Here is a 56675-nt window from a genome sequence, read left to right as displayed (position 1 = left end):
GCTGTCATGCCCGGCAAACAATTCGCCGATGCCCTGGAGTCCGGACAAGCCTTCAGGCAGCGCATACCAGGGGAGGACGCAGAAAGCGACGAGGCCGATGATCGACCAGACCGCGATCGGTCGGTTGTTGTCGTTGAGTTTCATGCCGGACCGATCAACGTGGCAGGGAATTGACCTCGCGGTCCCAGCGTTCGATCAGGCGCTTGCGCTCTGCCGATTGCCCGTACTTCGCGTAGTCGTAGTCGATGAGGCGGATCTTGCGGAAATCGGGAACGTGGCTGTCCAGCCTGGCCGACTTGTTCGAGGGCAGCTGGTACTGATGCGCCGCGGCTGCCAGCTGCTGCGCCGCCGGCGTCAGGGCCCACTCATAGAACTTCCTGGCGTTATCGAGGTTGCGTGCGCCCTTGACGATCGACATCGATCCGATCTCCGCGCCCGTTCCCTCGCAGGGTGTCGCGGTCGCGATCGGAAAGCCCTGCATCTGCTCGCTGGGCGCGTCATGGACGAAGCTGATGGAAACAGTGGTCTCACCGCGGGCTGCGGCCTTGATGGGACCCGTACCGGAGCGCGCGTACTGCCCGACGTTCCTGTGCAGAGCCTTCATGTACTCGAAAGCCTTGTCCTCCCCCATCAGCTGCACCAGGGTCGCGATCATGGTGTAGGCGGTGCCCGAGCTCGTCGGGTTGGCAACCTGGATCTCGCCGCGCAGCGCCGGCGAGAGCAGGTCCTTCCAGCACTTGGGCTCAGGCAGCTTCTTCTTCGCCAGCAGCTCGGTGTTGAATGCAAAACCCAGCGGGCCGGAGTAGACGCCGACGGTCCGCCATTTCGATTGTTCGGCCTGCGACTGCGACCAGGCGTGGAGCTGCGGGAGGGATGGCGACTTGTACTCGAGCGTCAAGTCCTGCTCCGCGGCCTGCAGGTGGGGATCGCCCGTGCCGCCGAACCACACGTCGGTCTTCGGATTGCTGCGCTCCGCCAGCAGCTGCGCCAGCGCCTCGCCGCTGCCTCGCTTGAGCACGTTGACCTTGATGCCGGAACTGCGGGCGAAGGTCGTGCTCATCAGCGAGCACCATTCGTCCTGGACGGAACAGATGACGTTCAGCTGGCCTGCGCCCTGCGCGTGGGCGACAGGCACGCCGGTCAGACCGGTCATGCCTGCCATGGCGAGGACCGCGAGAGCGGCAAGCGCGTTTTTCTTCTTCATGTTCGTCTCCTTGACGGTTGAATCCCGAGAAATTTGTGAAAGCACTGCCCCCAGCCACGCGAGGGCTGTGAAAAGGCACGGATTGAAGGACGCGGCAAGCGCAGCGATGCGGCACGCTGCGCCGTCGGCGGTCAGGGCCCCTGGCTCCAGCGAACCACGGCGTCGACGCCGATGACGCGGCCGCCGTCGACGCGGTTGTGGATCTCCATGGTCGCGCCCATGGCTTCCGCGATCTGCCGGCAGATGGACAGCCCCAGCCCAACACCGCCCTTGGTCGCCGAGAACGCCTGGAACAGCCGCGGGCGCAACGCATCGTCCAAGCCGGGCCCACCGTCCCACACCACCAGCTCGATCGTTGCGGCATAGGCGCGCATCAGGATGCCGAGCCGGCCGCCGTCGGGCGTGTGATGTATCGCGTTCGCAAGCAGGTTGCGAAGCAGCTCACCGAGCATGAGCGGATCGCCGGTGGCGCCCAACCCATCGTCGCCCTCGAGCGCGAAGTCCAGGCGCTTGGCCGCGACGAGCGGTGCGAGCTCCATTACCGCGTCCAGGGCCACGGCGTGCAGCAGCACGGTCTGCAGCCGCCCCGCACGCTTGATCTGCTCGAGCTTGCTCAGGCTGAGCAGCTGATTGGCCATGTCCGTCGCCCGATCCACCGTATGCAGCATCTGCGGCAGGATCTCGGAGGCCGGCACATCGCCGGCGATGGCCGACTGCAGCTGAGTCCGGAGCACCGACATGGGGGTGCGCAGCTGGTGCGACGCGTCGGCGAGGAAGCGGCGCTGCTCTTCCACCCATTCGCGCTGCCGCAGATGGAGTTCGTGCATGCGCGCCATCGCCGGGCGCAGCTCGGACGGCCCGTCGTAGAGACCGACATCCAGTTGCGGCGCATCGAGGGCCTGGCGCGCACGCTCCAGCCATCGCGAGGTCATGGCCACACCCGAAATCACCACTAGGGACATGCCGACGGCTGCCACGCCGATCCATCCGAGCAGCTGCCCGGGGAGCTCGTCCCAGAGCTCGAAGCGTGCACGCATCGGTTCGGCAAATTGGACGACCACCTTCCGGTCAGGGTCGTGCGCGTCCTTTCGCAGGGCCGCTACGGCCCGCACGGATGTCCCGCTCCGCTGGCTCACATAAAAGCGGGGATCGCCGGACTCCGGCAGGGTCGCGGTCCACGGAAATGCCTCGAGCATGCGGTCGCCCGCGATCAGGCTTCCGTCGATGGCACTGACCCGATAGAACGATGGCACCGGCGGCACCGGGCCCTGAACGCCTTGCATCTCGTCACCGCCTGCCGCGTCGATCCGCCCAAGCTTCGCGACGAGGCGGGCATCCTGCTCGCGCGCCAAGGTGATCAGGCCCCCCACCAGATGGACGAGCACGATGCACGCGATCAGAAGCCATAGCCCCCCGAGGAGCCATAGAAGCAGGAAGTGCCGAAGCGACCCGGCGCGCGGCGGTTGAAGCGGCGACTTCATATCAAGAGGATGGACGCTGCGCCGCCACCGACGCGTCGTCGCACAACAGATATCCGACTCCCCGCAGGTTCAGCACTTCGACATTCGCACCGACCAGTTTCTTCCGGAGCCGGTGTACGACGACGTCGATGGCTTCCGCCTGCGCCGCGTCCGCGCCGAACACCGCGTCCCTCAGTACCTCCCTGGGGACGACGTGCTCGACGCGTGACATCAGCTTTTTCAGGAGATCGGCCTCGCGCTGCGAGAGATCGAGCGGGCTCTGGTCCTTGTAGAAAACATTGGCAGACGCCTCGTAGCGCAGTCGTCCGCACCTGAACTCCCCGTCGCGCCCGAAGCGGCGGGTCAACGCGCCGACGCGCGCGATCAACTCCTCCAGGTCGAACGGCTTGGCCAGATAGTCATCGGCCCCGGCGTTGAGACCGGCGATCCGGTCCCCGACAGCGCCCCTGGCAGTCAGCACGAGCACCGGGGTCGCGTTTCCGTCGCCGCGCAGACGGTGAAGGAGCTCGAGCCCGTCGAGCCCGGGAAGCGAGAGGTCGAGCACGATGATGTCGAAGCTCTTCTTGCGAGCCGCGGCCAAGGCCTCGACGCCGTCGCTGCAGCACAGCAGTTCGAAGCCGCGCGACGACAAGCTTCGGGAGAGCACCCCCGACAGGTCAAAGTCGTCTTCCACGAGCAAAAGCTTCATGGACGAATGGTGCCATCAAGGGCCTTGCCACGAACTGGGGCTTGCACCACGCACAGTCGAAAGACAGTCGAAAGAAAGACCGCCCGGCCTGAAGCCGATGCCGCCGGGCTCGCACTTGCGCCCCGGGCGACCGGCACGTTCATGGCCGCCGGCATCCATCTTCCGGACTCGAGTCTTTCAACATGCTTTCGCACAGTCACCGTGCTTTTCCTCTCGGCACCGGCGCATGACGACTCAATCATGGATTCGGGGTTGCGCATCTGGCTGCTCAGGTGTCCGCTCCCTTGCCCACCAACGACACATGCAAAAAAAAGCATCAGGAGACACAGTGAAACGACGTCATTTTTTGATCGGGGCCGGCGCTGCCGGATGCGCACCCGCCTGGGCGCAAGGCACGCCCCAGGCCGCAAAACCGCCCGGGCCTCAGCCCACGGCCCGGCTGGCCTTCGGACTCATCAGCCCCCGGGATCCCGAAGTCATGCTGAAGAACTGGAATCCGTTCCTCGATCGGATGGCGCTTGCAACGGGCACTTCGATAGACCGGCGCGTGTTCGGCGCCGCCGACGAGATCGTGAAGGAATTCGCAGCGGGGAGCATGGACGTGGCGTGGCTCGGAAATGCAGCCGCGCTGGACGTCGTGGAGATGGGGGTCGGCAGCGTATTCGCCACCATGGTGAACCAGGGCAAGGCTTCCTATCGCTCGATCCTCATCGTGCCGCAAGACAGCAAGCTGCGCGATCTCGAGGACCTGATCCGCTCGGCCCCGCAGCTGCGCTTCGGCGACGGCGACGAAAAGAGTGCTTCGGGACATCTCGTCCCGATGTACTTCGCTTTCGTCAAGAAGGGAGTGATCGACCCGGCGGGACTGTTCAGGGAAGTCCGGCGCGGAAGCCACGAGGCCAACCTGCTGGCCGTTGCCAAGGGGGAGGTCGATGTCGCGACCAACAACACTTCGGAGCTGGACTACCTTCGCTCCCGGCGCCCGGCCGACGCCGCGAAGATCCGCGTGCTGTGGGAGTCGCCGGACATTCCCGAATCCCCGATGGTCTGGCGCACCGAGCTGCCGCAGCAGCTGAAACAGAGGATCGCCTCATTCACCTACGGATTCGGTACCAAGGATCCGGAGGAGAAAAGGATCCTCTGGGACATCAACAAGCTGACCGGCTGGCGCCAGTCCTCGAACCGGCAGCTCATCACCATCGCGAACCTGGAAATGTTCAAGGCGAGCCAGCAGATCATGCGCGACCCCGGGCTGAGCGAGAAGGAGCGGATGCAGAAGGCCGGCGCGGTCATGCAGCGCGGCTCGAGGATGGAGCAGCTGCTGCGATCTACGAGCTAATCTTACTGTGTCATAAGTGAAATAATGCGATCCTCTCGTCTTCGCAACGGAGGATTGATGAATGCAGCCGAGCGCTTCGATAGCTACCTGGAGCACCTGAGCGAAGGCTTGGGTCACGCGGACCGGCACGCGGGCCTTCGTGGCTACTGCACGGGCTTGATGCTTCCGCTGTCACGCAAGAGCGTGGAGCCCATGGCCGCGCGGGTGGACCCGACGCACGCCAGCGCGCGGCACCAAGCACTGCACCACTTCGTGGCCAAGGCCGAATGGTCGGACACCCAGATGCTGCGGCGCGTATGTCAGTGGGTGATGCCCAAGATGGACTTCAGTCAGGGCGGCTGGTGGGTCATCGACGACACCGGGTTCCCGAAGAAGGGTCGCCACTCGGTCGGGGTCACTCGTCAGTACTGCGGGATGCTGGGCAAACAGGACAACTGCCAAGTGGCCGTGAGCATCTCGCTTGCAAGCAAGCAGGGCAGCCTGCCCGTGGCTTGGCAGCTGTACCTGCCCGAGGACTGGGCGGCAGATGCTGAACGCCGCGCCAAGGCTGGCGTTCCCGAGGAGGTTCGTTTCGCCACGAAGACGCAGATCGCGCTGCAGCAATTGCGCACGTTGCTGGACGAAGGTGCCCCGCGCCACTGCGTGCTGGCCGATGCTGGCTACGGTGTGGACAACGCTTTTCGTCAGGCGCTCAGCGATATGGGCCTGCTCTATGCGGTAGGTATCACATCTGCCGTCGTGGTCTGGCCGCCTGGCGTTCAGCCGCTGCCGCCCAAGCCTTACAGCGGCATGGGCCGACCGCCCGTGATGCCCAGGCGCACTGCGGCGCTGCAGCCCGTGAGCGTCAAGGCATTGGCGCAGTCCCTGCCCAGCCGAGCGTTCCAGAACATCAGTTGGCGCGAGGGAAGCAACGACACACTGAACGGCCGCTTTGCGGCCGTTCGGGTGCGCCACGCCGGTGGCAATATGGGAAAGGCACGCCTGCGTCCCGAGCAGTGGCTGCTCATCGAGTGGCCGGCAGGCGACGCTGAACCGAGCAAGTACTTCCTGTCCACCCTGCCAGAGGACACGCCGATCAACGAGTTGGTCGACGTCGCTCATCAGCGCTGGCGCATCGAGCGCGACTACCAAGATCTGAAGCAGGACTTCGGCCTGGGCCATTACGAGGGCCGAGGGTGGCGGGGATTCCACCACCATGCCGCCTTGAGCATCGCGGCCTACGGGTTCCTGATGGCTGAACGCCTCGTCGCCGACAAGTTTGTCGGCGGTAAAAAAAACTTCATCGAACGCCAAGTGCCTGCGCTTCCCGAGGATTACGTCCCCCGAGGCAGTCCTGCGCGCGCAGCGCCACGTGCCGACGTCGATCACGACACTGCGCCATCGACTGAGCTATCAGCTGATCGCTCGTCTCGGACAGTGCCCCTGCTGCGGAAGGGCAAGCGCAAAACTGCTCTTATGACACAGTAAGACTAAGAATGATCTGAACAAGTCCACCGCCCTGCCGCAGGACGTTGAAGAGGCAAAGGTGGAATGCACCATTTGCCGCGAGGTTGCTCTCGTGGTGAAAGTTGTAGTAGATCGAGATTGACATGAATGCAGTAATTCAGGTCCGGAATGACTGGATTCTGTTTCACTGTCGAGTGACCGGTCTGCGCGCATGAGAGTCCTCGACCCTCGGCCCTCGGCCCTCGGCCCGATCCTGCAGCGGAGAGAGAGATACACCGCCGGGCTATCGACCTGCTGCCAGCGCTTCGCCCAGCGAGGGTTGCCAATGCCTGGGCTGGATTTGTCGACAGCGCGCCAGACGGCGTGTCTGGCATCGGCGAAGCGCCTGGCATCCCAGGGTTCATCCTGGCCGCGGGGTTTTCCGGCCACGGTTTCGGTATCGGCCCCGGCGCGGGCCATCTCATCGGCGATCTGGTCACGGGTGCCGCCCCGATCTTCGATCCCATGCCGTATCGACCGGAGCGATTTAGCAGTCGGCATGGGGCAAGGTGGCTACTTTCAGGATCGCCTGAAACAAACGGCAGTGAGGCCGATGCGGCAACCTCAAGGGTTGTCGCGCCGCGCGCTCCTCAGATCATGGCAAATCCACCCGATGCCCCGATCGTTTGACCGGTGACGAACAACGCGCGCTCGGAAGCGAGGAATGCCACGAGCCCGGACACATCGTCCGGCCTGGACAGCCGTCCCAGGCCCTTGGAGATCGGATAGAGGTTCACCATCTTCGCGAGCAGTTCGTTGTTCTGAATCGTCGCATCCGGATGCAACGGCCCATCCTTGATACCTTCATGCGAAACCGCACCAAGGGCAATGGAATTGACAGTGATCGCGTGCCGTCCATGCTCGCGCGCCAGCGCCTTGGCGAAGCCCGCAATGGCGGCCTTCGCGCCGGAATAGACGGCCATGTTCGCTTCGCCGATGCGGCCTGCCTCCGAGATGATGTTCACGATCCGGCCTCCTTTGGCGGCCACCATGCCGGGCAGCACGGCATGGCAGCAATGGAAGGTGCCGTAGACGTTGAGGTTGACGATCTTGGCCCAGTCGGCCACCGGCATGTCGACGAAGGCCGGCGTGCGCCCGCCCTTCTCGCGCCGCTCGGGAATGATGCCGGCGTTGTTCACGAGGATCTGCACGGGCGCGTCGAAGTGCCGCGCGGCGGCCTCGACCATGGCGTGCACCTGATCTGCCTGCGTGATGTCGGCGGGCGCGGCCAGCGCCTTGCCGCCCTGCGCCTCGATCTCGCGGGCCACGGCCTGCGCCCTTTCGGGGAACAGGTCGTTGACCACGACACGCGCGCCTTCGCGGGCGAGTTCGATGCAGATCTGCCGGCCCACGCCCTGGCCGCCGCCGGTCACCAGCGCGACCTGTGAGTCCAAACCGAGTTTCATATGTGTTTCCTTGCTTGCTTTTGAATGGATGGGGGATGCGAGGGGGGTTCAGCGCCCCTGGAACACGGGCTTGCGCTTCTCGACGAAGGCGCGCATGCCTTCCTTGCGGTCCTCGCTGTCCACCAGCAGGGCCGCGGCATAGCGCTCGTACTCGAGGCCGCTGTCCAGGTCGGTTTGCATGCCGCGGTTGACAGCCCGCTTGACGAAGCGCACCGCCAGCGGCGGCATCTCGCCGATCTGCTGCGCGAGCGCGATGGCGGCCGGCAGCAGCTCGGCGCCGGGCAGCACCTGCGTGACCAGGCCGTAGTCCAGGGCCTTGGCAGCATCGATCTGGGCGGCCGTGAACATCAGCGCCTTAGCGCGCGCCTCGCCGATCAGGCGCGGCAGCCGCTGCGTGCCGCCGGCTGCGGGGATCACGCCCAGCCGCACCTCCGGAAGGCCCAGGCGCGCATGGTCGGCGGCCAGCCGCAGGTCGCAGCACAGGGCCAGTTCGAGGCCGCCGCCGAGCGCGACGCCGTTGATCGCCGCGATGGTCGGCTTCTCGAACTCCTCGATGCCGCGGAACAGGTCGTGCGTCGCCTTCTGCGCGACGAAGAAGTCGGCGGCGCAGATCTGATGGTCGGCGCGCTCCTTGATGTCGGCGCCGGCACAGAAGGCCCGCTCGCCGGCGCCCGTGAGCACCACCGCGCGCACGCGCTGGTCGGCGCGGGCCAGTTCGAAGAATGCATGGGCCAGGTCGGGCTTCATCGTGCCGCCCAGCGTGTTCATGCGGTCCGGCCGGTTTAGCGTCACGACGGCCACGTGCCCCTCGACGCGGTAGGTAAGCGTCGGCAGGTCGACGTGGTCGGGCCAGGTGTTTTCAGACATGGTGTTTCCTTCGTTTTCTTGCGCTGTCATGCCGTGGCGCGGGAAAGGACGTGCGCGATGGCCACAGACCCGAGCCCGATCATGTGGGCCATGCCCCAGCCGGCACCTTCGTGCTGCCGGTCGCCGGCCTCGCCGCGAAGCTGTCGCGTGATCTCCGCGATCTGGCCGATGCCCGTCGGCCCCAGCGGGTGGCCCATGCCGATCAGACCGCCCGACGCGTTGATCGCGCAGCGCCCGCCGATCTGCGAGTCGCCGCGCAGCAGGTACGCGGCCCCCTCGCCCGGCTCGCACACGCCGATGGCTTCGCTGTAGAGCAGTTCCTCCACCGAAAAGGCGTCGTGCAGTTCCAGCAGGTCCAGCCGGCTTGCGGGAATCGCCGCCTGCTCGAGCGCCGCGCGGGCGCTGGCGCGCACGAGGTCGACCGCCGCGGCGCCGTAGGAGGTTTCGGGTGTTTCGCTGCATGCGGTCGAGGCGCGCACGCGCACGCAGCGGGAAGCGTCCAGGCCGAGCCGGCGCAGCGCGCGGCCCGAGACGACGATCGCGGCCGCGGCACCCTCGCCGCGCGGGCAGCATTGCTGCACGGTCAGGTCGCCGGCCACGGCCGGCGAGGCGAGCACCTGTTCGAGGGTGCGCGGCTTGCGGAACTGCGCGAAGGGATTGCGCGAGGCGTTGCCATGGTTCTTCACAGCTACCTGCGCCATGGAGGCCGCGTCCGCGCCGCGTTCGCGCAGGTAGGTGCGGGCCATCATCGCGAACTTCACCGCGGGGACGTTGGCCGTCTCGCTCAGGCGGGCCAGCCCCTCCTTGTCGGCTGCGCGCCGGGCGTCGCCGTGCTTGTCCACGCCCACCGCCAGCACCACGTCACTGACGCCGCGCGCCACCTCCATGCACGCCTGCCGGAAGGCGAAGGAGCCCGATGCCGAGGCATTCTCGACCTGGGTGACCGCCAGGCCGCTCGAGCCGAGGTGCCGCAGCATCACCCGCCCGGCCGCCATGCCGATGGAGGTCGTGCCCACGTAGGCGCTGTTCACCTGCGGCCAGGCCAGGCCCGCGTCCGCCAGCGCGGCGCGCACCGCGGCCAGGCCCAGGTGCGTGTAGGGCGTCTCGCTCGGGAACTGGTATGCGTGCATGCCGATGCCCGCGACGTACACGCCTTCGTTGTCGTCGATCCAGTTGCTCATCGCGCCGCTCCCTCTGCCGCAACGAAGCGGCAGGCGAAGGTTTCGCCGCCGGGCTGCGCGACAGCGACGGCGCGCAGCACCATGCCGACGCGCAGGGCCGACTCGTCCGATCCGGCGATCACGCCCTCCTCGACGAGCCCGTCCTCGATGAGGATGTCGGCGGCGATGCGGGGCACGTCCATGCCGGGCAGCAGCGGCACGTGCAGGGTCACGTACTCCAGCAGCTTGCCGCCGCCGGGGCGCGCGAGCTTCTCGGCGCCTTGCAGCGGATCGCCGCAGTGGCTGCAGCCGGGCACGTTGGCGGGAAAGACGAGCTTGCGGCACGTCGGACATTGCGCGAAGAGGAACTCCAGCGACTCGCCGTCGGGCGCGAGCTGGTAGAGCGTCGGATGCTGTGGCTGCAGGCCACGTAGGTCAGTGGTCATAGAAACGGATTTCCCGGTTGTAAAAAAAGGGGCTGTGGTGGGGGCGCGCGTGCTACTCCAGTCTGGCGCCGGAGCTCTGCACTACCTCGCGCCAGCGCGTCATCTCGGACTTGACGAAGGCGTCGAGCTTCTCGCCGCGCATGCCGCGCATCGGCACGCTGCCGAACTTCTCGGTGGCGGCCAGGAGCTCGGGGTTCACGATGCCTTCCGCCATGGCATCGGCCAGGCGCTTGACGATGGGCGCGGGCGTCTTCGAGGAGACGAACATGGCGCCCCATGCGCTGGACTCGGCGCCGGGGTAGCCCAGCTCGCCGATGGTCGGCAAATCGGGCGCACTGCTGAGGCGCGATTTGCCGGTCACGGCCAGCGCCTTGAGCTTGCCCGCCTGCACGAAGGGCAGCACCACGGCCGCGTAGTCGAAGGCCAGGTCCAGGTTGCCGGCGATCAGGTCGGTCAAGGCCGGGCTGCTGCCCTTGTAGGGCACGTGCGTCATCTTGATGCCCGCAGTCGTCTGGAAGAGCTCCGCCGTCAGGTGCGTCGCCGTGCCCGCGCCCGCCGAGCCGAAGTTGAGCTTGCCGGGGTTCTGTTTGGCGTACGCCACCAGCTCGGGCACCGTCTTGAACGGCTTGTTCGGGTTGATGACCAGGATCAGCGGCGACTCCGACATGCCGTGCACGGCCTTGAAGTCCTTGACCGGGTCGTAGCGCACGTTCTTGTAGAGCGCGAGGTTGGCCGCATGCGTGCCTTGCGTGCCGTAGATCAGCGTGTAGCCGTCGGCAGGCTGGCGCACCGCGTATTCGACACCGATGGAGCCGCCCGCGCCGGGCCGGTTGTCGACGATCACCTGCTGCCCGAGCTTGTCGCCCAGCTTCTGTGCGAGCAGGCGCGAGGTGCTGTCGGTGATGCCGCCAGGCGGAAACGGCACGACGAAGGTCAGCGGCCTGGACGGCCAGCCGTCGGCTTCGCCGGCCGCATGCACGGCGGTGGAAAGGAGGAGCGCGCCGCTGACCGAGGCGAGGGCTTTGAGGAAGGTTTTCAAGGGTTGTCTCCGGGTTTTGTGACGCGATTCGATTGCGTTTTTTCTACGAATAGACGTAGACTACTTCAACCAGTCGTTGTTTGGCAACCGTGTTTTCTGCATCTTCAAGGCATTTCTTCAGCAGCAATCCCTCGCAAACGCATGATTCCCATCGCTATGATCGATAACTTCTACGACCTATCGGAGGATTCATGCCAACCATCGTTCCTGCGGCCGCCCGCACAATGACCTTGCTGGAAGTCTTTGCACGCGAGAAGCGCGAGCTGTCCAACTCGGACCTGGCCCGCCTCATGGACCTGCCCGAGAGCAGCTGCTCCGACCTGCTGCACACGCTGCACGAGCTGGGCTATCTGCTGCGCACCGCGCGCAGCCGGCGCTTCTATCCAACGGCGCGCCTGTTGGCAGTGGCCAGGGAAATCTCCGCCAGCGACCCCCTGTACGCCGTGGGTGCCGAGGCGTGCGAACTGCTGCGCGACCGCACCGGCGAAACCGGCCTGTGCGGCAGGCTGGAGAACGGCGTCGTGAAGATCATCGCCCTGAGCGAGGGCCGGCACGCACTGCGCTACATGCAGCATGTGGGCGACAAGCTGGCGCTGCACGTCTCCGCCCTGGGCAAGGCGATCCTTGCGATCGGCACACCGGAAGAGGCCGCGCGGCAGCTGCGCCTGAAGCCGCTGCGCGCGCTGGCCTCCGGCACGCTCACCGATCTGGCCGCCCTGGAAGCGCAGGTGGAACGCGCACGCGAACAGGGCTGGATCTGGATCGAGAACGAAGGCAGCGAAGGGCTGACCGCCGTCGCCGTGGCCGGCCAGATCGGCGGCGAGACGCTGGCCCTGTCGGTGGCCGGGCTCACCCATCGCATGCGCGACCAGCGCGAGCGCTGCCTCGAGGCGCTGCAGGAGGTCAAGGCGATCGTCTTTCGCAAGCAGGCCGCCGCCGAGGGCACGGTGCGCGAGCAGCAGCAGCCATCGCCCGCTTCTTCTGCCACTTCATCTTCCCGCCGCAGCACCAAGGCCTTGCCTCCCGCAGAGCCTTGAGCGCCGCTCATCTTCACTTTCAAACAGGAGACAACGTGTACACCCAGACTGCAGAACAAGCCATGCTGCGCGACAGCATCCGCCGCTTCATGAAGAGCGAGGTCGCGCCCATCGTCGCGCGCCACGACCAGGACAAGACCTTTCCCTTCGAGCTGCTCAAGCCACTGTCGGAGTTCGGCTACCTGGGCGGTCGCTTGCCGGAAGAAGAAGGCGGCATGGGCCTGGACCAGCTCACCTGGGCGATGCTGATGGAAGAAGCGGGCTATGCCTGGCTGTCGCTGCGCACGATGCTCAACATCACCAACGCGGCGATCAACAAGCTCGCGGCCGAGGCCACGCCCGCGCAGAAGGAGCGCTTCCTCAAGCCGCTGCTGAACAACGAGCGCCGCTGCTTCAGCGCCATCAGCGAGCCGGGCACGGGCTCCAACATCGCGCAGGTGCAGACCCGCGCCGACCTGCAGGGCGACCACTACGTGCTCAACGGCCGCAAGCTGTGGATCACGAACGGCGCCTTCGGCGACTTCGGCATCGTCGTGGCGCGCACCTTCAGCCCCGACTGCCAGGGCCAGCTCTCCACCTTCCTGGTCGAGCGCGATGTCTCGCCCTACGAGATGCGGCGCGTCGACACGATGGTGCTGCGCAGCACCGGCACGGCCGAGCTGGGCTTCGACAACGTCAAGGTGCCGCGCGAGAACCTGCTGGGCGAGGAAGGCAACGCGCTCAAGAAGATGCTGATCGGCCTGGACAGCGCGCGCGTGAACATCGCCATGGGCGCCGTGGGCGCCGCGCAGTCGGCGCTGGACCTTTCCATCGACTACGCGCGCACGCGCACGCAGTTCGGCAAGCCCATCGGCAGCTTCCAGCTGGTGCAGAAGCTGATCGTCGACATGACGATCCGCGTGGAGGCCGCACGCGCGCTGGGGCTGCGCGCCGCCGCCGCGCTCGACTCGGGCCACGACGCGCGCACGGCCGCCTCCATCGCCAAGCTCTACGCCACCGAGGCCGCCCACGAGGTGGCCAGCATGGCGCTGCAGGTGCACGGCGGCCTGGGCTATGCCACCGACTACCCGATCGAGCGGATCTTCCGCGACACCCGCGGCGGGACCATCCCCGAAGGCACGACCGAAGTGCAGACGCTGATCGTCGGGCGCGAGATCCTCGGCATCTCGGCCATCGCCTGAACGCCGCGGGAGTCGCACAGCATGACCCAACCGGCCTTCAGCACAGACCTGTCACGCCTCATCCATCCGCGTTCCATCGCGCTGGTCGGCGCCTCCGAGCGGCCGCAGAGCATCGGCGGACGCACCCTGAGCAATCTGCTCGACCATTCGAAGATCGACGGGGAGCTCTACCTGGTCAACCCCACCAGGAGCGAACTGCGCGGCCATCGCTGCTGGCCCAGCATCGCCTCGCTGCCGCAGACGCCCGATGTCGTCGTCATCGCGGTGCCCGCATCGGGCGTCATCGCGGTGATGGAGGAATGCGCGGCCAGGCGCGTGCCCTTCGCCATCATCCTCACCTCCGGCTTCGGCGAGGCGGGCGCCGAGGGCGAGCGGGCGCAGGCCCGGCTCAAGGAAATCGCCGAGCAGGCCGGCATGCGCATCTACGGCCCGAACTGCCCGGGACTGACCAACGTCAACCAACGCCTGGGCATGACCTTCTCGCCGTCGTTCCCGCACGACCTGGTCAAGGGTCCGATCGGCCTGGCCACGCAAGGCGGCGGCCTGGGGCGCAACGTGATGCAGGCCATGGAGCGCGGCATCGGCATCGGCCTGTGGGCCTCCACCGGCAACGAGGTGGACCTGCAGGTGGCGGACTTCATCCACTACATGGCGACCGCGCCCGACATCAAGGTGATCGTGACGCTGCTCGAGGGCATCAAGGACGGCCCGCGCTTCCTGGCCGCGCTGCAGTGCGCGGCGGACAACGGCAAGCCGGTCATCGCGCTGAAGGTCGGCAAGTCTGAGTACGGCCAGCGCGCCGCGCAGTCGCACACCGCCTCGCTGACGGGTTCGGCCGAGGTCAACAGCGCTGTGTTCCGCCAGTACGGCGTGATCGAGGTCGACGACATCGACGAGCTGGTGGACACGGCCTGGCTCTTCGCGCGCGCCATGCCGGGCGAGCGCGAGGCGATCGGCGTCTACTGCTCGTCGGGCGGCACCACGGCGCTGACGGCCGATGCGGTGGGAACGGCCGGGCTCACGCTGGCCGAGTTCGCTCCCGAGACCACCGCGCTGCTTCGCAGCAAGCTGCCCGACTACGCGGCGATCAACAACCCGGTCGACACGACCGCCGCCGTGCTCAGCGACGCCGACCTCATCGAAAGCACGCTGGGCGCGGTCGCCGCGGACCCCAACACGGGCTGCGTGGTCACGCCGATCGCGCTGGACTACGGCGAGACCACCATCCGCATGGCGCAGACCATCATCGCCGCGCAGAAGCGCGTGCGCAGCCCCATCGTGCCGATCTGGATGAGCGACCGGATGGGCGAGGGCTACCGCATGCTGGTCGAGGCCGGCTTCGCGCCGCCACGCTCGGTCGGCAAGGCGATCGCCGCGATCCGGCGCTGGACCGAATGGGGCCGCTGGCACCGCAGCGCAGCGGGCCGCCCGTCGCGCCGTCTTCCGGCCGCCGTGCCGGCGGTGCAAGGCGAGGTGCGCAGCCTCTCGGAGCTGCAGGCGAAGGCCCTGCTGGCAAAGGCCGGCATCCCGCTGCTGCCCGTGGCCGTGGCCCGCACCCGGGAAGAGGCGCGCCGGATCGCCGACGGCATGGGCTACCCGGTGGTCGCGAAGATCGCCAGCCCGGACATCCTGCACAAGTCGGACATCGGCGGCGTGCGGGTGGGCGCCGCCGACGGCGCGCAGGTGGAACTGGCGTGGGACGACATCATGGCCTCGGCCAAACACCACAAGCCTGATGCCGCCATCGACGGCCTGCTGATCGAGAAGATGGCTCCGGGCGGCGGCGTCGAGCTCATGGCCGGCGTCACGCGCGACCCGGTGTTCGGTCATGTGATGACCTTCGGCCTGGGCGGGGTCTACGTGGAGATCCTGCGCGACGTCACGCGCCGGCTGCTGCCGCTGAGCCCCGAAGATGCCGCATCGATGGTGCGCGAGATGCGCTGCTTCCCCGTGCTCGACGGTGCGCGCGGCCGCCCCCTGGCCGACGTGGCCGCACTGGAGCGTCTGCTGCTGGGTGTGTCGGAGTTCGTGACGGCGAACGCGGCGCGCATCGAGGAGATGGACCTCAACCCGATCTGGGTCGGCGCGCGAGGCGAAGGCGCGCTGCCGCTGGATGCGGTGATCGTGGAGCGGGGCGCGGCATGAGCGCGGCCGCGCCGCTCACGGGCATCACCGTGCTCGACTTCAGCGAACTGCTGCCGGGCCCCTTCTTCACGCAGAACCTGGCGGAGATGGGTGCGCGCGTCATCAAGATCGAGCGCCCGCCCGGCGGCGACAACGCGCGGCGCATGGGGCCGGGCGGCTTCGAGGCGGTCAACCGGGGCAAGCTCAGCCTGCTGGCCGACCTCAAGGACGAGGCGCAGCGCGCCCGCGTGCACGAGCTCGTGGCGCAGGCCGACGTGCTGGTGGAGTCGTACCGCCCCGGCGTGATGGCGCGCCTGGGCCTGGACTACGCCAGCCTGCGCGAGCGCTTTCCGCGCCTCGTGTACGTCTCGCTCAGCGGCTATGGGCAGGAGGGGCCGTGGGCGCAGCTGCCAGGCCACGACATCAACTACCTCGCCGTGGCGGGGGCGCTCGCGGTCTCGGGCGAACCCGATGGCCCGCCCACGCAGAACTTCGGTCTGCCGGTGGCGGATCTGTGCGGCTCGATGTATGCGCTGTCGTCCACGCTGGCGGCGCTGCTGCAGCGCGAACGCACGGGCCGGGGCCAGCACCTGGACGTGGCGCTGGCCGACTGCGTGCTGCACTGGATGAACCCGCGCCTGGGCGCCTACCGCGCCGACGGCGCGGGCAGCCTCGAGCGCCAGCGCGCGTCCACGCAGCTGAAACCCGCGTACGGAAGCTTCCGCTGCCGCGACGCTCAGTACCTGAGCGTCGCGGCGCTGGAAGACCATTTCTGGGCGCGCCTTTGCAAGGTGCTGGACATGGGCGACTTCGCAGGCGAGACCTACCGGACGCTGGGCGCGCGCAAGAAGCAGGCCGAGGCCATCAACGACCGCATCGCCCAGCAGCTCACCGGTCGCGATTCGGCCGAGGCCTTCGAGACGCTGGCGCGCAACGACCTGCCCGTCGCGCCCGTGGTCGCGCCCGGCGAACTGGCCGCCCTGCCGCAGTTCGCGGGGCGCGGCCTGATCAACGGCACGCAGCCGCTGTCACTGGTGCGCTTCCCCGTGCCGCTCGCGGGCGTCGATCCGTCGGCGCTCGGCGACGCGCCCGGCCTCGACAACGCACGGCAGCTGCTGCTGTGAGCCAGCCACCGCTGCCCACGCGGCTGACGAGGCTTTTCGGCCTCGCCTACCCCATCCTCGGCGGCGGGCTGATGTGGCTCTCGGACGCCCGCTACGTGGGGACGCTCACCAACGCAGGCTGCATGGGCTTCATCACCCCGCGCTCCTTCGACGGCGAGGCCGCGCTGCGCGAGCAGCTGCGGCGCTGCAGCGAGATCACCGGGGGCCGCGCCTTCGGCGTCAACCTCACGCTTTCGGCGCGCCCGCAGGCCAACACCGGCGTGCGGGCCTCGCTGGAAACCGCGCTGGATCATGGCGTGCGCCACTTCGAGACCGCCGGCTATGCGCCGGACGCGTTGATCCAGGCCATCCACGCAGCCAGCGGCATCGTGATCCACAAGGCATCGAGCGTGCGGCACGCCCTCGCCGCCCAGGCGGCCGGCGCCGACGCGGTCGCGCTGGTCGGCATGGAGGAAGGCGGGCACCCCGGCGCCAACGAGCTGCCCACCATGCTGATGGGCGCGCTGGCCGCGGCGCGCGGGCAGTTCCACATCCCGTTGGTGCTGGGCGGAGGCATCGGCCATGGCAGCCAGCTCGCCGCCGCGCTCGCGCTCGGCGCGGACGGCGTCCTCATGGGAAGCCGCTTCCTCGTGAGCGACGAGGTGTCAGCCCACGCCGCCTACAAGAACCACCTGCTGGGCTGCGACGAGCACAGCACCGTGCGCCTGCTGCACACGCTGGGCAACACCTGGCGCGTGCTGCGCAACGACACCGCCGCGCAGGTCGACGCCGTCGAGCGTGCCGGCGCAGCGGACCACGCCGCCTTCGGCGCCCTGCTCGACAGCCGCGTGGCGCGCGACCGCTGCTATGGCGACGGCGACTGGCGCGGCGGCATGCTCTCGCTCGGCCCGGCCATCGGCTTCGCCACGCGCACCGAGCCGCTCGCCGCGATCGTCGAAGACCTCATCCGCCAAGCACGCGCTGCCGTGGCGCACCTGAACGAATCCACCGCACTGCAATGACCCAAGCACTTCCCTTCCTCGACCGCCTGGCCCTGCCCCTCATCGCCGCGCCCATGCTGCGGGTCTCGGGCATCGACTGGGTGTCCGCCGTCTGCGCGGCGGGCGTGATCGGCGCCTTTCCGACGGCCAACTGCCAGACCCTCGACGAGTTCGACGCCTGGCTCACTCGCCTGGATGAAGAAGCCGCCGCTGCGCCCTGGCGCACGGCGCCCTACTGCCCCAACCTCATCATGCGGCGCGACCCAGCGCGGGTGATGGCCGAGGTCGAGCTGATCACGCGGCACCGCGCGCAGCTCGTCATCACCAGCGTGGGTTCGCCCGCCGCCGTGGTGCCGCGCCTCCACGACGGCGGCTGCCGCGTGTTCGCGGACGTGGCCTCGCTGCACCATGCGGTGCGCGCCATCGAGTCGGGCGTGGACGGCCTCGTGCTACTCACCGCGGGTGCGGGCGGGCACACCGGCTGGGCGAACCCCTTCGCCTTCGTGCGCGCGGTGCGCGACGTGTTCGACGGGCCCATCGCGCTCGCCGGCGGCCTGTCGGACGGGGTGGCCCTGCGCGCCGCAAGAGAGCTCGGCTGCGACCTCGGCATCATGGGCACCCGCTTCATCGCCACGCAGGAGAGCCTGGCGAGCGACGAGTACCGGCGGATGCTGGTCGACAGCTCGATCGACGACGTGCTGCTCACGCGCGGCTTCACCGGCCTGCCCGCCAGCTTCCTTGCGCCGTCGGCACGGCGGCTGGGTATCGACATCTCGACGCTCAACGAGAGCATTTCGGTGGAGGAAGCGAGAAGACGCTACGGCGGCGGCGCCAATGCGGCGCCCAGCCAGCGCTGGACCGACATCTGGAGCGGGGGGCATTCGGTGTCCGGCGTGCGCGCCGTGCCGACGGTCGCCGAACTGGTGGACGCGCTCGGCCGGGAGTACCGTGGCACCTCGACGACCTGACCGCTCCTAGGCCGACGCGGGCGCGGCCACCGAGTCGCGCTCCACGTAGCGCAGCCCGACGCGGGCCTTGCGTTGAGGCAACCCGTTGTCGGCGATCCGGGTGAGCAGCAGGTCGACCAGGCAACGCGCGGTCTCGGCCTGGTCGATGTCGAGCACGCTCACCGCCGGGTCGTGCTCGGCGGCGAAGGGCGTGTCGCCGATGGCGACCACCGAGATGTCTCGCGGCACCTGGAGCCCGCGCGCGGCGATCGCGCGCAGCGCGCTGTTGAGCATGTGGGTGCCCTGCACGATGAGCGCTGTCGGCCGGTCCGGCCGCCCGAGCAGCTCGGTGACCTCCGCGTTGACCGATGCGGTGACGCTGCGCGCCTGCACCAGGAGATCAGGCACAGGCAGGCCCGCGGCCTGGAACGCCGTGCGAAAGCCCTGCACGCGGCGGCGCACCGGGCGCGTGTCGCCCTGCCAGAGCACGAGGGCGATGTCGCGATGCCCCAGGCCGAGCAGGCGCTCGACCACGCGCCGCACGCCGCCCGCGTGGTCGATGAGCACGGCGTCATGGGCGCCGCTGACCTCGCGGTCGAACACGACGGCCGGCATCGGCAGCACCCGCAGCGCCTCCACCAGCGCCGCGTTGCGCTCGTTGCCGGGCGCGAGGATCACGCCGTCCATGCCGCGCTGTGTGAACGTTCCCAGCGCCTTCGTCTCGCGCTCGACGTCGTTGGCTCCGTTGGCCAGCAGCAGCAGGTAGTCGCGCCGCAGGAACTCGTCCTCCAGCGCGCGGAACACCTGCGCATACAGCGGGTTCGAGATGTCGGGCAGCAGGCACCCCACGGTGCGGCTGAGCCGCGAACGCAGCACCCGCGCCGCGTGGTTGGGGCGGTAGCCCAGCGCCGCCGCCGCCTGGTTGACCTTCTCCTGCGTGGCCGCCGAGGCGCCGGCGCCGTTCATCGCCCGCGACGCGCTGCCCAGCGAGACACCCGCCAGGCGCGCCACGTCGCGCAGATCGATCTTCTGTTTTCCTGCATTCATTCGGATGGGCATTCCCTGTCTGGCAAGACGATGGGGTGCATCTTAGGTGACAGCGAGCGAGGGTTTTCACCATTTCGGAAACGTTTCCAAAATCGAACCATGAGCGCACCAAACGCCGAAGAAGGAAACATGCATGACATCGCCAGCCATCCAGCCCGGACTCCAGCTTTTCGCTGAAACACTGGGCGACCTCCGGCCCTCAGCGGGACGCCTCGAGCAGCGGCGCATCCTGGTGGTGGGTGCGGGCCAGCGCGACATCGACGACCCCGATCCGCCCGTGGGCAACGGACGGGCGATCTCCCTGCTGTTCGCCCACGAGGGCGCGACGCTGACCTGTGTCGACATCAACCCCGCCGCGCTGCAGCGGACCTGCGACCTGGTGCGCGCATCGGGCGCGACGGCTCATGCCGAGGTGGTCGACGTGTCGCAGCCGGACGCGGCCGCCTCGACCGTGGAGCGCGCGGTGCAGAAGATGGGCGGACTCGACGGCCTCGTGATGGTGGTGGGCGTGGCCAGCGGCCTGTCGCTGGACAACCAGACCGCCGAAGCCTGGGACCGCGAGCACGCCACCAACGTGCGCTCGTGCATGCTGTTCGGGCAGCAGGCATTGCGGCACATGGCGCCCGGCGGCTCCATCGTGCTGCTGTCGTCGATCGCCGCGCTGCGCAATTCCAGCTTCAATCCGGCCTACGAAACGACCAAGGCCGCCCAGGTGTCGCTGGCGCGCTCGATCGCGATGGCGGGACAGGCCAAGGGCGTGCGCTGCAACAGCATCCTGCCCGGCCTGATGGACACGCCCATCGGCCGCGCGGCGACGCGTCGCAGGTCCGACCGCCTCGCGATGCCGCTGCCTTTCGGCCGCCAAGGCACCGGCTGGGAGGTGGCCTACGCGGCCCTGTTCCTGATGTCGCACGAAGCCTCCTACGTGAACGGCCATGCACTGGTCGTCGATGGCGGCCTGACCGGCGGCATCGCCGCGCCGCGCGCCTGAAAGCGACCATGCAGCCGCTGCAACGACGCCGATTCCTCCAGGCGGCCGCCTGCGCGGTCGCGGCGCCGCACCTGGGCGCCGCGATGGCGGCACGCAACGATGCCTACCCCAGCCGGCCCCTGCGCCTGATCGTGGGCTTTCCGGCGGGCGGCTCGGCCGACCAGTCCTCGCGCCGCCTGGCCGAACAGCTGGCCCGGCAGCTGGGCCAGCCGGTGATCGTCGACAACCGGCCGGGCGCCTCCGGAAACATCGCGGCCGTGGTCGCGGCGCGCAGCGCGCCCGATGGCTACACGCTCTTCTACGGCAGCAACGCGACCCACGCGATGAACGTCAGCCTCTATCCGAAGCTGGACTACGACCCGGTGAAGGACTTCGCGCCCATCGCGCTCGAAGGCAAGGTCTACAACGTGCTGTGCGTCAACCCGGCCTTCGAGGCGCGCGACCTCAAGAGCTTTCTCGCCATGGCCTCGGCGGCGCCCGGACGCATCGCGGTCGCCACGCCCGGGAACGCCACCAGCGGCGACCTGTCGCTGGTGCTGCTCAACCGAGCGGCCAGGATGCAGCTCGCGCACATCCCGTACAAGGGCAGCGCGCCAGCGCTCACCGACGTGCTTGGCGGGCAGGTGCCGGCGATCTTCGACAACGTGGCGGGCAACCTGGCGTACATCCGCAGCGAGAAGATCCGCCCGCTCGCAGTCACCTCGCGCAACCGGCTGCCACTGCTGCCGCAGGTGCCGACCTTCGAGGAACTGGGCCTGCCGGACTGCGTGATCGCGGCCTGGGGCGGTCTGTGGGCGCCCAGCGGCACGCCCGCACCAATCATCGACAGGCTCAACCAGGAAGTGAACCGGGCGCTGCAGACCCCTGCGGTGGCCGATCGCATGCGCGAACTGACCATCGAGCCCCAGGGCGGCACGCCCCAGGCGCTGGCCGACTTCGCGCGCAGTGAAACCCTCCGGTGGCGCGAGGTGATCCGCGCCGCCGCCATCCGACTCGACTGAGGAACCATGGCTCGCATTCCCTACTTCGACCTCGCCGAGGCGCCCCCGGAACTCCACGCATTGCTGGGCGGGCGCCCTCCACTCAACATCTACCGCATGGTCGCCCACGGCGGCGCCACCGCACAGGGCTTCCTGGCCCTGGGCTCCGGCATCCTGCGGCGCTCCTCGCTGCCGGTGTCGCTGCGCGAACTGGTGATCCTGCGCGTTGGCGCGCTGTGCGGCTCCAGCTACGAGGTGACCCAGCACCGGCGCGTGGCCGCCCAGGCGGGAGTGCCCGCCGTCAAGGTCGAGGCGGTGCTCGACCATCCGCAAGGCAGCGTGGCGAGGGAGCCGTTCGACGGCCTCGAATGCCGCGTGCTCGACTTCGCCGACGCCGTGGTGCGCCAGGTCAAGGCGCCGCGCGAGATGTTCGATGCGCTGGCCGCCGAGCTGCCGCACCAGCAGCTCATGGAGATCGTGATGACGATCGGCTACTACATGCTGGTGTGCCGCGTGCTCGAGAACTTCGAGGTCGACCTCGAAGGCAGCGACGTGCTGGCCGGCCACGCCCCGTGGGCCGAGATCCTCAGGCAGAACTGATCCGGGAGACACACACATGACCCTCAACCGCCGGCAATTCACCGTCGCCACAGGCCTGCTCCCGCTGGCTCCGGTGCTGCGCGCCCAGGAGACCTACCCCACCAGGCCCATCACATTGGTGGTTCCCTTTTCAGCGGGCAGCGTCGTCGACCTGCAGGCCCGCGTGATCGCGCGGGTGCTCGCCGCCCGCCTGGGCCAGCCCATCGTGATCGACAACAAGGTCGGCGTGAGCGGCTCGATCGGCGCCGAGTTCGTCTCGCGCGCGGCGCCCGACGGCTACACGCTGCTGCTGGGCACGCAAGGCACCCAGGGCACCAACAGCGCGCTGTACAAGACGATCCGCTACGACCCGGTGAAGGACTTCGTGGCCATCCACGGCCTCTCGGGCAACCCGAACGTGCTGGTGGTCAACCCGAGGCTCGGCATCGGCTCGGTGGCCGAGCTGGTCGAGCTCGCGAAGAAGAATCCGGGCAAGCTCAACTTCGGCTCGGGCGGCAACGGCACCGGAGGACACCTGTGCCTGGAGCTGCTGCAGACGCGCACCGGCGCGCGCTTCACGCACGTGCCGTACAAGGCGACTTCGGCGGCACTGGTCGACCTCGTCTCGGGCAACGTCGATGCAATGTTCGACTTCCTCCAGACCGCCGCGCCGCACATCCGAAGCGGCAAGCTGCGCGCGCTGGCGGTCACGCGCGGCCAGCGCATGCCGATGCTGCCCGAGGTGCCGACCATGGCGGAGGCCGGCTATCCGGGTGTCGAGTCGCTGACCTGGGGCGGGTTCTTCGCGCCTGCGAAAACGCCGGGGCACATCGTCAAGCGCCTGTCGGTGGAGACCTCGGAAGCCCTGCGCTCGCAGGAAGTCAAGAACACGCTCGAATCGGCGGGAGGCTTCATCATCGACATGCCGCATGCCGAGTTCCAGACCTATGTGGCCCGGGAGGCGGTCAAGTGGACGGAAGTCCTGCGCACGGCGGGAGTGACGCTGGAATGAGCGCAACGTCCACACCGCACACACTTGCTGCAGCCGCCGTGGCCGCCGTCACCGGCGCTGGCAGCGGCATCGGCCGCGCGCTGGCCCTGGCCTGCGCGGGCGAGGGCATGGCCGTGGCACTCGCCGACGTCGAGGTGGAGGCGCTGGCGGCCACCGAGGCGCTCGTCCGATCGATGGGCGCGCCCACGCTGGCGCAGCGATGCGACGTGAGCCGCGCGAGCGACGTCGAGGCCTTCGCACAGGCCTGCGACGACCGCTTCGGCGGTGTCGACTGGCTGTTCAACAATGCGGGCGTCGCCGTGCTCGGGCCGGCCTGGGCCGCCACCGAAGCCGACTGGCAGTGGGTGCTGGGCGTGAACGTGCTGGGCGTGGTCAATGGCGTGCGCAGCTTCGTTCCGCGCATGCGTGCACGCGGCCGGCCCGCCCACGTGATCAACACGGCCTCCGCCGCCGGGCTCGCGACGCTGGCGGGCTCCGCCGTCTACAGCGCGAGCAAGCACGCGGTGGTGGCCTTCTCGGAATGCCTCGCGCGCGACCTGGAGCAGTCCGGTTCGCCGATCGGCGTGACCGTGGTCTGCCCTTCGCTGCTGCCCACCGGCATCCACGTGTCGCAGCGCAACCGGCCGGGCGCCCTCGCAGACACTGTCGCGCCCGCGGCGGCGTATGACGAGCGGGTGCGCGCGGGCATGGCTGCATCCCCCATCGACGCGACAGACGTCGCCTCCGCGACGCTGGCGGCCGTCCGCGCGGGGCGCTTCTACGTCATGCCGCACGTCCACACGGGCGCTTCGGTCGAAAAGCGCATGCACGCGATCCTCGACGACTTCGGCAAGCAGCATCCCGATGCGGGATGAGGCGGCGCACTTCATCCATCACCGCACTGGCCCTGCACCGCAGGGTCGGGCACTTTCTCCAGGAGACTTCGAAATGAACACCGAACCCCGCGACACGCTCGCGCAGATCGCGCAGCAGCTGCAGGCCCTGCAGCGCCGCGTCGACGAACTCGAAAGCGTGGAGGCGATCCGCGCCCTGCGTGCGCGCTACCACATGCTGGTGAACGAGGACCAGGGCCCCCGCCTGCACGAACTGTTCGCGCCGGACGCCAGCATCATCTACAACGCACGCCCCGAGGTGTTCGGGCGCGAGGCCATTCGCACCTTCTTCGAGAACTTTCCCGTGCAGTACGCGCGGCAGTTCATCCACCAGCACGAGGTGAGCGTGGACGGCGACACGGGCACCGGCCAGTCCTACCTCGACGGCCGCCCCGTGCACGGCGGCAAGAGCTTCTACGTGGTGGGCCGCTTCGACGACAACTACGTGCGCATCGACGGCCGCTGGTACTTCAAGAAGGTGGTGCTCACGGTCCACTACATGATCGAGGCGGCCGAGCACTGGGAGGCCCTGCTCCCGGTGAAGAAGAGCGCGGAGGCCGCATGAGCCTGGCTTCACTCTTCGATCTCACGGGCCGCAGCGTCCTGGTCACGGGTGCCGCCAGCGGCCTCGGCCTGGCATACGCCGAGACGATGCTGGAGGCCGGTGCACGCACGTTCATGACCGACATGGATGCGCAGGCGCTGGACACCGAGGTGGAGCGCCTGAAGGCGCGCTACCCGCTGGTGGAAGGCGCGGTGCTGGACGTCGCCGACGCAGCGGCGGTGGATGCGCTGGTGGACGGCATGGCCGCGCGCCACGGCGCCATCGACTGCGTGTTCGCGAACGCGGGCATCAGCGCCGGACGCGGCTTCGTCGTGGAGGCGGGCCAGTTGGAAAACCTCGACCTCGCGCACTGGGACAAGGTCCTGCGCATCAACCTCGACGGCGTCCTGCACACCGTGCGCGCGGCGGCGCGGCACATGAAGCCGCGCCGGGAGGGGCGCATCGTCGTGACCACCTCGATCGCGGGCCTGCGCTCGGAGTCGCTCTCCGGCTACGCCTATGTCACGTCGAAGGCAGCCGCGAACAACCTGGTCAGGCAGGCCGCCATCGAGCTGGCGCCGCACAACGTGCTGGTGAACGCCATCGCGCCTGGCCCCTTTGCCACGAACATCAACGGCGGTCGCCTGCGCCTTCCTGAGTCGGCCGAACGGATGCGCACGCATATTCCGATGGGCCGTGTGGCCCAGGTCGACGAGATCAAGGGACTGGCCCTGCTGCTGGCCTCGCCCGCTTCCAGCTACATGACCGGGGCGATCATCCCTGTCGACGGCGGGGCCACCGCGCGGTAGCAAAGAAAGGAAGCCGTCGTCGATAGAAGTAGCGCCCAGGCCAACCAGCACGCGAGAGAGTTTGCCGGGCTTGTTGGCCAGGGCAACGATGCGAGGAGCTTGGAACCCAAGGCTTCATGAATATGTCACCAGGTAGATGTCCGCCTGTTGCTGCGGGCTGGTCGAGTGGCGATGGACAGCAGGAACGCATCGCCGCGCGGTCCATTAGCGTATTCATTGAACGGTCATCGCACTTGCGAATAAGGAGTCCGCGGGTGCGACCGCGGGTGCCGCAAGAGGGGACCGGCAGGGCTGGCTGGACCGCGCGTCATTCCACCGATTGCATCAATAGCCTCAAATAATGCAATTCACTTGGCGTTCGATGCGCCGCACACTCCGTTCCCAGTCCTGCTGCCGCTGGGTGCAGCAAACCAAGGAGACACGAGAGTGGACGTACATCCGGATCAGTTGCAGTCATGGATCGGGCGCAGCGAGCGCTTCGAGGACACCATCCATCCCACGCCCGTGGCGGCATTGACGGCCACGCTCGACCACCCGGCCGCGCCGGTGCCGGCCGGCACGGCGCTTCCGCCCCTGTGGCACTGGCTCTACTTCCTGCCCATGCACCGGCAAAGCGAGATCGGCGCCGACGGCCATGCCAGGCGCGGCGGGTTCCTGCCGCCGGTGCCGCTGCCCCGGCGCATGTGGGCCGGCAGCCAGTTCGAGTTCCGCGCCCCGATCCGCGTGGGCGACCAGGTCACGCGCACGTCGACCATCGACGACGTCACGCTGAAGGAAGGCCGCACCGGCAAGCTTGTGTTCGTCAAGGTGCGCCACGAGGTCCGTTGCAATGGAGAACCCGCGCCGGCGCTGGTCGAGTTCCACGACATCGTCTATCGCGAGGCGCAGGCGCCCGGCGACGTACCCCCTCCTCCGCAGGCGGCGCCCACGGACGCGGCGTGGCGCCGGCAGATCGTTCCCGACGACGTGCTGCTGTTCCGCTATTCGGCGCTCACCTTCAACGGCCACCGCATCCACTACGACCGCCAGTACGCCACGCAGGTCGAGGGCTACCCGGGCCTGATCGTGCACGGCCCGCTGATCGCTACGCTGCTGATGGACCTGCTGCGCCGCCAGCTGCCTGATGCAGACGTCGCGAGCTTCCGCTTCAAGGCCGTACGGCCCACCTTCGATCTCAACGCCTTCCACGTCAGCGGCCAGCCGCAGGCCGACGGCAAGACCGTCCGGCTCTGGGCCTCGGACCACGAGGGTTGGCTGACGATGGACGCCACGGCCGTCCTGCGCTGACTCGTTTCGCACCGCAGAAGGAAACACGCCATGCAGCCACTCAAGGGCATCACCGTCGTCACGCTGGAGCACGCGATCGCGGCTCCCTTCGCCACCCGCCAGCTCGCGGACCTCGGCGCGCGCGTCATCAAGATCGAGCGTCCCGGCTCGGGCGACTTCGCCCGCGGCTACGACGAGCGGGTCCGCGGCCTGGCGTCGCATTTCGTGTGGACCAACCGCTCCAAGGAGAGCCTCACGCTCGACGTGAAGCACCCCGAGGCCGCCCGCGTGCTCGAGCGCCTGGTCATGGAAAAGGCCGACGTGGTCGTGCAGAACCTGGCACCCGGCGCGGCTGCGCGCCTGGGCCTGGGCTACGACCGGCTCTCGCGCGCCAAGCCGGGACTCATCATGTGCGACATCTCCGGCTACGGCGACGATCCCGAGCGCCCCGGTCCGTACCGCGACAAGAAGGCCTACGACCTGCTGATCCAGAGCGAAGCCGGCTTCGTCTCGGTCACCGGCACGCCGGAGGAGCCCTGCAAGGCGGGGCCCTCGATCGCGGACATCGCCGCGGGCATGTACGCCTACAGCAACATCCTCGCCGCGCTGCTGCAGCGCGGCCAGACCGGTAAAGGCCAGCGCATCGACATCTCGATGCTGGAGTCGCTGGCGGAGTGGAACAGCTACCCGCTCTACTACGCCTTCGAAGGCGCGGAGCCGCCGCCGCGCACCGGCGCCAGCCACGCGACGATCTACCCGTACGGCCCGTTCCCGGCCGGCGACGGCACCACCGTGATGCTGGGCCTGCAGAACGAGCGCGAGTGGGCCAGCTTCTGCGACAAGGTGCTGCAGCAGCCCGAGCTCGCGAAGGACCCGCGGTTCACAGCCAACTTCAAGCGCGTGGCACAAAGGGCCGCGCTGCGCGAGATCATCGTCGAGGCCTTCGCATCGCTCAGCGGCAGGCAGGTGGTCGAGCGGCTGGAGTTCGCGCAGATCGCCAACGCCCAGGTCAACACGATGAAGGAGGTCTGGGCCCATCCGCAGCTGCAGGCACGCGGCCGCTGGAGCGAAGTGGCGACGGCGAAAGGCCCGGTGCCCGCCATGCTGCCGCCCGGCACCTGGAACACCGGCCCGCGCATGGACCCGGTGCCCGCGCTCGGAGAGCACACCGATGCGATCCTCGCGGAGCTCGGCTACGGCGATGCCGAGATCGCAGCGCTGCGCGCGTCGAACGCAGTCTGAAGGCCACGCCATGCCCGGTGAACATCAGCATTCCGCCCGCACCTACCTCTTCGTGCCCGGCACGCACCCGGACCGATTCGGCAAGGCGCTCGCCAGCGGTGCCGACCGGATCGTGCTCGACCTCGAGGACGCCGTCGCCCCCGCCGACAAGGCCGATGCGCGCGCCATCGTCGTGGCGTGGCTGCAGGGTGTGAGCCCTGCCGACAGGTCGCGCACCGTGGTGCGCATCAACGACGCCGGCTCGCCGTGGTTCGCCGCCGACCTCGCCGCGCTGGGCGACGCGGCAGCGGCCGAGGTGCTCCTGCCCAAGGCCGAATCGGCCGCGCAGATCGCCCGCGTGCATGCCGCGCTGCCCGGCGCGGCCGTCCTCGCGCTCATCGAGAGTGCCCAGGGCGTGGCGCAGGCGGAGGCCATCGCGGCCTCCGGCGTGCAGCGCCTGGTGTTCGGCACACTCGACTTCGCGCTCGACCTCGATATGGACATCGCGACGGACGCACGCGGCCTCGCCTACGCGGCCAGCCGCATCGCCATCGCCTCCCGCGTCGCGGGCCTGCCTGCGCCCGTGGCGGGTGTCACGCCGCAGCTGGACGACGAGGCGCGCCTCCTGTCGGACCTTGCCGAGGCGCGGCAGATGGGCTTCGGCGCCAAGCTGTGCATCCATCCGCGCCAGGTGCAGCCGATCCATGCGGCGCTGCAGCCGAGCGCGCAGGCGCTGGACTGGGCGCGGCGCGTGCTGGCCGCCGATGCCGCGTCGCCGGGCGCAGCTCGGCTGGACGGCCGCATGGTCGACCGGCCCGTGGTGCTGCAGGCGCAACGCACGCTGGCGCTGGCCCGCGGCTGATTTCATTCATCCACTTCCCTCGCAGAAGGAGACAGGCACCATGGCTTCCACCATCATCGATTCACGGATATTCGGCGACATGTTCAGCGACGCGCGCATGCGCGAGGTCTGGTCCGACGAGAACCGGACCGCGAAGTACCTCGACATCGAGCGCGCCCTCGCGAAGGTCCAAGGCGAACTGGGCATCATCCCGAAGGAAGCGGCCGACGAGATCGTCAGGAACTGCAACCTCTCGCAGATCGACTGGGTCAAGCTGAAGGCCAAGACCGAGCAGATCGGCTATCCCATCATCGCGGTGGTCAACCAGATCAATGCCAACTGCAGGGACAAGCTGGGCGAGTACTGCCACTGGGGCGCGACCACGCAGGACATCACCGACACGGCCGCGGTGCTGCAGATGCGCGAAGGGCTCGCCCTCGTCGAGCAGGACCTCGACGAGATCGGCGAGGCGCTCGCGGCTTTGGCACGCAAGTACCGCGACACGCCGGTCATCGGCCGCTCGAACCTGCAGCAGGCCACGCCCATCACCTTCGGCTACAAGATGGCGAGCATCCTGGCCGGCATCGACCGCCACCGCGAGCGCCTGCAGCAACTCAAGCCGCGTGTGCTGATGGGCGAGTTCGGCGGCGCATCGGGCACGCTCTCCTCGCTGGAGAAGGGCGCGATGGAAACGCAGGCCGGGCTGATGAAGGAACTGGGGCTGGCGCAGCCGCTGATATCGTGGCACACGGTGCGCGACACCATCGCGGAGGTCGGCGCGTTCCTCGGGCTGGTCGGCGGCTCGCTCGGCAAGATCGCGATGGACGTCAAGCTGATGATGCAGACCGAAGTGGCAGAGGTGTTCGAGCCCTTCGCGCCGGGCCGCGGCTCATCGTCGACCATGCCGCAGAAGCGCAACCCCATCTCCTGCCTCTACATCCACGCCAACATCTCGGTGGCGCGCCAGCATGCCGCAGCGTTGATGGACGCGATGGTGGCAGACCACGAGCGCTCCACCGGCCCCTGGGAGATCGAATGGGTGTCGCTGCCCGAGATCTTCTGCCTGATGTCGGGCGCCCTGAAACAGACCAAATTCATCCTGAAGGGCCTGGAGGTGGATGCCACCCGCATGCGCGCCAACATCGATATCACCAACGGCCTGGTGATGTCCGAGGCCGTGATGATGGGCCTGGGACCCTACATCGGCCGCGAGTATGCGCACGACCTGGTGTACGACCTGTGCCGCCAGGCGATCGCCGAGAACCGGCCACTGATCGAGATCCTTGCTGCGCACACCGAGATCGGCAGGCACGTGACGCGCGCGCAGCTCGAAGCCATGTGCGAGCCGGCCAACCACCTCGGCCAGGCCGGCGTCATGGTCGACCGCGTGCTGGCCGCGCGCGGCTGAGCGCCGAGCCCAGCATCCTTCACCGCAGCAGACGGAGCCGGCGCAGACCGGCATGCATTCGTGCGCCCCCACCCCGGAGACAAGGTCATGAACATCCGCAAGCTCTCGAAACTTCTCTATGTGCAGGTTCTCATCGGCCTGATCCTCGGCATCGCCGTGGGCCACTACTGGCCCGAGTTCGGCGCCGCGCTCAAGCCGCTGGGCGACGGCTTCGTCAAGCTGGTCAAGATGATGATCGCGCCGGTGGTGTTCTGCACCATCGTGACCGGCATCACCTCGCTGGGCGACTCCAAGGAAATCGGCAAGACCCTGCTCAAGGCGATGGGGCTCTTCTATGCGCTGACGGTGCTTGCGCTCCTCACCGGCCTGGTGACCGTGTTCCTGATGCAGCCGGGCACCGGCATGCACATCGACCCCAGGAACCTCGACGCGTCGGTCGCCACACGCTTCGCGAACCAGGTCCACATCCACGGGTTCACCGACTTCGTGATGCACATCATCCCCAACGCCTTCGTCGGCGCGTTCGCCGAGGGCGAGGTGCTGCCGGTGCTGCTGCTGGCGGTGCTCTGCGGATTCGGACTCACCCGCATAGGAAGCTCCGCCAAGCCCGTGCTCGACGGCATTGACGGCTTTTCCCACATGCTCTTCGCCGCCTTCGGCATCATCATGCGCCTCGCGCCGATCGGAGCCTTCGGTGCGATGGCCTTCACGGTGGGCCGCTACGGCATCAAGTCGATCGGATCGCTCGGACTGTTGATCGGGACTTTCTACGTGGCCTGCATCTTCTTTGTCGTCGTGGTCCTGGGACTGCTCGCACGCCTGCACGGCTTCAAACTGTGGCAGCTGATGCGCTACATCAAGGAAGAGCTGCTGGTGGTGCTGGGCACCTCGTCCAGCGAGCCGGTGCTTCCGCGGCTCCTGCAAAAGCTCGAACGGCTCGGCTGCAAGAAGGGCGTGGTCGGGCTGGTGCTTCCGACCGGCTATTCATTCAATCTGGACGGCACGGCGATCTACCTGACGCTGGCATCCATGTTCATCGCCCAGGCCTGCGACATCCATCTGTCGTGGGTCCAGATCGGCTCGATGCTGGGCATCATGCTGCTCACGTCCAAGGGCGCCGCGGGCGTCACAGGCAGTGGTTTCGTCGCCCTGGTGGCCACGCTCACCGTCATGCCCGACCTGCCCGTGGCCGGGGTTGCGCTGATCGTCGGGATCGACCGCTTCATGTCGGAGGCGCGCGCACTCACCAGCACCATCAGCAACGCGGTGGCCTGCATCGTCGTCTCCATCTGGGAGAAGGCGTGCGACCGGGAGGTGCTGCAGCGCGAGCTGGCCGCGAACTACGCCCGCACCGAGCACGAGCTCGAGGAGGGCTCGAAGGACTACGCAGCGCCGCTGGGGCACGCCGGCCCGACGCCCTGATCGCCCAGGCGGCCGGCAGGCCTCAGGCGCGCGTGCCCTCGGCCTTTCCACTCTCCGCGCGGCGGCCTCCCGGCTTGCCACGCTTTGCCTTCATCTCGGAGAAGAAGGCGTAGAGCTGCTGCGCGGCCGGAGAAAGGCTCCGCCCCTTGCGCCGTATGAGGCCGATCGTGCGGGTGATGGCAGGGTCGTGCAGCGGAACGCTCACCAGCAGCGGATGGTCCGCGTCCGGCATGGCGATCGAGGGGACCGCCGCCACCCCGAGACCCGCCTCGACGAGACCGAGCATCGTCGTGACATGCTGAGTCTCGTAGATGCTCTGCGGACGACCAGCCACCCCCGAGAGCGCCTGGTCCAACAGCAGCCGATTGCCGGACGCCTTGCTCACCGAGATGTAGTCGTACTGCGCCAGCTCGGTCCAGCTCACGCGGCGCTTCTTTGCGATCGGATGGTCGCGCCTGCAGGCCGCAACGAAGCGCTCTTCCAACAGAGGCTTGAATTCGATGTCCGGCTCCTGCGCGCCGACGAAGTTGAGCCCGAAATCGGCTTCGCCGCTCGACACCGCCGCCAGCACCTCGTTCGCACTCGCATCGAAGACCTTGACCCGGATCTTCGGATAGCGCTCGTGGTAGCGCGAGATCACCTGGGACAGAAAGTAGTAGACAGTCGACGGTACGCAGGCAATCTTCACCTCGCCCATGCGCGTGGCCGCGACACCGCGGATGCCCAGCAGCGTGTGGTCAAGGTCGTCCAGGAGCTGCTGCACCTTGCGGTCGAATTCGCGCCCGACAGAAGTCAGGTTCACGCGCCGGGTCGTACGGTCGAGCAGCTTTACGCCGAGCGCCTCCTCCAGCTTCTCGATGCGGCGGCTGAAGGCGGGCTGCGAGACATGCAACGCCTCGGCGGCCTTGCGAAAGCTGTTGAGCTCGGCTACCGCGCGGAATGCCTGCAGGTCGTTGAGATTGAAGTTGATGGCCATGGCGGTGCTCCGACTCGATCTGATTGATAGGCAGTGTGCATCAATCGATCCTAAACATGCAATTTACAGAACACGGGCCCAGGAAGAACATGCGTACCAGGGCCACACAAGAGCCTTTCGAGCATTCAGAAATCCACCGGAGCAGACAAATTGAAGACCCAGAACATTCGCCTCCTCGGCACCGTCGCGCTGGCGGCATCGCTCGCCTGCGCGAGCGCGGCGGCCGCCTTTCCTGAAAAGCAGATCACGCTGATCGTGCCGACGGCCGCGGGCGGCGCCAACGACGCCATGGCGCGCGTCGTCGGCCAGGCCATGTCGGCCATCCTCAAGCAGCCCGTCATCGTCGACAACAAGGCAGGCGCCAACGGAGCCATCGCCAGCGAGTACGTGATGCGCGCGGCACCCGACGGCTACACGCTCATGCTCGGCTACATCGCGACGCATGCGATGAACCCGGCGCTGCAGAAGCTGCGCTACGACCCGGTCAAGGACTTCGAGCCGGTCGGCATGCTGGGATCCTCGGCCACGGTGATGGTGGTCAACCCGTCCGTCAAGGCCGCCAGCGCGAAGGAACTCGTGGCCATGCTGAAGGCCGCGCCGGACAAGACGAGCTACGCATCGGCCGGCAACGGTACGGCGCCGCACTTCGCGGCCGAGATGTTCAAGCTCTCGACGGGCACCAGCATGCTGCACGTGCCCTACAAGGGCTCCGCACCGGCCATCACCGACACCATCGCCGGGCAGACGCAAGTGATGTTCCCGAGCCTCTTCACGGCGGTGCCCTACGTCAAGGCCGGCAAGCTCAAGGCCCTGGGCGTGGCTGGCGCCAAGCGCTCGGCGCTCATGCCCGACGTTCCCACGCTGCAGGAACAGGGCATCCCGGACGTCGACGTCTCGCAGTGGTACGGCATCTTCGCGCCGGCGAAGACGCCCGCGCCCGTCATCGCGCAGCTCAACAAGGTCCTCAACGAAGTGCTCGCGGACAAGAGCGTGATCAAGCGCCTGGAGGACCACGGCGCCGAAGTCTCGACCATGACCCCCGAGCAGATGCGCGCCTACGTGGCGCAGGAGCAGGTCAAGTGGAAGAAGGTGGTCCAGGCCGCCAAGATCAGCGCAGACTGATGATGAACAGATCGATTCCCTGCGTGCTGATGCGCGCCGGCACCTCGCGCGGCCCGTTCTTCCTGCGCGAATGGCTGCCGGACGGCGACGAGGCGCGCGACCAGGCGCTCATCGGCGCGATCGGCGCCTCCGACCCGCTCCAGCTCGACGGCGTGGGCGGCGGAAGCACGCTGAACAGCAAGGTAGCCATCGTCTCGCGTTCCTCGCGGCCGGGATGCGATGTCGACTATCTGTTCGCGCAGGTGGGCGTCGGGCATCGCTCCGTGGACACGCGGCCGAACTGCGGCAACATGCTCTCGGGCGTCGGGCCCTTCGCGATCGAGCAGGGGCTGGTGCCGGCCAGGGACGGCACCACCCTCGTTCGCGTCCACAACGTCAACACCGGCTCGCGCATCGACGTGACGGTGCGCACCCCCAGCGGACGCGTGACGTACGAAGGCGACGCGCGCATCGACGGGGTGGCGGGCACGGCGGCGCCGATCCTGCTGAACTTCCTGGACGCGTGGGGGGCGGTCACGGGCCAGGTCTTCCCGACCGGCAGGCGCATCGACACGATCGACGGCGTGGAGGTGACCTGCATCGACGCCGCCATGCCATTGATGATCGTGCGCGCGGGCGACCTGGGCGTCACCGGGCGCGAGAAGCCCGCCGCGCTCGACGCCAACACCGGCCTGCTCGAGCGCCTCGAGACGCTGCGCCTGGAGGCAGGACGCAGGATGGGACTGGGCGACGTCTCCGACAGCGTCATCCCGAAGCCCGTGCTGGTGAGCGTGGGCGAAACGGACGACAGCATCACCTCGCGCTACTTCACGCCGCGCAAGTGCCACGCGTCGCACGCGGTGACGGGCGCCATTGGCGTGGCGAGCGCCTTCGCGCTGCCGGGAACGGTCGCAAGCGGCATCGCGCGCGGCGCCGGAACGCACAGGCTGGTCGTGCTGCACCCGGCGGGGCAGATCGACATCGAGGTCGAACTCAAGGGCAACGGGGACACGGCGACAGTGGATCGCGCTGCCCTCCTGCGCACCGCGCGCAAGATCATGCAGGGCGAGATGCACCTGCCCGACTACGTGTTCTCCCGGCCGGAGGCGCCGGTCGCCAGCCCTTCCCGCCTCCCGCACAAGGCGCTGACGATCATCGTGCCCACGCGAGCGGGCGGCGGCAACGACACGATGGCGCGCATCATCGCGGCGAAGCTCGGGCCGCTGCTCGGCCAGGAGATCCTGGTCGACAACCGCGCCGGGGCCAACGGCGCCATCGCAAGCGAATACGTGGCCAGGGCAACGCCGGACGGCCACACGCTGATGTTCGGCTATGTCGGCACCCACGCGATGAACCCGGCGCTGCAGAAGCTGGCCTACGATCCGGTCGCCGACTTCGAGCCGGTAGGGCTCGTGGGCTCTTCCTCGACCCTGATGGTCGCCCATCCGGGCGCGGGCATACCGCAGGTGCAGCAACTGATCGCACGACTGAAGACGAAGCCCCGCAGCCTGAGCTACGCGTCCGCCGGCGACGGCACGCCGCCGCATTTCGCGGCCGAGCTCTTCCAGCTCAGCAGCGGCACTTCGATGGCCAGCACCACCTGCGAGGGTGCCGCGCCCGCAATCGCGGAAACGGTCCAGGGCCGCTCGCAGATCATGTTCCCGAGCCTTTTCACGGCCTATCCGTTCATCCGCGCGGCCCAGCTTCAAGCCTTGGCCGTGGCGGGCTCGCGGCGCCTCGCCGCGCTGCCGGACGTGCCGACGCTCTCGGAGCTGGGTGTCGCGGGTGTGGATGTCGTCCAATGGTATGGACTGTTTGCACCGGCGGGCACGCCCGCCACGGTCGTCGAACGCCTCAACCGAGCGCTGAACGAGGTGCTGGCCGACCCGGACGTCGTGCAGCGCTTCGAGAGCCAGGGCGCGCTCGCCGAACCGGGCAGCCCCGAGGCGCTCGCCCGGCGGATGCAGTCCGACCTGGCCCGCTGGCGCGAGGTCGTGCGCCAGGCCGGCATCGCGCCGAAGGAACAGCGCCAGTTCGCGCTCGATTGATTGTCTTCATTCTCATGCGAAACAAAAGGACGCTGAGGGTATCAATGCCTGGAAGCTCAAACGCCTCACCGCCTGTCGGTAGCAGACCGAGCCCGTTCGTCCACAAGTTGGAGCAATACCCGGAAAACGGCGTGATCGTCTTCGACAAGCTCCCTGGCGGGATCCGCTATCAATGTCCGAATGCAAGCAGCGTTGGTGGAAGCGTCAGCACCGCCCTGGGCGTGTGGAGTGCATGCGCACGCCGTTCCTTTGCCGGTTCGGATCGAGTTTATGGGGGCTCCCGCTCCATCCCTACCAAGCGGTCTGAGCTACGCAAAGCGGCCGATTCGCTCGCGACTTAGGCAGGTTTTGCCCGTGTACCAGACCCGCTTAGAAAGAGTGCCTGATGCCAATGTCATATCCGGAGGAACTGCGCGGTGCGAGTCCAGACACTCCCCCGCCTGTGGACAAATACGTCACCCCACCCGTCACTGCGCCCATGATGGCCGGGTTGTTCTGCCCGCCCTTGATCCGAATCCGGGCCACTGTGGCGTACAAGGCCGTACGCTTGGAAAGGTTGTAGTCGAAACCAACGGCAAGCTTGTTGACCGAGGCATCGCGCCTTGGGGTCAGAGAAGTTGCCAGGGGACCCAGATCGTTGTCGTACTTGACGCGCGAGTAGGCCGCCTTGATCAATCCAGGACCGACGGGTACGGTTATGCCAAGAAGCCCGCCCTTGTACTTGTCCGAATCACGCAGCGTGAGGGAGCCGAGTACCGGCACCAGTGTTGTCGACAGGGCCTGGTCCCTGACTTGCGAGATTTCACCGAAGATCTTCATGAATCCAAAATCGTACGAAGCGCCGAGATTGAGGGTCTTGATCTTCTCGTTCGAGTTGGTGCCTGTGGGCAGGCCAAGAGCGTTCACGCCAGTGGAGTCGATTGCCATGCTTTCTCCGTACGCCAAAGCAACATCGAGAGGCCCCGCCGCATAACCCAGACGTCCACCAAAATAGCGTCCCTTTTGGGATGGACTTCCTGGCACGTTGCTCTGCGAGACGCTCTCGGGCAAGGCATATTGCACCTGACCATAGACTCCGCCTAGGTTCGGAGGGAAGAAATAGCCAATGCTGTTGCTGGTGCGAAGGTAGTTGTCGGAAGTTGCAACCGCGGAGCCAGGGCCCCTTGCGATCTGCAAGTTAGTTCCGACGCTCGACACGACATTGGCGCCGACCCCGATCGTGCTGAACGGGCTGAACACCGAGTCATTCCAGAATGTCGGGGTGATATCACGGCCCAGGCGAATCTCGCCGAAGTTCCCCGACAGACTGACCGTGGACCGCCGATTGAAGCTGGCAAGGGCGGTGGCGCCATTGTCGGGCGTCGTGCCCGCTTCTAGCCAAAAGCCAGCGGCAAGCCCTCCGCCGAGATCTTCTGTGCCGCGAAATCCGAGCCGGCTATTGGAAGTCCCGCTGTTGGACAGAGCAGTCTGACTCCGCGTGACGCTCGGCAGGGCGACGACTGTGGTCGAAGCCGTGTTGTTGTAGAACTCGCTTCTCGCGCTGTAATGGCTGACACCGACATCAACGACGCCGAAGAGCGTGACGGACGACTGGGCCGTCGCAGCGGTAACGCAGGACAGCATGCTCGCTGCCACGATGGTGGTCTTGTTCATGATCTGATCTCAGTGAAATGAAAGAAAACTGAAGCGAGAGGTTGTCACTCGGGCTTGAAGCCGGCACTGTTGAGCAGTTCGGCGCTTTGCGTCACGAAACCGGCGATGTAGCTCTTAAACTGATCGACGTCCTGCGCCACGGGCTCCACCCCCAGGGCTGCCAGCGCGCCCGACTTGCCCAGTTCGGACATGGCGGCGTTGATCGCGCCATTGAGCAACTGAACGCGATCGGCGGGTGTGCCTTTGGGAGCCCAAACGCCGTACCACGACCCGTATGTGAAGCCCGGTAGGCCGCCCTCCTGCACAGTCGGAACGTCGGGCGCAAGCGTGCTGCGTTTGGTAGATGTGATTGCGATCGGCCGAACGCGCCCGGCTCTGGCCAATGGCAGTACCGAGACCATTGAATCCATCAGGAGCTGGACGTGTCCGCCGGCCACATCCACCAGAGCTGGTTGCGTCCCCTTGTAAGGGACATAGGTGAACTTGACGTTGCCCTGTTTGGCCAGAAGCAATGTGGCCAGGTGACTGGGCGCACCCGCCGCGGGAATCGCTGCCGTCCACCTGTCCGGTTGCTTCTTGACGGCGGCGATTACTTCACTGAGGTTCCGAGGCTCGAGTTGCGGTGCGATGACGAGCATCAACGGCGCCTCGGCGACGCGTGCAATCGGTGAGAAATCCCTTTGCGGATCGTATGGCGGCGAGCTCATGACTTCTTTCGCCAACACGTGCGTTGCCGCGGAGAAAAGCAGCGTATAGCCGTCGGCGGGTGCAGCCTGAACAGCTTTTCCGCCCAGCGCACCGTTGGCACCGGCGCGGTTCTCCACGATGACCGACGCGCCCCCAAGCTGCGTCTGCAGTTGATTGGCCAGCAGGCGGGCGATATTGTCGACACCGCCTCCCGCAGAAAACGGTACGACGATGCGTATCAGGCGATCCGGGAACTTGCCCTTGGCGGGCTGTGCCCACGCTGGCGCAACGGTGAGCGCGGCGAGCGCGGTGGCCGCGACGATGGCTCTTCTCGGCAATCTCATGGTGTCTCCGATTTGTGGAAGTGACTGGACGAGTCGCGCTGCGCCACGGCACTGCCGCCGCGGTGCCTGCGGCAAGCGCGACGTGATCAGGGCGAGATGTCTTCCAACGCCCGGTTGGTGGTCTCGACCATGCGCATCGAGGCAATGAGCCCGAAGACATTGGCGGCCGCAAACATCAGGAATACCGTTGCGATGCCCTTCGTCGACAGCACCACGCCGACCAGCGCGGGCGCAACCGCCGATGCCAGCCGAAGCCAGGATGTGGCCAGGCCGGTGCCGATGGCACGCATCCGCGTCGGGTAGATCTCTGGCGTGTAGAGATACAGCAGCACCGTGGTCGTGCCCATCACGGCATAGGCCGAGGACGCGAGGATCACGACCGACCAGGCGCTGCTGGCGCCCAGCAATGCCAGCATGCCGAGCAGCGTGCCACTGATGAGGAAGCTCGCCGTCGCCCAGCGGCGGCGTCCGACACGGTCCACCAGCAGCGCGCAGACAAGCACCGCGCAGGTGCTCAGCACATTGGTCAAGGAGGCCATCCGTAGCGCCTCCTGGAGCGGCATGTGGTAAACAGTCTTGTAGAGCGACGGCAGCCAGTTGTTGATGCCGTTGGCGACGAAGTACGACGAGGCCCACAGCAACCAGACCACCAGCGTGCGCGGTCGATAAAACGGCGAGAACAGCTCCTTCCAGGAACTCTTCTTCCGATTGACCAGTCCTGCGGCGAGCGTGGCCACCCGCGATTCGACTTCGGCCTTGTCGCGCTCGACATCGAGACTGCGCTTCACAGTGCTCAACTCAATCCCCTCGATCACGCGCTCGGCATCCTGGAAACGGCCCTTCGACGTCAACCAACGGGGCGACTCCGGCAGGCGCGCCATGAAGAACAGGATCAGCAGGCCAGGTATGCCGCCGACAAGGAACATGTATTCCCAACCAAATCTTGGCACTACAAAGGCCCCCACCTGTGCCGCGCCGAGCAGGCCCAGCGGGAAGATCAGTTCGTACAGAATGAAGAAGCGCCCGCGCCCCTTGGCCTGCGAAAGCTCATTGATGTAGGCAGCCGCGATGGGCACCTCGCCGCCGACACCGATGCCCTGCAGGAAGCGCAGCGCGAACAGCATCTGGAAGTTGCCGGCAAAGGCACAGGCGATGCTCATCACCGACATCACCCCGACGGTGGTGGTGACACTGGGCACACGGCCGAAACGCTCGGCCGCCCAGCCGAAGACAAGGGCGCCGATGACCTGGCCGACATAGCCTGCAGCGATGAGTGTGCCGACCTCAAGAGGGCTGAGGTGCCACAGGCCGATCAGCACGGGCAGAACAAAGGCCAGCGCGAGCGCGTCGAAGGCATCGAAGAAGGTCGCGCTGCCCATGATGATGCGCGCCTTCGTGTGCCAACGGCTGAACGGCACGTTTTCGATACGGAACAGCAACTGCGCCGCCTGCCGTGCGACGCCGGGGTCAGGCGGCAATGCGAAGGAATCGACTTTCATGATGTCTCTGGCTTTTTCGGTGTTGTTCTTTGAGTGACTCAGGGTGCTGATGGCGACGCGGCGTGAGATGGGCCCCGCCTCAGGTGTCGTCGAATCAGCACATCGAGGGTTTCGCTCATTGCCTGCCCATTGACGCCGCGAGTGATGAAGACGATGCGAGTGCGCCGGTCCTGCCCTGGCCAAGCTGGCAGGAACTCGGGTGGGTGGAACAGGTGCTGTACGCCATGGACCACCATGGGACGGTCCGGTTCATCGGCCAGGTGCACAAGGCCTTTGACGCGCAGCAGGTCCTCTCCGCGCATCGCGATCACCATGTCCAGCCAGGCGAAAAAAGCGTCGCGCGGGAGTGGGACATCGCGCTCGACCACGAATGAGGAGATGCCATCGCGGTGGACTGGCTCCGAATCTCTCGGTGGTCGACCATCGGCCTGCGGTGGCCTGTAGTACATAGCACTGGCCGAAATCTCGCTGTTTTCCTTGGGCGACTGCACCAGCCTGTGCAGTGCCTGTGGCTGTTTGTCGCGTGCGAGGTGCAGTTTTGCCACCGAATTGATCTCGCTCAATCGCACAAGCAGTTCCGGCGGCGGCGAACCGTCTTCCATCAGATCGGCCTTTGTCAGAAATAGATGGTCGGCGATTGCTGCTTGCTGTACGGATTCGGCGTGCCGGTCGAGCGTGCCCATACCGAGCACGGCATCCACCGTGCATGCGACACCGGCCAGCGCAAAACGACTGCGGATCGCTGCATCGCCCATCAATGTGCGAAGGATCGGAGCAGGGTTAGCCAGTCCGCTGGTTTCGATGAGCACATGCCGCACTGAGGGAACAGAGCGTTCGCCGAGACGCTGCATGGCAGCGACCAGGTCTCCGCGCACCGAGCAGCACATGCATCCATTGGCCAGCAGGATCGTGTCATCGCTCGTCTGCGTGATCAGATCGTGGTCGATGCCGACCTCGCCGAACTCGTTCACGATCACCGCCATGCCGTGCAGGTCCGCCTGTTGCAGCAACCGATTCAGCAACGTGGTCTTGCCGCTGCCAAGGAACCCAGTCAATACCGTCACCGGCACACGGTCGCCGGCTTGCGTATCGGCCGTCAGCAGGGATGAGAAATGGCCGGCCACAATCAGCCTCGCTCGCCAGGGCCATGCAACTCGGCAAACGAGCGCAGCGTGCGTTCTACCTTGGGCATCAGCCATTCGCCGACCGCTTCCGGCATCCGCTCCTCCATGGCGTCTTCCAGCAGGCTACGCAACGGCTGCGTGCGCGCAGCGGTCTGCTGCAAGGCAACAAAGAAGCCGACCACCTCCTCCACACCCGAGCGCAGTCCCGCGTCCTCCAGATAGCCGACGATGTCGAGCTCGAAATCATCGAGCCGCAGGCTGACGCCCCCGGTACCGCATGCGCAGGCCGATCCCAATGCGATATGGCGCATCGACAGCGAGCTCCACAGACTCAACATCTCGTCGGCTCGCTGGGCAATGTCGTCGGCCATGACGGCGGCGGGGTTCATTGCCCGTCCCAGGCGACCGTGTCTGTCGCGCCGCTGCGCACCAGGCCTGGCGAGCTGCGCAATGCCCGCGTTGCTTCCTGGGCGACCTGCCCATGCGAATCCAGTGCCACGCGATACACCTCGCGCGCTACGTCAGCGCTGACATAGCCTTCGCGAACGTCCTCGGCGACCAGCTCCGCATCTCGCTTGATCGGATTCCCGAAACCGCCACCGCCACCCGACAGCATCTTGTAGGCGTCCCCGCGTTCCAATCGCACGTTGAAGATCTTCGCGTTAGCGTGGTCGGTCTTCCACTCTCCCTTGTGGCGCACGGCCAGACCGTTGCCCATCGCGTCGCCGCCGCCTTCCAGGCCCCAAGGCTTGCAGTGCACCCGGTCGATGCGGGTGGTCACGGTAAAGGGCGACAGCGCCTGCACCACCATCTCCGCGCCCAGGCCACCGCGGTACTGGCCGGCGCCGGCACTGTCCTGGCGAATCTGGTACTTCTCGACCAGCACCGGGTACTTGGCTTCCAGCTGCTCGGTCGGGCTGTTGTGCGTGTCGCCATCGTTGATGCAGACGGTGACCGAGACGCCATCCTCGGTGCTCTTGGCACCCCAGCCACCGCCCAGCGGGCCAATGCCCACGATGAACAGCCTCCCGTCCTCCGGCGAGATGCCATGGATATTGGGGAACACCAGATCGGCATGGTGGCCGGCAATGGAGCGGTCGGGAATGGCTGGTGCGAGCGCCTTGAAGATGGTGTCGATCACCGTCATCGGGAACGTCATCCACACCCGCATCGGGTACGGACGCTCGGCGCTGATCACCGTGCCCATCGGCATGATCACCTTCAGCGATCGGAAGCTTCCGTCGTTCACCGGGTAATCGGTCGGTGTCGTCAGGCACTTGTAGGCCACCTGCGCGCAGGCGATCCCCGTCGTGAAGCCCGAGTTGTAGAAGCCACGCACCTGCTTGCTGACGTCCGACAGGTCCACGGTCATCTCGTCGCCGGCGACGGTCACCTTGACGCGGATCGGAATGCGCTTGCCGATCTCCAGCCCGTCGTCGTCCATGAAGGATTCGGCCTCATAGACGCCATCGGGGATGGACAGCGTGTTCTTGCGGGCTACCGCTTCCGACGAATCCATGATCTGGCGGATCGAGCCGTTCACCGCATCGGCGCCATAGCGCTGCAGGAGCTCCACGTACCGGCGCTCGCCGGTGGTGATCGCGGTGATCTGCGCGCGCAGGTCGCCCAATGCACGGTCGGCCAGCCGCACATTCATCGCGATGATGTCGATCAGGTCCTGGTTGACCACGCCCTCGCGCTGGTACTTCATGATGGGGATCTGGATTCCCTCGCTGAAGATGTCGGTCGTCACGTTGCCGAGCGTGCCGCCCACGTCGAGCCAGTGCGCCATGCAGCAGGTGAAGCCTTCCAGCCTGCCCTCATGGAACACGGGCATCGTGAACGTGAAGTGGTTCAGGTGGCTGCCGGTGGTGTAGGCGTCATTGGTGACCAGGATGTCGCCAGGCAGGATGTTCTCGTAGCCGAAGTGCCTGATCTTCGCCTTCACCGTCTCGGACATCCCTCGGATGAACATCGGCAGGCCCAGCCCGATCGAGACCGTGTCGCCCTCCTTGGTGAAGAGACCGACGGTGAAGTCCAGCGCCTCGTAGATGATCAGGTTGTAGGCAGTGCGCGTGAGGTTGGTCTTCATCTCCTCCGTCACGGCGTACAGGCCGTTGCGGATGATTTCGACGGTGACCGGGTCAACCGCGGCCAATTGAGTTTGGGCGGTGCTCATGACCGATCGCTCCCGATGGAAATTTGAAGGTTGCCGAGTTCGTCCACGCGCATCTCGTCGCCTGGTTGCATGACGGTGGTGGAGGCGTGCTCCTCGATCAGCGCGGGGCCGCTGATGACGTTGCCCGCGCGCAGCCGGTCGCGCTTGTAGACCGGCGTGTCAGCCCAGCCGCCGGAGCGGAAGTACACCGGCTTGACGGTGCGCACCGCAGCTCTTTCCGGCTTGGACGAACCCTCGTCCACACGGTGCCTGGGCGGCTTCTTCATGATGCCGAGCACAGTGACGCGCAGGCTCACCAGGTCGGCCGGTTCCCGGGGCGCCGAGGTGCCATAGCGCACCTTGTGCAGTTCGTCGAACTGCTGCTTGATCGCAGAGCGGTCCTTGCTCTCGAAGAAGGCCATCGGCAGGTCCACCGTGACGGCGTGCTCCTGTCCCACATAGCGCATGTCGGCTGCACGCTCGATCACGATGCCGTCCGCCTTCACGCCGGACTGCGCCAGCGCGGTGCGGCCCTCGTCTTCCATCGTCTTGTAGGCCGCTTCGATCTCCTCGAAGGAGACGTCGTTGAGCTTGCGGAATACCGAGCGCACGTAGTCATAGCGCAGGTCGGAGAACAGCATCCCGTAGGCCGAAAAGTAGCCTGGCGCGTATGGAATCAGCACCTTGCGGATGCCGATCTCGCGGGCGATCGCCGAGGCATGCAGCGGGCCCGCGCCCCCGTACACCACCATGGTGAAGCTGCCGGCGTCCAGGCCCCGTTCGGTGGTCACGGCCTTCACGGCGTGCGACATCTGCGTCACCGCGATGCGCAGGATGCCATCGGCCGCTTCGGTCGAGTCCAGGCCCAACGGGCCCGCCACGCGTTCGGCCATCTGGCGCTTGCAGCCTTCCACGTCTAGCTTGAGTTCACCGCCGAGGAAGTTGTCAGCGTCGAGCCGGCCCAGCACCAGATTGGCATCCGTCACGGTCGGCTCCTTGCCGCCACGGCCGTAAGCCACTGGGCCGGGGATGGAGCCGGCGCTCTGCGGCCCCACGCGCAACGCATTGCCGGTCTCGACGCGAGCGATCGAGCCGCCACCGGTGCCGACCTCGTGGATGTCCATCATCGGAATCTGGATCGGAAGCGCACGCTCGTAGCCGCCGATCAGCGCCGAGCCTGTCGTGAGCGGCCGGCCCTCGCTGATCACGCCTGCCTTGGCCGTCGTGCCGCCCATGTCGAAGGCGATCGCATCGCCCATGCCGAGTTGCGCACAGATGGCCTGCGCACCGATGACGCCGGCCGCAGGACCGGACTCCAGCATGCGAACGCAGCCGACGCGCGCATGCTCGATCGGAAACAGGCCACCAGTCGATTGCACGACGTAGAAATCGCCACCGAAGCCCTTGTCGGCAAGGTGAGTCTCGAGTTGACCGAGGTATTCGGAGACACGGGGCCCGACGTAGGCGTTGGCCACGACGGTGGAGACGCGCTCGAACTCACGGTATTCCTGCGACAGCTCGTGCGAAGCGGAAACGAAAGCGCCCGGGAGTTCTTCCTGCAGGATTTGCTTGACGCGCCGCTCATGCGCCGGATTGCGGTACGAGTGCAGCAGCAGCACCGCCACCGCTTCGATGTTCTGCCCCTTCAGTTCGCGGGCCAGTTCGCGTACCGCGCCTTCGTCCAAGGGCTTGTGCAAGCTGCCGTCGGCGCGAAGACGCTCGGCCACTTCGAACCGCAGCGAGCGCTTGACCAACGGCTGGTGTTTGTTGAAAAAGAGGTTGTAGGCATCCGGCCGGTTGACGCGGCCGATCTCGTAGATGTCGCGAAAGCCTTCCGTGATCAACAGCGCCGTGTTGGCGCCGTTGCGCTCCAGCAGCGTGTTGATCGCGATGGTGGAGCCGTGCAGAAACAGTTGGCCGTTGCGCACATCGATGTCGGCGCTGTCCAGCGTGGCCTGGATGCCATTGACGAGTTGACCGTGCGTCGAAAGCGCCTTGCCGAACAGCAACTTGCCGGTGGCCTCGTCGAAGGCGGCCATGTCGGTGAAGGTGCCACCGATGTCAACGGCGATGCGCAGTTTGGGGGAGGATTGGGTTGCCATGGTGAGTCGCGGCGCTCAGGCTGCCGTTCCGATGCGGTTGCGCAGGACGCCAAGGCCGGTGATCTCCACCTCGACCACGTCGCCTTCCTTCATGTACAGCGGTGGCTCGCGGCGGTCGCCGACGCCGCCGGGCGTTCCGGTGGCGATCACGTCGCCGGGCGACAGCGGCGTGAAGCGCGAGATGTACTCGACCAGGACAGGGATGTTGAATATCAGGTCGTCGATGCTCGCGTGCTGCATGACGTTGCCATTGACGCGCGTCTCCAGCGTCAGCTTGGTGACGTCCGGCACCTCGTCGCGCGTCACCAAGTACGGGCCGAAGGGAGCGGTGCCGGGGAAGTTCTTGCCGGGCGTGAACTGGTGCGTGTGGCGCTGCCAGTCGCGGACGCTGATGTCGTTCAGGCAGGCATAGCCGGCGATGTGCTCGAAGGCTTGCTCCTTCGGGATGTGTCGGCCACCCTTGCCGATCACCAAGGCCAGTTCGCCTTCCCAGTCCAAACGCTCGGAAAAGGCCGGGCGCAGCACCGTGTTTTCGTGCGCCGCCAGCGTGTCGTTGAAGCGGATGAACAGCGACGGGTATTCGCTGTCCCCGCGCTTGGTCTCGGCCACGTGGGTCTTGTAGTTCAGGCCTACGCAGATGAACTTTCTCGGGTTGGGAATGACTGGCAGGGGTTGTGTCGCCGACGGCTGGACGACCGTGCCGTTGGCTGCGGCTGCTTTCTCCAGTTCGGCTAACGCACCGGCCTGCAGCACGGCGGCCAGATCAGGAAAGCGGCCCAGGAAGTCGGCCGGAGGCTGCAGGTATCGGTCGGCCTGGACCACCGCATAGGTGGGCTTTCCGGCGAGTTGGAAGCTGACGAGTTTCAAGGTATCTCCTTGGGTGGATCGCTGTGGTTGGCTCGGAGTGAGGCCTGATTTCCAGCGTGCGGAGCAAATGTAGAAATTGACGAGCTCTTCGTATAGATAGAATTCAGAGGATTCAGACTTGCCATATTTGGCATGACTAAACCGGGTAAACCCTATGAACCTCTCGAACGTCAGGCTGTTCCTCGAGGTCGCCGAAGCGGGCAGCCTGAGCAAGGTCGCGGCGCGCCGACAGACGGTTCAGTCACACATCAGCCGACAAATCAGCGACTTCGAATCGACTTTAGGTGGACCACTGTTTCGTCGGACAGGGCGGGGCGTTGTGCTGACCGAATTCGGTTCGCGTGCGGCACTGCGATTGCGCTTTTGGCTTCAAGACACGGAGCGCATGGAAGAAGAGTTGCGTGCAGAGTCGGGCAGGCTTCTTGGGGAAGTACGACTGGGCATCATTCCTTCGGCAGCACACCCGTTGATGACTCACCTTTTTGCGAGGCTGCAGGCGGAGCACCCCGGTATCCGGCTCAATATCGCCGAGTCGCAGGGCACTGAACTGGACGCACTACTGGACAGCGGCGCTGTCGATCTCGCGATCCTCTTTCGCTTCAATCGGCCTACCACGCGTGATGAGAAGCTCCTGAGCGTCGCACACACGTACCTTGTCTCGGCGCCTGGCGACGAAATCACTCGCGAACCCACCGTGAGCTTCTCCCGTCTATCAGGATTGCGGTTCGTACTACCCCGTCGTCCGAGCCACTGGCGAAATGCGCTCGACGAAGCGGCGCGCAGTCAAGGGTTCAAGCTAGAGTCCGTCGTCGAGGCGGATTCGCTGTCGGTCCAGAAAGAACTGGTCGCCCATACGTCGGAACTCTATACGGTGCTGGGCCCATACTCGATCGCCGCAGAACTCCGAAGCGGTAGTCTGCAAGCCAGCAAGCTCGTAAGGCCTGACATGATCCGGCATGTCACATTGGCATTTCCCAAGCAAGGCAAGCTCTCACCAGTTTGCCGTGTGGTTGCCGAGGTTATTCAACAATTGACGCTGTCATGGGGGCACCGACTTACTGAGCACGGACTTGGCTTTGCTCGTGATTAGTCCGAGTAATCTAGACAGAATGGCTTGAGCCGTTGAGGCGGCCCGTCTCCGGGACTACCGTGGGTTGCGCACCGTGGGTGCGCCGAGCCACAACGCTGCACCCCGAGAGGCGGTCAGCGTGTCAACGAGCAAGGAGACGGGCCATGAGTCAATCTACCACCCCCGCGGCCACTGTTTACGTCGGCCTGGACGTCCACAAGGACAGCATCGACATAGCCCTGGCCGAGGCCGGCCGTGACGGCGAAGTACGCCATTTGGGAGCAGTAGCCGGCGGCGTCGATGCCGTCAGCAAGGCTGTGCGCCGGCTGGTCAGCCGGGGCCAACACGTGCATGTGGTCTACGAAGCGGGCCCGTGCGGCTTCGTGCTGCAACGCCACCTGGCCGCACTGGGCTACCACTGCGAGGTGGTAGCGCCCTCGTCCATCCCCAAGCGCTCGGGCGACCGGGTGAAGACCGATCGCCGCGATGCGTTGATGCTGGCGCGCCTGGCACGCGCAGGTGAGCTTAGTGCCGTTCGCGTGCCGGACGCCGTGGACGAGGCGATGCGCGACTTGGTGCGCGCCCGCGAAGACGCCGTGCGCGAGCAGCGCAACGCGCGCCACCGCCTGAAGGCGCTGCTGTTGCGCAATGGCGTGATGTACGCGGGCAAGAGCGCCTGGACGGCGGCGCATCTGCGCTGGCTGGCCAGCCTGGCGCTGCCGCACGCCGCGCAGCAGATCGCCTTCCAGGAGTACCTGCACGCGGTGAGCGAGTCGGGGGCGCGCATCGCACGCCTGGAGAAGTCGCTGCGCGACGCGCTGGCGGGCTGGTCGCTGGCACCGGTGGTGGCCGCACTGCAGGCGCTGCGCGGCGTGCAACTGATCGCCGCGGTCACACTGGTGGCCGAGATCCAGAACTTCCACCGCTTCGCGAACCCGCGCCAGTTGATGGCCTACCTGGGCCTGGTGCCCAGTGAGGACTCCAGTGGCCAGCGGCGGCGTCAGGGCGCCATCACCAAGGCCGGCAACTCGGCGGCGCGGCGCATGCTGGTGGAGGTGGCACACCTGTACCGCTATCCGGCTCGAGTCAGCGCTGACATCGCCAAGCGCCAGTCGGACCTGCCCAAGGCCGTGACCGACATCGCCTGGATTGCGCAGTTGCGGCTGTGCACACGCTTCAGGCGGCTGGCCGCACGGCACGTGCCGCATAACAAGATCGTCGTGGCCATCGCGCGTGAACTCTCGGGCTTCGTGTGGGCCATCGCGTGCGAGGTGACGCCGCCACCGGCCGCTTCGACGTGAACCAGCGACGAGATGACACACACCACCAGGAGGGCGCCTATCGAACAAAGTGCTTGAGGCTGGATCGGGAACGCGGCGCAGCCACGGCCACAGGGGAATCCTCGGGCTAGCTATTGCGCAGCCACGCAAGTGACCAACCGCAGACCCTAGAAAGCAGGCAGCCCCGCGACGAACACATGAACTGTCGGTAGCCAATCCACGCATATCAGCATGATCAACCGTCGCTCACGCATTCGGCTCCGCCGCGTTCCCCATCCGGCATTCGCGAAAGATTCTGCAATCCGGCACCCGGAGAGATCGGCTCGCGCTGTTGACAGGTTCAAGCCATATCAGCTAGGGGAAGGTCTGCTCAGGTCTTCCTGGCCATCCACAGGTTCAATAACGCAAAAAGCGTGATCACTTCCCTAGACAGAATGGCTTGAGCCGTTGAGGCGGCCCGTCTCCGGGACTACCGTGGGTTGCGCACCGTGGGTGCGCCGAGNTCCGCCGCGTTCCCCATCCGGCATTCGCGAAAGATTCTGCAATCCGGCACCCGGAGAGATCGGCTCGCGCTGTTGACAGGTTCAAGCCATATCAGCTAGCGCGCGTCGCGTTGTTTACCAACGGGACCGCGAACTGCCAAGGTTGGCGAACTGCTTCAGTGCGAGGTCGGACTAGGTCGGATTGGGGTTTAGAGGGCTGAACTGCGTTTGAAGCCACTCTGCGAGTTCAAACTCCACACCTTTCAGTTCACTTGATCCCAACCATATCAACCCATATTGACTGCCGTCTGGGTCAAAGCCGGCAGGTGCCGTCAGGCTTCCTCGTTCCACATCGTCAACCGCGAGTACGAGCGGACTGAGGGCCACACCCAGGCCGGCAGACGCGGCTTCGACAATCAGGGCGTGATGGTCGTAGTACCGAATCTCCGTGGGCCGACGTGCCGACGGATGCGTCTTCAACCATTGCGCCCACGCGTCAGGCCGAGTCTTCGACCCGAGAGCGAGATAGTCACCGCGTTCGAACCGGGGAACCCATTCCGGCCTCATGACAGGCCCAACTTTTTCGAGAAAAAGAGGCCGGACGTTCCACGTTTCGGGCACTGCGAAGTCTAGGCGTCGAATAGCGAGATCGACCTGATTCTTGCGAAAGTCCACAAGCCCTCCACCCACGGAGAGGTGGAGGGCAGTGTTGGGATGCGCAACTTGAAACTCCCCGAGCCGCGGAATGAGCCAACGCATGGCGACCGAAGGCTCGCAGGAGAGCACCAGGGAACTCTTCCCTGCCTTGGTAGCGCGCAGGCTTTGCACTGTGGTGGCCAACTCCCCGAAGAACCTGCCGAGGGTGAGGTTGAGTGTCTCGCCGGCGGGTGTGAGGCGAAGGCCTCGCCCGCTCTTTTCGAACAAGCTGACGCCGATGTCATTGGCGAGTTTGGTGATCCGGCGGCTGACGGCACCGTGCGTGAGCGAAAGCGAGTCCGCTGCAAGCCGGACCGAACCCAGGCGCGCCGTTGCTTCAAAGGCTCGCAAGTCGTCTAGCGACGGAATTTCCGAACGATTCATTGGTGAGAATTTATCACCAACTACTTCAGAAATTATCGCTTTTCGTAAAGCATCATGGTTTTGATAATTGATGCATGCGCACCAATTCTCAACCCGATATCGCGGTCCTCGCCGATGATCTGACCAGTGCGGCAGATGGGGCGGCACCTTTCGTCGCCCGCGGTGTGACTGCGTCGATCGGAAGGGGCCAGCTCCCGCGCCAAGCTGCAGCGGTGGTCGCGGTCGATAGCGGCTCGCGGTCTGCGACTTCGTCGCAAGCTTTCGAGAGAGTCACTCGATTGACAGACCGGCTTGCCGGCCATGCCGTGCTCTACAAAACGGTGGATTCCACGCTACGCGGCCACGTAGCGCAGGAGCTTGAAGCATGCTTTGCAGCGAGCGGCCGCAAATCACTGGTGTTTGCACCGGCGTTCCCCCAAGCCGGGCGTACGACGGTGAGGGGGATTCAACTCGTTGATGGCATTCCGGTTTCCGAGAGCGCGTATGGCAAGGATCCCGTGCATCCCGCGCGGCACTCAGCGCTGATCGACTTGGTCCCGAGCTGCATCAAGAATGTCACCCTCCTCGATGCGGTGACGCAGGAAGAGCTCGACTCGCAGATTGCCCTCATCGAGGATCCGGAGTCGATTCTGTGGGTGGGCTCTCCCGGCATGGCTGCAGCCCTGTCACGGCGTTTTGTGCGGACCAAGGCCCGACGGCCATTGATGGATGGCATCAGCAACGATGTCCTGGTCGTCGTCGGAAGTGCGAATCCGTGCAGCCACCGACAAGCGGATCAACTCCAGGAGCTCAGCGGCACCATGCTGCTGCGCGGACCGATGGCGCGTGAGCAGGACCCGAACGCGGTGCTGCGCCGCATTGCAGAGAGCGCAGCACGAGCGCTGCAAGACCCACGCTTTGGCGCGTTGATCGCTACCGGCGGTGACACGATGGAAGCGGTCCTCGACCTTCTCAATGTCCGAGAGTTCGAGATTTTGCAGGAGCTCGATCCCGGATTTCCGCTGGGTCGCGCCACGCTCGGCGATGGACGCTCGCTCGTACTCGCCATGAAGGCCGGCGGCTTTGGCGGTGACGACGCTCTGGAGCGCGCTGTCGCGCGCATACGCGGAACAACTCAAACCTTGCGAACGGAATCATTGTGAAAAACACTTCCTCCCCGCTGGCCGTGACCATGGGCGACGCATCCGGCATCGGGCCGGAGATCGTGGCCAAGGTACTTGCGAAGGGCGGCGAGCATGTCGTCGTGTTCGGCAGCCATGTCGTCATGCAGGACATCGTGCGCCGGCTCGGGTTGAACATCGAGGTGCAACGCATCGAGGCAGCCGGTGCGGCCCAGTTCCGGCCGCAGACGATGGAGGTCATCGACACCACCCGGATTGTTGAGCCCCCACCAATCGGGCAGATCAGCGCAATCTCCGGGCAGGCGGCCTTCGACGCCATCGTTGCGGCGATCGCAGCGGCGAAGGCCGGAGAAGTGAGCGGCATCGTCACGGCGCCGATCAACAAGGAGGCGATGGCCAATGCGGGAATCCGCTACCCCGGCCACACGGAAATCCTGGCCGATTACGGCGGCGCCAAGCGCGTGGCGATGATGCTTGCGAACGACGACATCCGCACGGTGCTCGTCACGATCCACACGTCGCTGCGCAAAGCAATCGAACAAGGTAATTTCGACGCGCAGATGGCGGCCATCCGGCTTGCCCACGAGGGTGGGAAGGCTCTCGGCTTCGCAGCCCCGCGTGTTGCCGTAGCGGGCCTCAACCCGCACGCAGGGGAAGGCGGCCTCTTTGGAGATGAGGAGATCAGGATCATCCGACCCGCCATCGAGGCGGCCCGAGCCGAAGGCATCGATGCGAGCGGCCCTCATCCGGGCGACACAGTCTTCATGCAAGCGCGTCAAGGTCGATTCGACGTTGTCGTCGCGCAGTACCACGATCAGGGGCTGATCCCTGTGAAGTATCTCGGGCTGGAGAAAGGCGTGAACATCACGCTGGGCCTGCCGTTCGTGCGCACTAGCCCGGATCACGGCACGGCGTTCGACATCGCGGGTCTCGGGACTGCAGATCACGCAAGCCTGGAAACGGCGCTTGCCTACGCAAAGCGCCTTGTCGCCGCGTAAACCAAGACGAACCAACTTCGAAAGGAACCACCATCATGGGTCTACGTTTCATCTTCATGCTTACGCGCAACGACCGCACGGTTGTGGACGCGGCGCAGCAACTTCAAACTGCGCTCGGCCTTGGCGTGCGGCACATCGGGTTCAAGGACATCGGCTTGCCGCTCGAGCAGTTGAAGAGCCTCGATGCGGCGATCAAGGCCGGCGGTGCGACCTCCTATCTGGAAGTGGTGTCGCTGGACCGTGAAAGCGAAATCGTTTCTGCGAAGGCAGCCGTCGAGATCGGCGTTGACGTTCTTCTGGGTGGCACGCGGGTCGATGACGTGCTGCCAATCATCAAGGACACCGGCATCCGATACTTCCCGTTCCCAGGCCGGATTACCGGCCACCCGAGCGTGCTTGAGGGCACCGTCGAGGAAATCGTTGAAAGTGCCAAGACGATTGCAGCGCGCGATGGCGTGCATGGACTGGACCTGCTGGCATATCGCTCGGCTCAAAACGTACCCGAGTTGATGAAGGCCGTCTGCGCTGCAGTCTCGAAACCCGTCTACATTGCGGGCTCGATCGCCACGCCTGAACGTATTGCAGTCGTCCAGAATGCGGGGGCAGCAGGTTTTACGATTGGGACTGCGGCACTGGACGGCAAATACCCAGCCGATGGGAATGACGTGCCGAGCCAACTCACCGCAATCATTCGCGACGTCGCTGCCCTGAACAAGCACCTTTCGCCGATTCGCAAGAAGCGCCTGGCTACCGCGGTTTCCAGCGGAGGCGGGGAGCAGGTCAACAACACGCAGATCAACGTCGCCGTGTTCAAAGACGCCTCTGGCTGGTCATTTCGAGAGCACGACGATGAGCTGTTCTTTGTTCACCGGGGATGCTTGCTCATGAAGTTTCGTGACCGCGAAGAGACCATCGAGCCGGGGGAGTTCATCGTCGTACCACGTGGCGTCGAACACCTTGCGGTGGCCGTGGGCGAGGGATGTGAAGTGTTGTCGGCAACTACAACTGCGTCATCTGTCGAGTAGCGCCCGCTCTCCAGTACGCGCATTCTTCCGAAGGCCGGTTGGCCCCCCACCGGCCCCCTCGTACTTGGACATGACGAGGTCGAGGGCCGATTCCCAAGAACATGACGCGCCAGTCTGCGCAGCGCCCAGGCCGTAGCGGCCGCTAGGTCCCGGCCTGGCACCGACAGCAGCCGGACAGGCTCTACGCTGCTCCTACCCACTCGGCGCGCCGGTCAATCTGGCCCCTCGCGAACTCGATGCCGCGGAAGCCCAGGATTCTCGCGATATCGAAATGTCGAATCATGCGATCAAATACAAGTGTTTGTACTTTTGATACATCGCTGATATGAACTTCCGCCAGATCGAATGCTTCCGAGCCGTGATGCACACGGGCTCGATGACGCTTGCCGCGGCGCAACTGCACACGTCGCAGCCCAACGTGAGCAGAGCCGTCGCGCTGTTGCAGCGCGAGACCCAGCTCCAGTTGTTCGAGCGCGTCGGGCAGCGCGTGGTTCCGACGCCTGAAGCGTATGCGTTGCTGAAGGAGGTGGACCGCACCTACGTCGGATTGCAGACCATCAGCGATGCAGCGGACCGCATCCGCACGCTGGGCGTCGAAGGCTTGCGAATCGCCGTGTCGCCTGCCATCGGCGTCAGCTTGGTGCCGCGCATCCTGCAGGTTTTTCGCGGCCTTCGCCCTCGGGTGCCGGTCGTGGTCCACACGACCGATTCCGCAACCATCTGCAAGTGGGTTTCGTCGGGCTACTGCGAGCTTGGATTGGTCTCCTATGTTGCGTTGCCACAGGAGGTCGACAGCGAACTTGTGCATTCCGATCGTGCCGTATGCATCGTGCCCCGCGGGCACCGGCTGGCCCGCAAGCGCAAGGTCGTTCCTTCGGATCTGGCAGGCGAATCATTCATATCGCTGGCACCTCCGGACGTAGTGCGCGCAGCCATCGATCGCGTCTTCGATCCCGAGGTGCGCAGGCTGGAGATCGAGACTTCGCTGGCCACCACGGTCTGCGCGATGGTGGCGCGGGGCCTTGGCGTCAGCATCGTGGAACCACTGGTGCTCAGTGAGCTTGGGCTCTCGGGTGTTCATTCGCTGGCGTTCGAGCCGGAGATCCACTTCAGGTGCCACTTGGTGCGTGCACGCCAACAGCCGGCGCAAGCGCTCGTCGCAGACTTCCTCGAGGCCATGAACATCGTGGTACGCGGCTCACAGTCAGCTGAGCGCAAGAAGGTCAGCCGATTGCCTGGGTGACCAGCGCCCAACCGCCGTGGGCGGGCCCGCGCTCCGGCACCTGGCCGCGGACCATGGTGGATACACCGTTGACGCGCGGCAGTCCCAGGCTTTCCAACCATTGCGGCAAACCGCTGGTTGCGTCCACATCGACGCGCAGAAACCCCTCGGTGTGACAGCAGCAGTCTGCAATCAGTAGGCGCGCGGCATCGAAATCGGGCGCTGAGACCGGCCCCACGGCATGGCCATGGCCATAGCGGCGAAGCACGGCGAAGCCCGCCGCCTGGCCGCCTCGCTCAAGGACGACGGTTTTCCCCTGGGAGAACAACCGGCGAAGCAACTCGCCGCGAGGCATACCCGCGCCGCGTGCGTCCATCGCGATCAACGCTTCGATGTCCGCAGCTCCCAGCGGCCGCAGGAGGTCGCCCTTGCGGCCCGCGACCGCCGGCAGGATCGCAAGCACCCCTTGATGCTGCGCGATCTCCCCCGTGGTGACGAATCCCAAGCGCTCATACAGGCCGCGGCCCGCCGCTGTCGCGTGCAGCAGCACATTCCGAGTGGCCAGGCGATCGAGCACGGCCTGCATCAGGCGGTTGCCTATCCGCTGGCCCTGCAAGTCGGGCGAGACGATCACCAATCCGAGAGTGGCGTAGTCCGTCCCGAATTGCCACGACAGTGCGGTACCGACCACTTTCCCGCCGCGTTCGGCGATCACGCCCTGCCCGAGCGACAGTGCAAACTGCCAATCTTCGATCCGGTGCGGCCACTTCAGGGCGCTGGACAACGCGTGCGCCGCCGACACATCGCCGGGCTCGAACTGCCGCAGGCGCACGGCTTCTGCTGCCGCGGGATCCAGTGCGATGTCCTTCGAGGCGAGCGTCATGCCGCTTCTCCCTTGCGTTGCACGGCAACGGCCTCGATTTTGGTGAGGTAGCACCAATGCGGCGCCGGAGCGGGAATCACGGCGCGGACGAACCGAACCTGCTCCATGACTTCGGTGTGGGCCTTGTTCAGCCGCGGCCGGTTGGCCGCGTCCGCGATGTAAATGTCCTGTGCCATCACTCTAAACCTTTCTTACGGCTGCTTGAGCCGGAGACGTTGTTGCTGAATTCTTCATGGCGCGTAGCGGCACTTCTGACAAAGCGCGCGCGAAACGCCAGATGTGCGCAGACCGATTCGCGACACCTGTACGCCGCGACGCGCCTTCGTCGGCAGTATCGACATGCAGATGCATGCGGTCCAATAAAAAATATTTCGTCATTCATTCAGGATTGATATGGCCGACGGCTGCAGCGTTTCGACGGCAGATCGGCTGCGGTCGCGGAACTGAACGACCGATCGGTGGCCGCTCATCTCGGCGATTCACGTACCTCCCGGCGCGGACGTGGACCACGTCATGCCAACGGATTGATCGCGCTACAGCAAGCCTCATTGGCATCGCGACGCGGAACGCTCGCCCCAGTTGTCATATCAATACCGCATGGATACGCCTAAAACTTGTATTTGACCGCATGGACCTCCGTCCCGACACTGCGGAAACCGAGTCATTACAGCTTTCTACTCACTGGCTTTTCGACCATGACCTCCCTTGAGCAATCGACCACTCCAGCAGCCCTTGTGGATGCCGCCCGGATGCAGCGCAAAGGCGACCGCACGCAGTTGCGCATGAAGGAAGTGGGCGTGAAGTCGCGGCCCCATGTCGGGACCGCCAAGTGCGCCGAAATCGTTCGAGCGCAAGCCGCTGCGGGAACGCAGGACAAGTTCGCCAAGCCGCTCGCATTGCGGCAGTTCCCGCGCTGCGAAGCACCGGCCCCCGATGGCACGCTGAGTTCGCAGCCCCGCTTTCATGAACGGTAAGAACATGAGCCATCCGTCCATCGTCGAACGCCTCCGGAGCGCTGGCCATCTGGACCGCATGTTCATCGACGGCGAGTGGGTGCTGCCCCAGGGGCAGGCTCGCGCCTCTGTCATCGACCCGTCGACCGAGGAACCCGTTGCGGAGATCGCGCTGGGAACTGCGCAGGACGTCGATGCGGCGGTGGCCGCGGCGCGGCGCGCCTTCGCCGCCTGGTCCGTGAGTTCCGTCCAGAGCAGGATCTTGCTTCTCGACCGTGTCCACACCCTGATCCTCGAACGGGCAGAGTCGTTCGCCGAGGTGATCTCGCAGGAGATGGGCGCTGCCATCGGCTTTGCGCGCAGCACACAGGTGCCGGTCGCGGCGCAGCACATCCGCGTGGCACGGGACAATCTGGCCAGCTATCCGTTTCTCACCCATCGGGGGGACGTGGCCATCATGCGCGAGGCCATCGGCGTGTGCGGCCTGATCACCCCCTGGAACT

At 66.3% G+C, this 56675-nt stretch carries 51 protein-coding genes and 2 pseudogenes (1 of these 53 only partly in view); 31 read left to right on the top strand and 22 right to left on the bottom strand.

Features of this window, described 5'->3' with window-relative positions; all coding sequences use genetic code 11:
- The 4 genes from ASD05_RS26175 to ASD05_RS26160 form a co-directional block, all read right to left on the bottom strand.
- Positions 1-144, bottom strand: the 5' end (the start) of a protein-coding gene (locus ASD05_RS26175) for an ABC transporter permease (protein ID WP_056598643.1). The gene continues 2079 nt to the left of window position 1, outside the view; the window shows 144 of its 2223 coding nt (coding positions 1-144); its start codon is at positions 142-144; its stop codon lies beyond the left edge, outside the window.
- A gap of 10 nt (positions 145-154) precedes the next feature.
- Positions 155-1204, bottom strand: coding sequence for an ABC transporter substrate-binding protein (locus tag ASD05_RS26170; RefSeq protein WP_082572361.1), 1050 nt, complete (start codon positions 1202-1204; stop codon positions 155-157).
- Positions 1205-1335: 131 nt separating this feature from the next.
- Complete coding sequence (locus tag ASD05_RS26165; protein WP_056598640.1) at positions 1336-2685, bottom strand: ATP-binding protein; 1350 nt, start codon at positions 2683-2685, stop codon at positions 1336-1338.
- A gap of 1 nt (position 2686) precedes the next feature.
- The gene (locus ASD05_RS26160) at positions 2687-3373 is read right to left on the bottom strand and encodes a response regulator transcription factor (protein WP_056598638.1); all 687 of its coding nucleotides are present in this window, start codon (positions 3371-3373) and stop codon (positions 2687-2689) included.
- Here ASD05_RS26160 and phnD point away from each other — a divergent pair.
- The 3 genes and pseudogenes from phnD to ASD05_RS29790 all read left to right on the top strand — a co-directional run.
- The gene (gene phnD / locus ASD05_RS29795) at positions 3372-4712 is read left to right on the top strand and encodes a phosphate/phosphite/phosphonate ABC transporter substrate-binding protein (protein WP_082572360.1); all 1341 of its coding nucleotides are present in this window, start codon (positions 3372-3374) and stop codon (positions 4710-4712) included. The genes ASD05_RS26160 and phnD overlap by 2 nt on opposite strands.
- Before the next feature lie 57 nt (positions 4713-4769).
- Entirely contained in the window at positions 4770-6179 is a 1410-nt protein-coding gene (locus ASD05_RS26150) for an IS701 family transposase (RefSeq protein ID WP_056598632.1), read from the top strand.
- 213 nt (positions 6180-6392) lie between these two features.
- Positions 6393-6730 (top strand): annotated as a pseudogene (locus ASD05_RS29790) (NAD(P)/FAD-dependent oxidoreductase); the annotation flags it as partial.
- 57 nt (positions 6731-6787) lie between these two features.
- Here ASD05_RS29790 and ASD05_RS26145 read toward each other — a convergent pair.
- From ASD05_RS26145 to ASD05_RS26125, 5 genes are read right to left on the bottom strand one after another with little or no spacing between them, the layout of a single operon-like run.
- Complete coding sequence (locus ASD05_RS26145; protein WP_056598629.1) at positions 6788-7603, bottom strand: SDR family NAD(P)-dependent oxidoreductase; 816 nt, start codon at positions 7601-7603, stop codon at positions 6788-6790.
- A gap of 48 nt (positions 7604-7651) precedes the next feature.
- The gene (locus ASD05_RS26140; protein WP_056598829.1) at positions 7652-8470 is read right to left on the bottom strand and encodes an enoyl-CoA hydratase/isomerase family protein; all 819 of its coding nucleotides are present in this window, start codon (positions 8468-8470) and stop codon (positions 7652-7654) included.
- Between the two features lie 26 nt (positions 8471-8496).
- Positions 8497-9651, bottom strand: a complete 1155-nt coding sequence (locus tag ASD05_RS26135; protein ID WP_056598627.1) for a thiolase family protein — start codon at positions 9649-9651, stop codon at positions 8497-8499.
- Positions 9648-10076, bottom strand: coding sequence for a Zn-ribbon domain-containing OB-fold protein (locus tag ASD05_RS26130; protein WP_056598624.1), 429 nt, complete (start codon positions 10074-10076; stop codon positions 9648-9650). Before ASD05_RS26130 ends, ASD05_RS26135 begins: the two co-directional genes overlap by 4 nt.
- Before the next feature lie 52 nt (positions 10077-10128).
- Positions 10129-11115, bottom strand: a complete 987-nt coding sequence (locus ASD05_RS26125; protein ID WP_056598621.1) for a Bug family tripartite tricarboxylate transporter substrate binding protein — start codon at positions 11113-11115, stop codon at positions 10129-10131.
- A gap of 191 nt (positions 11116-11306) precedes the next feature.
- Here ASD05_RS26125 and ASD05_RS26120 point away from each other — a divergent pair, with 191 nt between their 5' ends.
- The 6 genes from ASD05_RS26120 to ASD05_RS26095 are packed head-to-tail and all read left to right on the top strand — an operon-like array spanning position 11307 to position 18529.
- Complete coding sequence (locus tag ASD05_RS26120) at positions 11307-12152, top strand: IclR family transcriptional regulator (protein WP_056598618.1); 846 nt, start codon at positions 11307-11309, stop codon at positions 12150-12152.
- A 35-nt stretch (positions 12153-12187) separates the two neighbouring features.
- The gene (locus ASD05_RS26115) at positions 12188-13333 is read left to right on the top strand and encodes an acyl-CoA dehydrogenase family protein (RefSeq protein WP_268810558.1); all 1146 of its coding nucleotides are present in this window, start codon (positions 12188-12190) and stop codon (positions 13331-13333) included.
- Positions 13334-13354: 21 nt separating this feature from the next.
- Positions 13355-15478: an acetate--CoA ligase family protein gene (locus ASD05_RS26110; protein ID WP_056598615.1), complete on the top strand. Its 2124-nt coding sequence runs from the start codon at positions 13355-13357 to the stop codon at positions 15476-15478.
- Positions 15475-16581, top strand: a complete 1107-nt coding sequence (locus ASD05_RS26105) for a CaiB/BaiF CoA transferase family protein (protein ID WP_056598612.1) — start codon at positions 15475-15477, stop codon at positions 16579-16581. Before ASD05_RS26110 ends, ASD05_RS26105 begins: the two co-directional genes overlap by 4 nt.
- Positions 16578-17582, top strand: a complete 1005-nt coding sequence (locus tag ASD05_RS26100) for an NAD(P)H-dependent flavin oxidoreductase (RefSeq protein WP_056598609.1) — start codon at positions 16578-16580, stop codon at positions 17580-17582. The genes ASD05_RS26105 and ASD05_RS26100 overlap by 4 nt, the downstream gene beginning before the upstream one ends.
- Positions 17579-18529 carry an NAD(P)H-dependent flavin oxidoreductase gene (locus tag ASD05_RS26095; protein ID WP_056598606.1) on the top strand — a complete coding sequence of 317 codons (951 nt, stop codon included), beginning with the start codon at positions 17579-17581 and terminating at the stop codon, positions 18527-18529. The genes ASD05_RS26100 and ASD05_RS26095 overlap by 4 nt, the downstream gene beginning before the upstream one ends.
- Positions 18530-18535: 6 nt before the next feature.
- Here ASD05_RS26095 and ASD05_RS26090 read toward each other — a convergent pair whose 3' ends face one another.
- Positions 18536-19555 (bottom strand): substrate-binding domain-containing protein, encoded by a 1020-nt coding sequence (locus ASD05_RS26090; protein WP_056598603.1) that lies wholly within the window; start codon positions 19553-19555, stop codon positions 18536-18538.
- Between the two features lie 133 nt (positions 19556-19688).
- Here ASD05_RS26090 and ASD05_RS26085 point away from each other — a divergent pair, with 133 nt between their 5' ends.
- From ASD05_RS26085 to dctA, 12 genes are all read left to right on the top strand, one after another.
- A complete protein-coding gene (locus ASD05_RS26085) occupies positions 19689-20546 on the top strand; it encodes an SDR family NAD(P)-dependent oxidoreductase (protein ID WP_056598601.1) in 858 nt (285 codons plus the stop codon).
- An 8-nt stretch (positions 20547-20554) separates the two neighbouring features.
- Positions 20555-21547, top strand: coding sequence for a Bug family tripartite tricarboxylate transporter substrate binding protein (locus ASD05_RS26080; RefSeq protein WP_056598598.1), 993 nt, complete (start codon positions 20555-20557; stop codon positions 21545-21547).
- 6 nt (positions 21548-21553) lie between these two features.
- Positions 21554-22126 (top strand): carboxymuconolactone decarboxylase family protein, encoded by a 573-nt coding sequence (locus ASD05_RS26075; RefSeq protein WP_056598594.1) that lies wholly within the window; start codon positions 21554-21556, stop codon positions 22124-22126.
- A 16-nt stretch (positions 22127-22142) separates the two neighbouring features.
- Positions 22143-23117, top strand: coding sequence for a Bug family tripartite tricarboxylate transporter substrate binding protein (locus tag ASD05_RS26070; RefSeq protein WP_056598591.1), 975 nt, complete (start codon positions 22143-22145; stop codon positions 23115-23117).
- Positions 23114-23971: an SDR family NAD(P)-dependent oxidoreductase gene (locus ASD05_RS26065; RefSeq protein WP_056598588.1), complete on the top strand. Its 858-nt coding sequence runs from the start codon at positions 23114-23116 to the stop codon at positions 23969-23971. The genes ASD05_RS26070 and ASD05_RS26065 overlap by 4 nt, the downstream gene beginning before the upstream one ends.
- 73 nt (positions 23972-24044) lie before the next feature.
- A complete protein-coding gene (locus tag ASD05_RS26060; RefSeq protein WP_056598585.1) occupies positions 24045-24554 on the top strand; it encodes a nuclear transport factor 2 family protein in 510 nt (169 codons plus the stop codon).
- Complete coding sequence (locus ASD05_RS26055; RefSeq protein WP_056598582.1) at positions 24551-25342, top strand: SDR family NAD(P)-dependent oxidoreductase; 792 nt, start codon at positions 24551-24553, stop codon at positions 25340-25342. The genes ASD05_RS26060 and ASD05_RS26055 overlap by 4 nt, the downstream gene beginning before the upstream one ends.
- A gap of 426 nt (positions 25343-25768) precedes the next feature.
- On the top strand, positions 25769-26629 hold the full coding sequence (locus tag ASD05_RS26050; RefSeq protein WP_200955499.1) for an FAS1-like dehydratase domain-containing protein: 861 nt from the start codon (positions 25769-25771) through the stop codon (positions 26627-26629).
- A gap of 30 nt (positions 26630-26659) precedes the next feature.
- Positions 26660-27850, top strand: coding sequence for a CaiB/BaiF CoA transferase family protein (locus ASD05_RS26045; RefSeq protein WP_056598577.1), 1191 nt, complete (start codon positions 26660-26662; stop codon positions 27848-27850).
- 10 nt (positions 27851-27860) lie between these two features.
- The gene (locus ASD05_RS26040; protein ID WP_056598574.1) at positions 27861-28691 is read left to right on the top strand and encodes an HpcH/HpaI aldolase/citrate lyase family protein; all 831 of its coding nucleotides are present in this window, start codon (positions 27861-27863) and stop codon (positions 28689-28691) included.
- A 40-nt stretch (positions 28692-28731) separates the two neighbouring features.
- Positions 28732-30078 carry an adenylosuccinate lyase family protein gene (locus tag ASD05_RS26035; RefSeq protein ID WP_056598571.1) on the top strand — a complete coding sequence of 449 codons (1347 nt, stop codon included), beginning with the start codon at positions 28732-28734 and terminating at the stop codon, positions 30076-30078.
- Positions 30079-30165: 87 nt separating this feature from the next.
- Entirely contained in the window at positions 30166-31500 is a 1335-nt protein-coding gene (dctA, locus tag ASD05_RS26030; protein WP_056598568.1) for a C4-dicarboxylate transporter DctA, read from the top strand.
- Positions 31501-31522: 22 nt separating this feature from the next.
- On the opposite strand, the gene ASD05_RS26025 is transcribed toward dctA, so the two are convergent.
- Positions 31523-32476: a LysR family transcriptional regulator gene (locus ASD05_RS26025; protein WP_056598565.1), complete on the bottom strand. Its 954-nt coding sequence runs from the start codon at positions 32474-32476 to the stop codon at positions 31523-31525.
- Positions 32477-32626: 150 nt separating this feature from the next.
- Between ASD05_RS26025 and ASD05_RS26020 the strand changes: the two genes are divergently transcribed.
- Together ASD05_RS26020 and ASD05_RS26015 are read left to right on the top strand one after the other, a co-directional pair.
- Positions 32627-33598 carry a tripartite tricarboxylate transporter substrate binding protein gene (locus ASD05_RS26020; protein ID WP_056598562.1) on the top strand — a complete coding sequence of 324 codons (972 nt, stop codon included), beginning with the start codon at positions 32627-32629 and terminating at the stop codon, positions 33596-33598.
- A gap of 2 nt (positions 33599-33600) precedes the next feature.
- Positions 33601-35625 carry a 4-oxalomesaconate tautomerase gene (locus tag ASD05_RS26015; protein WP_056598823.1) on the top strand — a complete coding sequence of 675 codons (2025 nt, stop codon included), beginning with the start codon at positions 33601-33603 and terminating at the stop codon, positions 35623-35625.
- 369 nt (positions 35626-35994) lie between these two features.
- On the opposite strand, the gene ASD05_RS26010 is transcribed toward ASD05_RS26015, so the two are convergent.
- From ASD05_RS26010 to ASD05_RS25975, 8 genes are all read right to left on the bottom strand, one after another.
- Complete coding sequence (locus ASD05_RS26010) at positions 35995-37278, bottom strand: porin (RefSeq protein WP_056598560.1); 1284 nt, start codon at positions 37276-37278, stop codon at positions 35995-35997.
- Positions 37279-37322: 44 nt separating this feature from the next.
- Complete coding sequence (locus ASD05_RS26005; RefSeq protein WP_056598557.1) at positions 37323-38309, bottom strand: Bug family tripartite tricarboxylate transporter substrate binding protein; 987 nt, start codon at positions 38307-38309, stop codon at positions 37323-37325.
- An 86-nt stretch (positions 38310-38395) separates the two neighbouring features.
- Positions 38396-39808 carry an MFS transporter gene (locus ASD05_RS26000; protein ID WP_056598553.1) on the bottom strand — a complete coding sequence of 471 codons (1413 nt, stop codon included), beginning with the start codon at positions 39806-39808 and terminating at the stop codon, positions 38396-38398.
- 38 nt (positions 39809-39846) lie between these two features.
- On the bottom strand, positions 39847-40932 hold the full coding sequence (locus ASD05_RS25995; protein ID WP_056598550.1) for a CobW family GTP-binding protein: 1086 nt from the start codon (positions 40930-40932) through the stop codon (positions 39847-39849).
- 2 nt (positions 40933-40934) lie between these two features.
- Positions 40935-41321 carry a hypothetical protein gene (locus ASD05_RS25990; RefSeq protein ID WP_235508099.1) on the bottom strand — a complete coding sequence of 129 codons (387 nt, stop codon included), beginning with the start codon at positions 41319-41321 and terminating at the stop codon, positions 40935-40937.
- Complete coding sequence (locus ASD05_RS25985) at positions 41318-43111, bottom strand: hydantoinase B/oxoprolinase family protein (protein ID WP_056598544.1); 1794 nt, start codon at positions 43109-43111, stop codon at positions 41318-41320. The genes ASD05_RS25990 and ASD05_RS25985 overlap by 4 nt, the downstream gene beginning before the upstream one ends.
- Positions 43108-45192, bottom strand: coding sequence for a hydantoinase/oxoprolinase family protein (locus ASD05_RS25980; RefSeq protein WP_056598541.1), 2085 nt, complete (start codon positions 45190-45192; stop codon positions 43108-43110). Before ASD05_RS25980 ends, ASD05_RS25985 begins: the two co-directional genes overlap by 4 nt.
- Positions 45193-45207: 15 nt before the next feature.
- Positions 45208-46059, bottom strand: coding sequence for a fumarylacetoacetate hydrolase family protein (locus ASD05_RS25975; RefSeq protein WP_056598540.1), 852 nt, complete (start codon positions 46057-46059; stop codon positions 45208-45210).
- Between the two features lie 154 nt (positions 46060-46213).
- Here ASD05_RS25975 and ASD05_RS25970 point away from each other — a divergent pair, with 154 nt between their 5' ends.
- Positions 46214-47149 carry a LysR family transcriptional regulator gene (locus ASD05_RS25970; RefSeq protein WP_056598537.1) on the top strand — a complete coding sequence of 312 codons (936 nt, stop codon included), beginning with the start codon at positions 46214-46216 and terminating at the stop codon, positions 47147-47149.
- Positions 47150-47292: 143 nt separating this feature from the next.
- Complete coding sequence (locus ASD05_RS25965; RefSeq protein WP_056598533.1) at positions 47293-48429, top strand: IS110 family transposase; 1137 nt, start codon at positions 47293-47295, stop codon at positions 48427-48429.
- Between the two features lie 653 nt (positions 48430-49082).
- Here ASD05_RS25965 and ASD05_RS25960 read toward each other — a convergent pair.
- Positions 49083-49970 (bottom strand): LysR family transcriptional regulator, encoded by an 888-nt coding sequence (locus ASD05_RS25960; RefSeq protein ID WP_056598529.1) that lies wholly within the window; start codon positions 49968-49970, stop codon positions 49083-49085.
- Positions 49971-50044: 74 nt separating this feature from the next.
- Here ASD05_RS25960 and ASD05_RS25955 point away from each other — a divergent pair, with 74 nt between their 5' ends.
- From ASD05_RS25955 to ASD05_RS25940, 4 genes are all read left to right on the top strand, one after another.
- Entirely contained in the window at positions 50045-51112 is a 1068-nt protein-coding gene (locus ASD05_RS25955; RefSeq protein WP_056598526.1) for a four-carbon acid sugar kinase family protein, read from the top strand.
- A 29-nt stretch (positions 51113-51141) separates the two neighbouring features.
- Positions 51142-52089: a 4-hydroxythreonine-4-phosphate dehydrogenase PdxA gene (gene pdxA, locus ASD05_RS25950; protein ID WP_056598523.1), complete on the top strand. Its 948-nt coding sequence runs from the start codon at positions 51142-51144 to the stop codon at positions 52087-52089.
- A 35-nt stretch (positions 52090-52124) separates the two neighbouring features.
- Positions 52125-53114, top strand: coding sequence for a cupin domain-containing protein (locus tag ASD05_RS25945; RefSeq protein WP_056598520.1), 990 nt, complete (start codon positions 52125-52127; stop codon positions 53112-53114).
- 325 nt (positions 53115-53439) lie between these two features.
- The gene (locus ASD05_RS25940; protein WP_082572356.1) at positions 53440-54357 is read left to right on the top strand and encodes a LysR substrate-binding domain-containing protein; all 918 of its coding nucleotides are present in this window, start codon (positions 53440-53442) and stop codon (positions 54355-54357) included.
- Here the strand turns inward: ASD05_RS25940 and ASD05_RS25935 are convergent.
- Positions 54338-55219, bottom strand: a complete 882-nt coding sequence (locus ASD05_RS25935) for a GNAT family N-acetyltransferase (protein WP_056598517.1) — start codon at positions 55217-55219, stop codon at positions 54338-54340. The two genes, ASD05_RS25940 and ASD05_RS25935, sit on opposite strands and share 20 nt — an antisense overlap.
- Positions 55216-55395, bottom strand: coding sequence for a hypothetical protein (locus ASD05_RS25930; protein ID WP_056598514.1), 180 nt, complete (start codon positions 55393-55395; stop codon positions 55216-55218). The genes ASD05_RS25935 and ASD05_RS25930 overlap by 4 nt, the downstream gene beginning before the upstream one ends.
- 519 nt (positions 55396-55914) lie before the next feature.
- Between ASD05_RS25930 and ASD05_RS25925 the strand changes: the two genes are divergently transcribed.
- Together ASD05_RS25925 and ASD05_RS30855 are read left to right on the top strand one after the other, a co-directional pair.
- Positions 55915-56193, top strand: coding sequence for a hypothetical protein (locus ASD05_RS25925; protein ID WP_157610289.1), 279 nt, complete (start codon positions 55915-55917; stop codon positions 56191-56193).
- Between the two features lie 4 nt (positions 56194-56197).
- Positions 56198-56675: pseudogene (locus tag ASD05_RS30855) on the top strand (aldehyde dehydrogenase family protein); the annotation flags it as partial.

The sequence above is a fragment of the Variovorax sp. Root434 genome (genome assembly GCF_001426595.1).
Lineage (GTDB): Bacteria > Pseudomonadota > Gammaproteobacteria > Burkholderiales > Burkholderiaceae_C > Variovorax.
This window is presented reverse-complemented; position numbering and strand designations above follow the sequence as displayed.

Excerpts from the sequence above, each read along its gene's own strand:
- ASD05_RS26170 (WP_082572361.1), bottom strand. The coding sequence starts at position 1,204 with ATGAAGAAGAAAAACGCGCTTGCCGCTCTCGCGGTCCTCGCCATGGCA.
- ASD05_RS26165 (WP_056598640.1), bottom strand. The coding sequence starts at position 2,685 with ATGAAGTCGCCGCTTCAACCGCCGCGCGCCGGGTCGCTTCGGCACTTC.
- phnD (WP_082572360.1), top strand. The coding sequence starts at position 3,372 with ATGGACGAATGGTGCCATCAAGGGCCTTGCCACGAACTGGGGCTTGCA.
- ASD05_RS26160 (WP_056598638.1), bottom strand. The coding sequence starts at position 3,373 with ATGAAGCTTTTGCTCGTGGAAGACGACTTTGACCTGTCGGGGGTGCTC.
- ASD05_RS26150 (WP_056598632.1), top strand. The coding sequence starts at position 4,770 with ATGAATGCAGCCGAGCGCTTCGATAGCTACCTGGAGCACCTGAGCGAA.
- ASD05_RS26145 (WP_056598629.1), bottom strand. The coding sequence starts at position 7,603 with ATGAAACTCGGTTTGGACTCACAGGTCGCGCTGGTGACCGGCGGCGGC.
- ASD05_RS26140 (WP_056598829.1), bottom strand. The coding sequence starts at position 8,470 with ATGTCTGAAAACACCTGGCCCGACCACGTCGACCTGCCGACGCTTACC.
- ASD05_RS26135 (WP_056598627.1), bottom strand. The coding sequence starts at position 9,651 with ATGAGCAACTGGATCGACGACAACGAAGGCGTGTACGTCGCGGGCATC.
- ASD05_RS26130 (WP_056598624.1), bottom strand. The coding sequence starts at position 10,076 with ATGACCACTGACCTACGTGGCCTGCAGCCACAGCATCCGACGCTCTAC.
- ASD05_RS26120 (WP_056598618.1), top strand. The coding sequence starts at position 11,307 with ATGCCAACCATCGTTCCTGCGGCCGCCCGCACAATGACCTTGCTGGAA.
- ASD05_RS26110 (WP_056598615.1), top strand. The coding sequence starts at position 13,355 with ATGACCCAACCGGCCTTCAGCACAGACCTGTCACGCCTCATCCATCCG.
- ASD05_RS26105 (WP_056598612.1), top strand. The coding sequence starts at position 15,475 with ATGAGCGCGGCCGCGCCGCTCACGGGCATCACCGTGCTCGACTTCAGC.
- ASD05_RS26095 (WP_056598606.1), top strand. The coding sequence starts at position 17,579 with ATGACCCAAGCACTTCCCTTCCTCGACCGCCTGGCCCTGCCCCTCATC.
- ASD05_RS26090 (WP_056598603.1), bottom strand. The coding sequence starts at position 19,555 with ATGAATGCAGGAAAACAGAAGATCGATCTGCGCGACGTGGCGCGCCTG.
- ASD05_RS26085 (WP_056598601.1), top strand. The coding sequence starts at position 19,689 with ATGACATCGCCAGCCATCCAGCCCGGACTCCAGCTTTTCGCTGAAACA.
- ASD05_RS26080 (WP_056598598.1), top strand. The coding sequence starts at position 20,555 with ATGCAGCCGCTGCAACGACGCCGATTCCTCCAGGCGGCCGCCTGCGCG.
- ASD05_RS26075 (WP_056598594.1), top strand. The coding sequence starts at position 21,554 with ATGGCTCGCATTCCCTACTTCGACCTCGCCGAGGCGCCCCCGGAACTC.
- ASD05_RS26070 (WP_056598591.1), top strand. The coding sequence starts at position 22,143 with ATGACCCTCAACCGCCGGCAATTCACCGTCGCCACAGGCCTGCTCCCG.
- ASD05_RS26065 (WP_056598588.1), top strand. The coding sequence starts at position 23,114 with ATGAGCGCAACGTCCACACCGCACACACTTGCTGCAGCCGCCGTGGCC.
- ASD05_RS26060 (WP_056598585.1), top strand. The coding sequence starts at position 24,045 with ATGAACACCGAACCCCGCGACACGCTCGCGCAGATCGCGCAGCAGCTG.
- ASD05_RS26055 (WP_056598582.1), top strand. The coding sequence starts at position 24,551 with ATGAGCCTGGCTTCACTCTTCGATCTCACGGGCCGCAGCGTCCTGGTC.
- ASD05_RS26045 (WP_056598577.1), top strand. The coding sequence starts at position 26,660 with ATGCAGCCACTCAAGGGCATCACCGTCGTCACGCTGGAGCACGCGATC.
- ASD05_RS26040 (WP_056598574.1), top strand. The coding sequence starts at position 27,861 with ATGCCCGGTGAACATCAGCATTCCGCCCGCACCTACCTCTTCGTGCCC.
- ASD05_RS26035 (WP_056598571.1), top strand. The coding sequence starts at position 28,732 with ATGGCTTCCACCATCATCGATTCACGGATATTCGGCGACATGTTCAGC.
- dctA (WP_056598568.1), top strand. The coding sequence starts at position 30,166 with ATGAACATCCGCAAGCTCTCGAAACTTCTCTATGTGCAGGTTCTCATC.
- ASD05_RS26025 (WP_056598565.1), bottom strand. The coding sequence starts at position 32,476 with ATGGCCATCAACTTCAATCTCAACGACCTGCAGGCATTCCGCGCGGTA.
- ASD05_RS26015 (WP_056598823.1), top strand. The coding sequence starts at position 33,601 with ATGAACAGATCGATTCCCTGCGTGCTGATGCGCGCCGGCACCTCGCGC.
- ASD05_RS26010 (WP_056598560.1), bottom strand. The coding sequence starts at position 37,278 with ATGAACAAGACCACCATCGTGGCAGCGAGCATGCTGTCCTGCGTTACC.
- ASD05_RS26005 (WP_056598557.1), bottom strand. The coding sequence starts at position 38,309 with ATGAGATTGCCGAGAAGAGCCATCGTCGCGGCCACCGCGCTCGCCGCG.
- ASD05_RS26000 (WP_056598553.1), bottom strand. The coding sequence starts at position 39,808 with ATGAAAGTCGATTCCTTCGCATTGCCGCCTGACCCCGGCGTCGCACGG.
- ASD05_RS25990 (WP_235508099.1), bottom strand. The coding sequence starts at position 41,321 with ATGAACCCCGCCGCCGTCATGGCCGACGACATTGCCCAGCGAGCCGAC.
- ASD05_RS25985 (WP_056598544.1), bottom strand. The coding sequence starts at position 43,111 with ATGAGCACCGCCCAAACTCAATTGGCCGCGGTTGACCCGGTCACCGTC.
- ASD05_RS25980 (WP_056598541.1), bottom strand. The coding sequence starts at position 45,192 with ATGGCAACCCAATCCTCCCCCAAACTGCGCATCGCCGTTGACATCGGT.
- ASD05_RS25970 (WP_056598537.1), top strand. The coding sequence starts at position 46,214 with ATGAACCTCTCGAACGTCAGGCTGTTCCTCGAGGTCGCCGAAGCGGGC.
- ASD05_RS25965 (WP_056598533.1), top strand. The coding sequence starts at position 47,293 with ATGAGTCAATCTACCACCCCCGCGGCCACTGTTTACGTCGGCCTGGAC.
- ASD05_RS25960 (WP_056598529.1), bottom strand. The coding sequence starts at position 49,970 with ATGAATCGTTCGGAAATTCCGTCGCTAGACGACTTGCGAGCCTTTGAA.
- ASD05_RS25955 (WP_056598526.1), top strand. The coding sequence starts at position 50,045 with ATGCGCACCAATTCTCAACCCGATATCGCGGTCCTCGCCGATGATCTG.
- pdxA (WP_056598523.1), top strand. The coding sequence starts at position 51,142 with ATGGGCGACGCATCCGGCATCGGGCCGGAGATCGTGGCCAAGGTACTT.
- ASD05_RS25945 (WP_056598520.1), top strand. The coding sequence starts at position 52,125 with ATGGGTCTACGTTTCATCTTCATGCTTACGCGCAACGACCGCACGGTT.
- ASD05_RS25940 (WP_082572356.1), top strand. The coding sequence starts at position 53,440 with ATGAACTTCCGCCAGATCGAATGCTTCCGAGCCGTGATGCACACGGGC.
- ASD05_RS25935 (WP_056598517.1), bottom strand. The coding sequence starts at position 55,219 with ATGACGCTCGCCTCGAAGGACATCGCACTGGATCCCGCGGCAGCAGAA.
- ASD05_RS25930 (WP_056598514.1), bottom strand. The coding sequence starts at position 55,395 with ATGGCACAGGACATTTACATCGCGGACGCGGCCAACCGGCCGCGGCTG.
- ASD05_RS25925 (WP_157610289.1), top strand. The coding sequence starts at position 55,915 with ATGACCTCCCTTGAGCAATCGACCACTCCAGCAGCCCTTGTGGATGCC.